Origin of the sequence: Winogradskyella sp. A2 (assembly GCF_046762865.1) — a bacterium.
Lineage (GTDB): Bacteria > Bacteroidota > Bacteroidia > Flavobacteriales > Flavobacteriaceae > Winogradskyella.
This window is the reverse complement of the sequence record NZ_JBKQXM010000003.1, coordinates 144166-201836: the sequence shown is the minus strand read 5'-3', so window position 1 is coordinate 201836 and position 57671 is coordinate 144166. Positions and strand designations below refer to the sequence as shown.

The following is a 57671-nucleotide window of genomic DNA, read 5'->3' as shown; positions in this document are numbered from 1 at the left end:
ACGAGTTATTTTTAGAGACCTACAATTTTCTTAATGAGCTCGAGATATCTTATTTGCATGTGTTTACATATTCTGAAAGAGATAATACCGAAGCAGCAGAAATGAATGGTGTAGTACCAAAAAATATTAGAGCCAAGCGCAGTAAAATGTTAAGAGGTCTGTCCGTTAAGAAACGTAGGGCTTTTTATGAGAACCAGCTAAATACAGAACGTGTTGTTTTATTTGAGGGTGAAAATAAAGAAGGTTATATACTTGGGTTTACTGAAAATTATGTCAAAGTAAAGGCACCATGGAATCCAGAATTGGTCAATACACTTCGCAAAGTTAAATTGTCAGAAATTGACGAAGATGGTTTGGTTAGATTTACTTTTAAAGAATTGCTTGTTAACTAATAAAAAAACCCACAACTAAGATAGTCATGGGTTTTAAAATGTATTTCTTTTTCAAATTATATTCGAATACCAACTGGTAACATTCGTTTATATTTTCTATTACTTCTTACAAATTTTGCAATTTCAGGGCTTGTTGGGACCACACTAATGTTTCTTTCTTTAATATTATCAAATACCATGGCTAAAAACTCTTTTTCAAAAGTATCTGACTTCATTGGATCTGGAATCACCATTTTAGTTAGAAATATTTTGCGCTCTTGAAGGGAATATTCAATAACAGCCATGTCGTTTTCAACCTTTAATTCAAATTGACGTAGAAAATCATTGTCAATCAATTCAGCAGTTTCAGTCATATTTTCATTATTTAAGATTAGCGGTTGGCGTGTAGATTCTATATTTTATATAGATTTGCAGTGCAAAGGTACAAATAATTAGGGAATTCTCTAGATTGCAACTGTTAAATGCTTGTGAGATGGGCATTTATAAAGGGTTTATTCTATTTTTTTTGAGCTCTAAATTTAAAACGAAAATGGCTTCTAAACTTACACATGTCTATTTAATGCCTGGTATGGCTGCGAGCCCAACTATTTTTGAGTATATAAAACTACCAGAAGACAAATACAAAATTCATTGGTTGGAGTGGCAAATTCCTGGAAGTGATGAAACTTTAGAGGAATACGCTAAACGAATGTGCAATTTTATTACAGAAGACAATATTGTGCTTTTAGGCGTCTCATTTGGAGGTATATTGGTGCAAGAGATGAGTAAGTTTTTAAATATTAAGAAATTATTTGTGGTTTCAAGTATTAAATCTCGTCATGAATTGCCAAAAAGGTTTAAACTTTTAAAAATTACAAAAGCCTATAAAATATTGCCAACCCAATTGGTTGGTAATGTTGATTTTTTAGCAAAATATGCTTTTGGAGAAACCATCAAAAAACGTGTTGACCTTTATAAAAAATATTTGTCCGTTAATGACAAAGTTTACCTAGACTGGTCAATAAAACAAGTATTATGTTGGTCACAAGATGAACCAAACCCCAATGCCATCTATATTAATGGTGATAATGATTCAGTGTTTCCACATTCTTGTGTTGGAGAATGTATTGTTATTAAAGGTGGTACACATATTATGATTATTAATAAATATAAATGGTTTAATGAAAATTTACCAAAACTTATAGAGTCTTGAATTTGAAAGAGTTAAATAGATTTTTTACATTTAGACAAAATTGAAAGCCATGCAAATCTTAAAAAACATTCTAGCCGGTATTGGATTAATCTGTATTTCAGGTTTATTCATCTTTGCAATGCAGAAGGCACCTTCTGATGAAACATTAGGCAAAGAACAACCTATTTTGAACGATTATAATGTCTACGCGCTTGAAATGCCAGAGGACTTAAATTTTGCTGGAGAGGCCGTACCAGTAGAAGATCCTGATATTTATGAGAGAATGGACAGAGAACTTTTAGTCAATACTTATTGGCAATCAAATGGATTGTTGATGTTCAAAAGAGCTCAGAAGTACTTTCCTATAATTGAACCTATATTAGAAAAGAATGGTGTTCCTAATGATTTTAAATATTTGGCCGTAATAGAAAGTGGTTTAACTAATGCTGTGTCACCAGCAGGTGCAAGGGGTTTTTGGCAAATAATGAAAACCACAGGACGTGAAAATGGTTTGGAAGTGAATTCTAATGTAGATGAAAGGTATAATTTGGAATTGGCAACTGAAGTGGCTTGTAAATACCTAAAAGATGCCAAAGAAAAACTGGGTTCTTGGACTTTAGCCGCTGCCGCATATAATGCAGGTAATGCTGGAATTTCTAGACGATTGAAAGAACAAGATGTTAATAGTTATTATGACTTACTACTTGGTGAAGAAACTGGGCGCTATATGTTTAGAATTGTAGCATTAAAGGAAATTTTAAGGAATCCTTCTGTATATGGATTCAATTTTAACCAAGATCAATTGTACAAACCCATACCAACGTATAAAGTAGAAGTAGATACTGCTGTAACTGATTTCACCCAGTTCGCTGAACGTTTTGGTATTAATTATAAAATATTAAAACTTCATAACCCTTGGTTAAGAGAAAAGAACCTTAATAACAAATCTAGGAAATTATATAATATAGAGATTCCTAAAGAGGGCTACTATAGATCCGCACCATAGTAATTGGATTTTATACAAAACAATCTTTTCGTTATACTTATTGCGTTTAATTATTTATTAGCGCTAACTGCGGTTGTTACCGTTATTCTCAAAAAAATAAATCCAACAAAAACTTTAAGTTACATTATCGTTTTGTTGGTTTTTCCTTTTATAGGGTTATTGGTTTATTATTTATTTGGACAAGAATATAGGAAAACCAAAATTTTTAATCGCAAGCATGTTCTCAATCAATCAGTAATAACAAAGATTCAGAATACAATTAATATAGACCACCAATCCAAACAAGAAATTGAAGAATTACTTGAAGAAAAGTCAAAACTCATTCCGCTTTTAAATCAAAATGACCAATCCAAACTTACGCTAAACAACGATATAGAGATAATTGAAAATGGTGATAAAAAAATAAATTTATTACTAAAGGACATAAAAAATGCTAAGCACCACATTCATTTAGAATATTTCATTATAAAGGATGATGTTACTGGGACCGAAGTATTAAATGAGTTAATAGAAAAGTCTAATGAAGGTATTGATATTAAAATAATTGTAGATGATGTAGGGAGTTCTATTTCCTCTAAAATGAAAAAGAGAATAAAGCATAGTGGTATAACAATGTACCGTTTTATGCCTGTGTTATTTTCAAGATTTACAGGAAAAATGAATTACCGTGATCACAGAAAAATTATTGTTATCGATGGTAAAATAGGATATGTTGGTGGTATAAATATTTCTGATAATTACGTTAATTCAAGAAATCAGCGATTTTGGAGAGATACACACATCAGAGTAGAAGGAGAAGCAGTTTTGCAATTACAAATACTCTTTTTTACTACTTGGGATTTTGTAAGTGAAGGTGATTTAAAAATCGATGATACTTTCTTTCCTGAGCATCAAATTAAAAATAAATTATCAATGCAATTTGCGGCAAGTGGTCCAGATACGGATTGGGCTAATATAATGGAGTCTATTTTTGTAGCTATCACAAATGCCGAAGATTATATTTATTTAACAACACCCTATTTTATACCCAATGACGAAATTGTCACGGCTTTGCAGGTGGCATCGCGCAGTAATATTGAAGTAAAGTTAATTATTCCCAAAAACTCTGATTCATGGATTGCAGAACATGCAACCAATTCCTATGTCGAACAATTATTGAAAGCAGGTATTGAGGTTTATCAATACGAGAAAGGATTTATTCATTCAAAAACTATGATAGTTGATAGTGTGTTTTGCTCTGTAGGTACTGCAAATATGGATTATAGAAGTTTCAACATCAATTTTGAAGTTAATGCCCTTATTTATGATAAGGAGACAAGCGGTACACTTCTATCACTTTTTAATAAGGATTTAGAAGGATCACATAAAATTGAAATTGCACAATGGTCTAAGCGTAGCATATATGCAAAACTACTAGAGGCACTAGCACGGTTAATGGCACCTTTATTATAACTTACTTATCTTCTACTTCTTCTGTTTTGTCTTGATGATGTAGGTTGTCCGTATTGCTGCTTTGGAATAGAAGCTTTTTTCATTTGCTGTTTCATCATCTTAATCTGATCAGCCAGCATATCTCTTTTATCAAGTTTTTGAGCTTCAGCCAATAACTTTTGTGCTTCTTGTTTCCGTCTCTTTGAGAAGGCGATGCCAGCTAAATTTAATTTTGCCATAGCCAAATCATGGTCCATTGACAAACCTAAATTGATTGCGTTTTTAAAGTACTTTTCTGCCTCATTCATATTGGTTTGTGACACCATTATACCATTTAGGTAGTTTAAGTACCCTTGTTGTTTCCTAACCAAGGCTGCTTTTGGGTTTTTTATTTTATCTAACCATTTTTTAGCACCTGGGAAGTCTTGTTTACGCAATCTTAAAAATGCAAGAAGTATAATTTCATTTTTAAAATAAAGAAAAATAAATATTGTCGATAATAGTATGTACATAATACCATTACCAATGTAGCCATCCGTGAATTGATAAATGGCGTAAGCAACTATGAGAGCGACAATGACTAATTTTATATTTTTATTAAACATGTAGTTTTATATTATTTGCAGTGGGCAAAGTTAATAAAAACTAATAGAAATATTTTTATTTAGGTACTTGTTAAAGTAAAAACTTGTTGTATATTTGCACGCAGTTTTTGAATAAGACTTGTACAAAAAAGATATTTAGATTTTAAAAAGATAGGACAATGCCAAAAAGAACGTTTCAACCATCGAAAAGAAAGAGAAGAAACAAGCACGGTTTCAGAGAAAGAATGGCTTCTGTTAATGGAAGAAAAGTTTTAGCACGTAGAAGAGCTAAAGGAAGAAAGAAGTTGTCTGTATCTACAGAATCAAGACATAAGAAATAATGATTAACAATTGTTAATATTTTTAAGGTGTTACTTAGGTGTAACACCTTTTTTTGTACCCTATAGATAATTATTTTTGCACACCAAAAACATATACTCATGCCAAAAGACAAAAACATCAAATCTATTTTACTAATCGGTTCAGGTCCAATTATTATAGGTCAAGCTTGTGAGTTTGATTATTCAGGTTCTCAGGCTTTACGTTCTTTAAGAGAAGATGGAATAGAAACTATTTTAATTAATTCCAATCCTGCAACGATAATGACAGACCCTACTATGGCAGATCACGTTTATCTATTGCCATTAACAACTAAGTCTATCATTAAAATTTTAAAGGAACACCCACAAATTGATGCCGTTTTACCAACAATGGGAGGACAGACAGCTCTTAATCTTTGTATTGAGGCAGATGAAAAAGGTATTTGGGAGGATTTTGATGTAGATATAATAGGTGTTGATATTGATGCTATCAATATTACTGAAGATAGAGAGAAATTTAGAGAATTGATGTTAGAAATTGGTGTTGGCATGGCACCACAAGCAACAGCTACGTCATTCCTAAGAGGAAAGGAAATAGCTCAAGAATTTGGATTTCCATTATGTATTAGAGCATCTTTTACCTTAGGAGGTGCAGGAGCTTCGATTGTATATGATGAAAATGAATTTGATGAGTCATTGACAAGAGGATTAGAAATTTCTCCAATCCATGAGGTCATGATTGATAAGGCAATGATGGGATGGAAAGAATATGAGCTTGAGTTGCTGCGAGATAGAAACGATAATGTTGTTATTATCTGTACTATTGAGAATATGGATCCAATGGGAATTCATACAGGAGATTCAATCACTGTTGCGCCTGCAATGACTTTGTCAGATAAGACTTTTCAGAAAATGCGGGATATGGCAATTCATATGATGCGAAGTATTGGTGATTTTGCTGGAGGTTGTAATGTGCAATTTGCAGTTAGCCCAGATGAAGAGGAGGAAATCATTGCAATTGAAATTAATCCACGTGTATCACGTTCTTCGGCATTAGCAAGTAAAGCTACTGGTTACCCAATAGCAAAAATTGCAGCTAAATTAGCTTTAGGCTACACATTGGACGAGCTGAGCAATCAAATCACAAAATCTACATCTGCATTATTTGAGCCAACCTTAGACTATGTAATCGTTAAAATACCACGTTGGAATTTCGATAAATTTGAAGGTTCAGACAGAACTCTTGGACTTCAAATGAAAGCAGTAGGTGAAGTAATGGCAATTGGTCGTTCTTTCCAAGAGGCACTGCATAAAGCAACACAATCCCTTGAAATTAAACGGAATGGACTAGGAGCAGATGGTAAAGGTTATAAGAATTATGAACAAGTAATAGAGAAACTAACCTACGCAAGTTGGGACAGAGTATTTGTGATATACGATGCCATTCAAATGGGTATTCCATTAAGTCGTATCCATGAGATAACAAAAATTGATATGTGGTTCTTAAAGCAATATGAAGAACTATTCCATTTAGAAAGAGAGATTTCTAATTATAAAATTCAGACTATTGAAAGAGAGTTGTTATTAGAAGCCAAACAAAAAGGTTATGGTGATCGACAAATAGCTCATATGTTAGGTTGCTTAGAAAGTCAAGTCTATAATAAGCGTCGTGAATTAAACATTAATCGTGTTTATAAATTGGTTGATACATGTGCTGCTGAATTTAAGGCTGAGACACCATACTATTATTCGACATTTGAAAGTGAAGTTGAAACTACTGATGGCAAAGTATCAGTTCATAATGAAAGTGTAGTCACAGACCGGAAAAAGATAATTGTTCTTGGTTCTGGACCAAATAGAATTGGACAGGGTATTGAGTTTGATTACTGTTGTGTGCATGGTGTATTAGCTGCTTCAGAGTGTGGTTACGAAACAATTATGATTAACTGTAATCCAGAAACTGTTTCTACTGATTTCGATATTGCTGATAAACTTTATTTTGAACCAGTCTTTTGGGAACATATTTATGACATCATTCAACACGAAAAACCAGAGGGAGTCGTTGTTCAATTAGGAGGTCAAACTGCTTTAAAACTTGCTGAAAAGCTCGAAAGATGGGGCGTTAAAATTATGGGAACAAGTTTCCAATCTTTAGACTTAGCTGAAGATAGAGGTAGTTTCTCTAAACTACTAAAGAAAAATAATATACCATATCCTGAATTTGACACAGCAGAAAGTGCAGAACAGGCACTTGAAGTAGCTGATAGATTAAATTTCCCAATACTTGTAAGACCTTCTTATGTATTAGGAGGACAAGGTATGAAGATTGTTATTAACAAAGATGAACTAGAAGCTCATGTTATTGATTTATTAAAGTCAATACCTGGTAATAAGTTGCTTTTAGATCATTATTTAGATGGTGCAATAGAAGCAGAGGCGGATGCTATTTGTGATGCGGATGGCAATGTATATATTATTGGCATAATGGAGCATATTGAACCTTGTGGAATTCATTCAGGTGATAGTAATGCAACACTTCCGGCCTTTAATCTTGGTGATTTAGTAATGCAACAAATTATTGATCATACACATACTATCGCAAGAGCATTAAATACTGTAGGTTTAATAAACATACAGTTTGCGATAAAAGATGATACGGTTTATATCATAGAAGCAAACCCTAGAGCATCGCGTACTGTTCCATTTATAGCTAAGGCGTATAAAGAGCCCTATGTTAACTATGCTACTAAAGTGATGCTAGGAGAGAAAAAAGTAACAGATTTTAAATTTAATCCAAAGCTTGAAGGATATGCTATTAAACAACCAGTATTTTCATTTAATAAATTCCCTAATGTTAATAAACAATTAGGTCCAGAAATGAAGAGTACTGGGGAAAGTATTTTGTTTATAGATAGTTTAAAGGATGATGCATTTTATGATCTTTATTCTCGTCGTAAGATGTATTTAAGTAAGTAAATACATACTTTATGTTAAAGTTTTGAAGGCATTTGTCTAATAATTATTAACTTAGCTATAAAATAACCTACAATATGAAAAAAACTTTACTCTTATTTACCTTATGTTTACTGTTTAATGGACTGAATGCCCAAGTGTCATTAAACCAAGTAGATGATTTTCAAGGTGGAACAACAGAAAACTGGAGAATTGGTGGTGCAGGAAATGCAACCAATGGCCCTATAAATGTTGCAGACGCTGGCCCTAGTGGCGTTGGTGATAATTGCCTGCAATACACATCACTAGGTGGTGGAGGAGTTGCTAGTAAAATGGTATTTTACTCTCAGAATGAGCAGTGGAGCGGTGATTTTATAACAGCAGGTGTGAATGAGATAAACTTAGATGTAAATGTGCAAACTAGTGCATTAAATCTTAGAGTAGCGATGCAAGGCACTAATGGTACTCGTATTTGTTCTACAAATGCTATAAGCTTACCAGCAAATGGTACTTGGTCTAATATTACGCTTTCTCTAGACCCAGCTGATTTTACAATAGTTGGTGGAGGAGGTGATGCTGCTTCTGTTTTAGCGGATGTTTCTATTTTAAGAATTCTTAGTAGTGCTACTCCAACTTGGACTTCAGTAGATGCTGTTGCAGCTATAATTCAAGTAGATAATATTCTAGCTTCAACATCATTAAGTAATGATGAATTTTCAATTTCGAATACAGAAATTACAATTTCACCTAATCCAGGTAGAAATAAATTAAATATAAAATTGTCAAATACGGATGGGGAAATGAACCTCGAAGTTTATGATGTTTTGGGCAAGCGTGTATACAAAGGACTAATCACCCAATTAGAATCTTCAATAAATGTCACGAATTGGAAAAGTGGAGTATATTTAGTTAGAATTTCAAATAATGAGATAATTCAAACTAAACGCTTTATTAAGCAGTAAACTCTAATAAAATACATACTAAATAAGCCACTTATAATTATAAGTGGCTTTTTTTTTAGAATTCTATAACTACTCTGTAGTCCTTAAGCTGATCTAAATATTCATGAACGTTTTTATACACTAAACTTAAATCTTTATTTTTCATAGCTTCACTCTCGCGTCTCTTAATAGCTTTTATAAATCGTTTAGCATCCATTTTGGTTTCTAATTTTAAACCTGGAACAGTAGTCGTTTTACCCTTATCATCAATAGCTACCATTGTAAAATAAGAAGAGTTACAATGCTTTTTTGATCCAGTCCTAATGTTTTCTGACTCTACTCTAATACCTACGACCATTGAAGACGTACCAACGTAATTTATAGATGCTTTCATTGTAACTAACTCGCCTACCTCAATAGGATTTAAAAAATTCACCTTATCAACAGAAGCGGTTACGCAATAGCTTCTTGAATGTTTTGAGGCACATGCAAAAGCAATTTGATCCATTAATCCCAGAATATAACCTCCATGGATTTTACCACCAAAATTAGTGTAGGAGGGTAACATGAGTTCTGATATTTGAATTCTAGACTCGTCAGGTGACTTGTACATGGTTTATTATAGTTGAGTTTAATTAATCAATATCTTCAGTTGCTCGCTTAATGATGTTTTCAGGTAGTGATTTTTTTGCTTTTGCACCCATTTTCTTGATCTTTTCAACGCGAGAAATAAGGTTTCCTTTTCCTTCAACTAGCTTGTTCATTGCTGATGAATAATCGTTTTTGGCTGCATCAATTTTTTTACCAACTCCAGTTAAATCGGTAACTAAACCTTCAAACTTATCGTATAGAGCACCAGCTTGCTTGGCTATTTCAATGGCGTTTTGCTGTTGTTTTTCATTGTTCCACATAGTGTCAATAGTTCGTAGCGTGGCCAATAATGTAGACGGTGTTACAATAACAATATTTTGTTCAAATGCCTTATTATACAATGAGTTATCCTCATTTATTGCAACTGCAAATGCTGGCTCAATTGGTATAAACATCAAAACAAAATCAGGAGATTCAATGTCATACAAGTCTTGATAGTTTTTAGCGGAAAGCTGATCTACATGTTTTTTTATAGAATTAACATGTGCTTTTAAATAAATATCACGCTCATCTCCATCAGCGTTCACCAAACGTTCATAGTCTGTTAAGGATACCTTAGAGTCAATAATCATTTTTTTTGAGTCAGGTAAATGTAAAACTACATCTGGCATAACACGAGATCCATCTTCGAGCTGAAAATTCTGCTGTACAAAATATTCTCTATCTTTTTCCAAACCAGATTTCTCCAAAACACGTTCTAATACTAATTCTCCCCAATTCCCTTGTGTTTTACTATCACCCTTAAGGGCTTTAGTGAGATTGGTAGCTTCCTTAGCCATTTGCTGATTGAGGTCTTTTAGACCTTTTAATTGTTCTTCTAATGCAGAGTGCATTTTTACACTTCGCATTTGGGTATCTTCAACCTTTTTTTCAAAACCTTGAATCTTTTCTTGTAATGGATTAAGGATATTCTTTATGTTTTCCTTGTTCTGCTCTGTGAATTTATTAGATTTCTCCTCAAGAATTTTGTTGGCTAATAACTCAAAATCTTTGCGTAATTGTTCTTGACGTTCCTCTAATTCTTCATCGCGTTTTAAGTTTTGCTGCTGCAGATTTTCAATTTCGGTATTTCGTTTTGAAAGCTCAGAATTTAGAAATTCCTTATCTCTTCTAATTGATTCACGTTCTGATTCTATTTTTTCAACATTTAGTTTTAAATCGGCAATAGTATTACTTAGTTGATGCTGACGTTCTTCTAAAGCACTCTTATCTCCCTTACTCTTTAAAACTGCAAATTGTAATCCAAGAAAAGCTCCGATACCTGCTGATATTATAATTGTAATGAAAAGTATAAGTGTGTCGTTCATTTTGAAAAGTGTATTTCTCAAAGATAGAGTTTATATACCTAAAATGAAATGGTAATTAGTCTGTTACTAACTTTTTATTCTACTTACTTACCCTAAAACTTCCTGTTGAATTATCGAATGAAATTAGGTCTTTAGGAAATAAAGATTCAAAAACTCCTTCTTTTATCAGATTGCATGGCTGATCGCAAATGACTTCATTGGTTTTCATTACAATCATTGTATCGCAAAGTTGTATGGCTAGATCTATTTCATGAGAAGAAAACAAAATTGTTTTCCCTGTTTCCTTGGTTAGTCTTTGTAATAGTTTCAGGATATAAGCTTTGTGGTACATATCTAAATGCGTAGTTGGTTCATCTAAAACAATAATATCAGTGTCTTGTGCTAAGGCTCTGGCAATCATTACTTTTTGTAATTGACCATCACTAAGCTCATAGCATTTCTTGTTTTTTAAACCGGAGATATTTACCAAGTCCATAGACTTGTTGATTATTTCAGTGTCATTTTCATTTAAATTGCCTATCCAATTGGTATAGGGATGCCTTCCCAAGGCTACCAGTTCATATGAGGATAAATTTTTAGAAGTTAATTGCTCAGTTAAAACAATACTTAATTGTTTAGCTAAGTCTTGAGGGTTAGTAATTGCTAGGTTTTTATTATTAATTATTATCGATCCCGAAAGTGCAGGTTGTACTTTTATTAATGTTCTTAATAATGTTGATTTACCAATTCCATTTGCACCTACTAATCCAATTAGTTTGCCTTTTTCTAATTCGAAATTAATGTTTGATGCAACTACAATATCCTTTTTTTTGGACTTGTAACCAATATAAAGGTTGTTTGTTTTAAGGATGATATTTTGATTATTGTCAGTCATTAAAACATCATTTTACGTTGTCTTACCAATAACCAGATTACTACAGGAGCACCGATTAAAGCAGTAATAGCATTTATTGGCAATATAAAATCACTTGTTGGTAATTGAGCTATACTATCACAAATAAGCATTACTATGGCTCCATATAAGAAAACTGCTGGGAAAAGTATTTTATGGTCTGATGATTTAAAAATTTGCCTCGTAAGATGTGGAATTGCCAGTCCAATAAAGGCAATTGGGCCGGCAAATGCCGTAATAGTACCTGCAATCAAACTGGTTGCAATTATAATGATCAGTCTACTACGTTTTAAATTTAACCCCAGACTTTTAGCATAGTTGTCACCTAATAAAAGACTGTTTAAATTTTTAATTGAAAAAATTGCTAAAAACGATCCTAAAATATAAAGTCCAAAAAACAACGAGAGTTCGTTCCAGGAGAGATTGCTTAAACTACCAAAACCCCAAAATATGTATTGTTGTAATTGTTCTGCCGTACTGAAATATGATAATACACTAACTACTGCTGCAGTGATACTGCCAAACATTAAACCAATAATAAGAATGGCCATAGTATCTCTAACTTTGCTAGAAACTGCTAATACTGCTAAAAGAACTAAAAAACTACCAAGACTCGCGGCAATTACTATACTCCATTTTGAAATTAAATAGGTAGCAAATACTCCACCGAAAAGACCTGATCCTAAAATTACAATAGCTACACCTAAACTTGCACCAGAACTTATACCAAGTACAAAAGGACCAGCCAATGGATTTCTAAATAATGTTTGCATTAATAATCCTGAAATTCCAAGACCTGAGCCAACAAGTGTTGCTGTAATAGCCTTTGGCAACCTAAAATCTCTTATTATTATTAGCCATGTTTCATTTTTTAATGAGCCAAATAAACCTTCAATAACACTGCTTAAAGGTATACTTACAGAGCCTAGACTAATATTAATTAAAAAACATAGTAACAAGACTAATGCTAAAGTGAGAAATTGAACTCGATATTTAATTTTATTATTCAATTAGTTAAATTGTTTAAAGAAAAAAGGTGAATAGTCTTCTAATAATTCCGGATGGCAAATTTTGATCAAGTCCTTAAGTACTAAATCAGGCCTTGCTGTTCCAAGTTCATAATACAAGACACCTCCTGTTGCGCCTGTTGTATTTGAAAATGTATATATTTTTTTGGTTTTAAAGGCTTCAAAATTAGTATATAGGTCACTGGCATCCTCAAGTTGCTTAAAACTTGTGAAGTATGAAGGGTTTATCCAGAGTTCTGCATTTTTAGCCTTATCAATAACTGCTTCAAAACTTAATGCTAAACTACCATTTCCAGTTGTGTGACTCCATAAATAATTTACATTGGCATCTTTTAAAAATTCTGCTTCTGGACTAGAGCCATTTGGCAAATACCAGACATCTTTGTGCATAGCGCCACTTAACACTGAGGGTTTTTTTCTTGCTTTTTTTGCGATTTCTTTTGCATTCAAATAGTCTTTTTCAATTTGATTAAAAATTGAGTTTGCTTCTTTTTCCTTATTAAATAAAACACCAAAGAATTTAATCCATTCAGCTTTTGCGAGAGCAGAGGATTCTACCCAATCACCGTTATAAATTACAGGTATTCCTGCTTTTTTAATTGTTTCAAATGACTTGTTTACACCATCAACTCCAAAACCAATCACTACATCTGGGCTAAGTTCTAAAAGCACCTCGGTATTAATACCTTCATTTTTTCCTAACTCTCTTATTCTTCCGTCATCTATTAGGTTTCTGGTTTTCTGAGAGGATATGTAGTCTGTACCTGGAAAACCAACTAAATTTTGCTCTAAACCTAACAGTTCTAGAGAAGGAATGTGTGTCGTTGATGTTACTACCAAATTATCTATTGGATCAACAATAATGGCACTATACTCACTTTTGTCAAATGACATTGCAATAAGCTCTTTTTTTGAAATAATCAAATATTTATATGATTTATCTGCTTTAGGCCAAGCTTTATGTATTGTAAGAATTTTATAATACTCGTAATCTTCAACAGAAAAGCCTTTAGCATATTTTAAGACAAGACTACGCTGATCTTTGGAAGGTAGATTTCTATCAATAGTTTTATTCTTCGTACAGTTTGAAAAGAACAAAAAAAGTGAAACAAAAAAGAGAATCCTGATTTTCAACATCTAAAATTTCTATCAAAAGTAATATTATTTAAAGTTTTAAGTATTCCCTTAAACAAAATGTTTAATTTCGCACCGAAATGTGGTTTGACTTTTATTTTTAATAGTCGATTAAAAGGGAATCTGGTGAGAATCCAGAACTGTTCCCGCAACTGTAAGCTATAAAGCTTGTTATAACCTTCAATGTCACTGGAATTTTATTCTGGGAAGACCAATAACAAGACGCAAGTCAGGAGACCTGCCAATTTCAACAAATAAGTCAAACTTTCGGGATAAAAGTTTACGTATAGTTCGCTGTATGTTCTCGAGCAATTAAATTAAAATGAACAAAACTAAATGGTTTTGCATACTAGCTATTAGTATGGTAAATGCTGGATTTGCACAGATAAAGCAAGATTCGGTGAAAGTAGAATCGTTAGATGAAATAGTACTAACGGATTCACGTTTTGGATTAAAACGTGAAAATTCTGGAAAAACAGTTATTAAAATTTCAAGAAAAGAAATTGAACAAAATCAAGGAAGAACGGTCGCAGAATTGATAAATACCAAGAGTGGTATAGAAATAAATGGTAGTAGGAGTGTAGCAGGACAAAATCTTGGATATTTTATAAGGGGTGGAAATAATCGTCAAGTTTTAGTGATGATTGATGGTGTTCAGGTTAATGATCCGTCTTTAGTTTCAAATGAATTTGATTTACGTTTATTAGATTTAAATACCATTGAGTCCATTGAAATTCTAAAAGGAGCATCTAGTACTTTATATGGTAATAGCGCAGCAACCGCAGTGATAAATATTACAACTAGAAAGGCGGACACGGAAGAAATTTCCGCTAGTATTTTAAGTGTTTTTGGAACTAATCAAACTCAAGACGATCTTAACTACAATGGTTCAAGTTTTACCAATAATGTTTCAATAAATGGAACCTTAAATAAGTTAACTTATGTTGCTAGTTTTGGAAATCAATATGAAGATGGTCTTTCCGCTGCGAAGGCGGATAACCCTGAAAAAGATCCATTTTCTAGGTATAACACTGGACTAAAAATTGGTTATAAGTTCTCAGAAAAGTTTAGAATCACTGCGTTTGCAAATTTAGATAAGTTTAAAACTGATATTGATGGTTTTCCACCACCAAATTTTATTCTTGCCGACACAGACGATACATTTAGTTCAGAACAATTTAGATATGGAGTAACTCCAAGATTTGAATATAAAAATGGGAGTATACAAGTTAATGCAGCCATTACAAAAATTGAAAGAGAAACCATTTCTGCATTTAGCACTGTTAATGAGGCTGAAAGCATTGTGGTAGATGCATTTAATAAATATGTAATTAATGACAATATCTATACTATAGTTGGTTTAAATTATGGTGATTATAATAGCTCGTTTACTGAAGAGGAAAGCTTCACAAATACAGATCCTTACGCTAATCTAGTTTATGTCTCAGATTTTGGATTAAACCTTAATCTTGGTGGTAGATTTAATAATCATAGTGAATATGGTTCTCAATTCGTTTATAATATCAATCCATCGTATAAAATTGATCTAGATATGGGTTATGCAAAGGTATTTGGATCTTACGCAACTTCGTTTATTGCACCTAATCTGTCTCAGCTTTTTGGTTTTTTTGGTGCCAACCCAAATTTAGAGCCAGAAGAAAATAAAACAGTTGAAGGTGGTCTTGAGTATAATACTAAAGAGGGTATCAGAGTTAGTGGTGTATATTTTAATAGAAATGAAGTAAATACCATAGTATTTAATTCAGCTTACGAGAATGCTTCTGAGGATGCTACCGTACAAGGATTTGAATTAGAAGCTGAAGTGAATATTATTGAAAACCTTCAATTTATGGCTAACTATACATTTACAGAGTTAATTGATGGAGAACGCATACGATTACCTAAGCATAGAGCAAATGCAAATTTGGGTTTTGATTTTTCTGAACAAACATATGCTTCTATCAATCTTCAATATGTTGGTGAACGAAGTGATTTAGATTTTGCGACGTTTTCAAATACAGATTTGGATGCATATGCTCTATTCAACCTATATTTCAGTCATAAAATATTAGATGATAAAATGAAACTATTTATCACACTTGATAATATCTTAAATGAGGATTATTTTGAAATTCTTGGTTATACCACTCGTGGTAGAAATGTAAGTATAGGTTTTAATCTCAATCTTTAAATAAAAAGGCCACTTGAAAAAGTGGCCTTTTATTAATCTATATACATTTCTTTTTCTAAAGGATGGAAGAATTTACTCATATTAACTTCACGTGGAGGTATTTGATATTCATAAAATTCAACATCGCTTCTACCTAATGAGCCAGTAATTTGGAATATAGCTTCCGCCAAAAGTGGTTCATCAACATTTCCAAATCTGCTTAAATTACCTGGAAACTCTGATAAAGATATATCGGGTATTAACCCATCAGATGGTACTAATTGATTATTTACGTTAGATGAGTTTGCTATTAATGGTTGCATTGCATAAGTATGGTTCGGATTAATATTTTCAGTTGAGAAAACAACTGGTGTATCGTATACAGTCTGCGATGCTTGTGTCTTTCCTGCTGTGTTTTCACCAATAACAACAACATTAATATAAGGTTTTAAACTATTAATTAATAGCTCACTAGCAGATGCTGTTCTTCTATTTGTTGTTAACACATAAACCCTTGATAAGTTGAGGCTATTAATAGATCCTCCACCTTCAATAGAAGTAGTAAATAGATAATCTCTGTTACGACTAGAAAGATTTTCATTATACCTTAACTGTGAATATATTTCACCAGTAAACTGTCCTGTAACCATACTTCCCAAATACAATGCTGTCTGTACAGAACCTCCTCCATTATATCTTAGGTCAATAACAAGTTCATCAATATTGGCATTTTGAAATGTTCCAAAAACATCATTTAATTGCCCATCAAAACTATTTAAGAATCCATTGTAAACTATATAACCTATTGAAGTATTATCTACTTCCAAAACATCTGTGTAATGAATTGGGTTTTCAGAATAACTTTGTCTTGTAAGTGTTGTACTTTGAGCATTTAAAGTAACTAAATCATCTTCTGCTTCTGGTGTCCCATTGTCATCATAATCTGCAAAATTCAAGGTGTAAGTTGATTGACCTAAAAGACTGTTTATATTTCCTGTATTTAAAGTTTCACCATCTACGCTTCTGAAAATCATTCCTCTTTCAAGGCCTTCATTATCAGCAACGCTATTATTTAAAACGAGAGTTATAGCACCAAAAACTTCAAATTCACTACCTGGAACAAAATATAAATTGAACTCAAGCCCATTTGTAAGTGTGTTACCTTGCAACAAATTTTGTAAATCGAAGTAATTAGAAAACAATCTACTAAACCTATCCACATCTTCAGGTAAATAAATTAAGGACTCAAATAAGTCTTCTGGAGAATCAAAACCACCAAGGTATGTTGCATACTCTTCATCTGATGAGAATCTGTCATTTGCTAAGTCAGGTATTTCAGATTTATACAAGTAAACGGCATTCATGCCTTTCCAAATAAAATCCGTAATCTCTGAACCATTAATGGCATTGTCATCTGAGTCTTCAAAACAACTGGTAACACACAACAATACCAAACATCCTAACAATAGGGTTTGTATCTTTTTCATCATTTCTTTTTTTTAAAGTAGCAATATTTTACTTCTGTCAGTAAAACTCTAAATTTACTTACATTATTGTGAAAAAAAAAACTTTGTAACAAAATGTAATGTCTATCGTCGTAATGTTGAAGAAGGATAATAACCGACTTCACCACCAATCAAATTAGTAATGAAACAAGCAGATTTTGTAAGCTTAGTAATGCCCTTTAAGGATAAAGTGTTTCGTTTGGCAAAGCGATTACTAGTATCAAGAGAAGAAGCAGAGGACGCAACGCAGGAGATTTTACTTAAGCTTTGGAGAAATAAGGAGAAGATTGGTGAGTATAAGAATGTTGAAGCTTTTTCAATGACAATGACAAAGAATTTTTGTTTGGACAGGTTAAAATCTAAACAAGCACAAAATTTAAAAATTGTTCACAGTAATTATACGGATAGCAATTCGTCATTACAGAAACAAGTTGAAGCGAAAGATAGTATAGACTGGGTTTCGAAAATAATGGAGGAATTACCAGAACAACAAAAAATAATAGTGCAGTTAAGAGATATAGAACAATACGATTTTGCAGAAATTTCAAAAATGATAGACATGAATGAAACAGCAATTAGAGTAGCATTATCTAGAGCACGTAAGACAATAAGAGAAAAGTTAACTAATACACATAGTTATGGTATTAAATAATATAGATAAACTTATAGAGAAATATAATGATGCTGAAACATCGCTAAAAGAAGAAGCACAATTAAGAGCTTATTTTAACGGTGATGATGTGGCACCTCACGTAGAGCACTACAAACCATTATTTCAATATTTTTCTAAAGCACAAGAAGAGCAGTACACAAAAGACGTTCCATTAAAACCTAAGAACAGAACAGTATTTTATCAGTGGATTTCTGTCGCAGCTGTAGCAATTCTAATGCTAGGTATCTTCATTCCTAATTTGATTGGAGGACCAAAAACTCTTGCTGAATACTCGCAAGAAGATCAAGAAATGTATTTGGAAGCCAAAGAAGCTTTAGCAATGCTTTCAAATAATTTCAATCAAGGGACTACAAGTTTAAATACTTTGAACTTGGCATCCGAAAATTTTAATGTTGGTATAGAAAAAGCTAGCCACATTACAGAATTTAGTCAAACAACAAACAAATTATTAAAGAATTAAAAACAAGAAATCATGAAAAAATTAATTTTAATCATCGCAGTAGTGTTTACATCTATGACTGCTTTTAGTCAGAGTGTATTCGATAAGTTTGAGGATAATGAAGAAGTCGCTTCTGTTATTCTGAATCAAAAAATGTTTAAAATGTTAGCTACAATGGGTGTTGATATTGACGACCCTGAAATGAAAGAATATGCTGAAATGGCAAGTAGCATTACAGGATTTAAAGTATTTACAACCGGAGATGAAAAAGTATCTGCAGATATGAAAGCAACTGTAAATAGATATTTAAAATCATCTGATCTCGAAGAATTAATGAGAATTAAAGACGGGGACCAAACTGTAAAGTTCTACGTAAAAGAAGGTAAGGACGATAACCATGTTAAGGAATTATTGATGTATATCACAGGTCTTAAAGAAATGACAAAAGACTCTAATATTGAAATCAATGGTCAGAAGCGCGAGTTTGAAACCGTGGTTATGACATTAACAGGTGATATAGATTTAAGACAAGTGTCTAAAATTACAAACCAAATGGATATTCCAGGTGGAGATCAGTTAAAGAAAGCTGGTCAAAAAAATTAAAATAACATGTTACAATCAATCAAAAAATTAATGGTAATGTTGCTTTTGGTTACGGCTTTTACAAGTTGTAACCAAGGGCCTACTTTACAAACTTATTATGTAGATAATGAGTTACAGCCAGGCTTTTCTTCTTTTGACGTACCTACCAGTGTAGTTAATGTTGAAAAAGTTGAGATGACAGATGAGCAACGGGAAGCGTATAAGTCCGTAAACAAGCTTAACGTTTTAACTTTTGTTTTAAATGAAACAAATACTGAGGATTACAAAGTAGAATTAGAAAAGATCAATACAATACTTAAAAATCCTAAATATGAAGAGTTAATGAGAGGCTCTACTTCAGACGGAAGATTTGTAGTAAAGTATTTGGGAGAATCTGAAGCAAGTATAGATGAGTTGATATTATTTGGTAGTGCTAGTGACAAAGGATTCGCTATAGCCAGAATATTGGGTGATGATATGAATGCTGGAAAAATTATGCAACTCGGTGAGGTACTTCAAAATGCAAATATCGAGGACTCGCAACTTGATGGACTAACAGAATTTTTTAAATAAACTGACAATTATTTAAAATGTTAATGAGAATCGTCTGGGAGTTTATCTTCAAGGCGATTTTTTCTGTTCTTTACCGCAAAAGATATTGCAACAACTACTAACCCAATAAAACAAATAATCAATAGAAACTTAATAATTAAATAGTCTAATACTTCAAAAAGACCTGCTATAAAGAATCCAAGTGTCACTGCAATTACAAAAAGTAAAGCAAGCGTATTATTATTTATGGGGAACCATTTCATATGCCAGTATAATTACTTGGTGATATAGCCTTTAGTTCCGTTTTTATTGTATCGTTCACCTCTAAGGAATCAATAAAACTAGATATGGACTGTTCTGTAATAGCTTCATTAGTTCGTGTTAGACCCTTTAATGCTTCATAGGGATTTGGGTAATTTTCTCGTCTTAAAATAGTTTGAATAGCTTCGGCTACAACTGCCCAATTGCTTTCTAAATCTTGTTCAAATTTAGAGGCATTAAGTAATAATTTACCAAGACCCTTCAAAGTTGATTTAAAGCCTATAAGGGTATGTCCAAAGGGTACACCAACATTGCGTAATACAGTACTATCTGTTAAATCACGTTGTAATCTGGAGATAGGAAGCTTCGCTGAAAGATGCTCAAAGATTGCATTGGCAATACCTAAGTTTCCTTCACTATTTTCAAAATCAATGGGATTTACTTTGTGAGGCATTGCTGAACTACCAACTTCACCTTTTTTTATTTTTTGTTTAAAATAGTCCATTGAAACATAGGTCCAAATGTCGCGATCTAAATCAATTATAATTGTATTGATTCTTTTTAGGGCATCAAAAAGAGCTGCCATATGATCATAATGCTCTATTTGGGTAGTAGGGAAGGAGTGTTGCAGTCCTAGTTTTTCTTGTACAAACTTTGTTCCGAAAGTTTTCCAATCTATGTTTTGATATGCTACTTTGTGCGCATTAAAATTACCAGTAGCTCCACCAAATTTGGCTGCACTAGGCACATCATTGAGCAGATTAAATTGTTCCTTTAGTCTCACAGCAAAGACTAATATTTCTTTTCCTAATCTTGTTGGTGATGCAGGTTGACCATGTGTTCTTGCCAACATTGGTATATCTTTCCATTCACTGGCGAGACCTTCAATTTTTTCCAAAAGAGTAAAATATTCAGGGACATATACGTCATTCATAGCATCCTTGATACTCAGCGGAATAGCAGTATTGTTAATATCTTGAGATGTTAATCCAAAATGGATAAACTCTTTATAATCAGATAAACCAAGCTTATTAAATTTTTCTTTAATAAAATATTCTACTGCCTTTACATCATGGTTGGTAACTTTTTCAATTTCTTTAATTTCAGAGGCATCAATTGGGGTAAAATTTCTATATATAGCACGTAAATCCTCAAATGCCGATGGTGAAACCGACTTTAATTGAGGTAATGGAATCTCACAAAGGGCAATAAAGTATTCTATTTCAACTAAAACTCTATATTTAATGAGAGCTTCTTCAGAAAAGTATTTACCTAAAGAATCTACTTTAGTTCTATATCTACCATCTATAGGTGAAATTGCATTAAGCGATGTTATGGCCATGTGTTGTTTAATTTGAAGCCTCAAAGATAAGGATTAAGTTATAAGTTTAGATATGTCTTAATTGTTTTTAGAATGACATTTTGGTACAATAACACCAAGCATTTTTAATACATATTTCGCTCGAGCCTTAAAGCCAGAAGATTGATGACTATAATCGCGTTGTAAGATTAGTTTTAATTCTTCATGAATCCAATCAAATTCAGTACCCAAGTAGTATAAAGTAGCCATACTATATGCTTTTACAGCTACTTTTTCATCATTTATCATCCAATCAAAACTTACTGCTATAATTTGTTCTTTGTGTTCCGTGTTAAGATATTTAAGTATTCTTGGATCATGTTTTTTATAATTTAACTCAATAATGATTTCAATAATTTTTGCACAAGGTCTTATAGCGGAATCTAATTGTAGTTTTGAAAGGTTGGCTACAAAATAGTTTAAATGGGGTAATATAAGATTGATATTTTCTTTACATGCAAATTCTAAAATCCAAGCAGCACGAGTAGAAATTTTATCATTTACCATAAACAGTATTTCTATCAATGGATTTACCAACTCAGAATCAGCCAAAACAATATTTGCATATTTAGCTCTGCACTCACGTGTGGCATTTACATAATTTAATTCGTTGTAAAGTTGGTCTTTTGTCAAAACGTTTATTATTTTTAATCCTTCTAAATTAATTAAAAATCATGATAAAAACACTCCTTAAAAAATTAGGTTTGGCAGTTCTAATTGTCATAGTCTTGGCTCAGTTTTTTGGACCTGAAAAAAACGATGGAGATATAACAAGCATTGAACCTTTTTTAGTAGATACCAATCCACCAGAAGATGTAAAATTAATTCTTAAAAGTTCATGTTTTGATTGTCACAGCAATCATACTCGTTATCCTTGGTATAATAATATTACACCAGTAAACTATTGGTTGGCAGATCATGTAAGACACGGTAAAGGTGATTTTAACGTTTCTAAATGGAATGAGTATTCAGATAAAAAGAAGGATCACAAATTAGAGGAATTGGCCGAAGAAGTTGAAGAAAAACACATGCCATTACCAAGTTATACTTGGACACATAAAGAGGCGGATTTAACTCAAGAACAAATTGATGCCATAGTAGAATGGGTGAATACAGCAAGAATTAAATACGCCTTTCTAAAAGAAGCACAGTGATCAAAAAGCTTCTGATTATTGGTTTTGTTTGGCCAGAGCCCAAAAGTTCTGCAGCCGGAAGCCGAATGTTGCAACTTATTGAGCAATTTCAAAATCAGAATTACAGAATTACGTTTTGTTCTACAGCTAATAAATCAGATAACACCTTTGATTTAACGCAAATTGGTGTTACCACCGAATCTATTATTTTAAATGATTCGTCATTTGACGGTTTTGTAAAAAAACTAAATCCTGATATTGTATTGTTTGACCGATTTATGACTGAAGAACAATTTGGTTGGAGAATTTCTGAACAATGTCCTAATACAATTAGAATATTAGATACTGAAGATTTTCATGGACTTAGAAAAGGTAGGGAATTGGCTATAAAAGCAAACGAAGATTTTAGCATTGAGTATCTTCAAAATGATGTTACTAAACGCGAAATTACAAGTATTTATAGATGCGATTTAAGTTTAATTATTTCTAAGTTCGAGATGGACCTTTTGATCAATGATTTTGAGATCTCTGAAGATTTGCTCCTTTATTTACCATTTTTAATTGATGGACCTTCATCTAAAGAAAAAGAATCGTTACCAAATTTTAAACAGCGCCAAAATTTCATAATTATTGGTAATTTTTTACATGCACCTAATTATGATAGTATTCTTTATTTAAAACAATCTATTTGGCCTTTGATTAGAAAGGAATTACCAGAAACCGAATTGCATATCTATGGCGCTTATGAATCTCAAAAAGTTTTGCAATTAAATAATAGTAAGGAAGGATTTATTATTAAGGGTTTCGCTGAAGATGTAAATACCGAAATGCAGAAGAGTAGGGTTTGTTTGGTGCCTCTCAGATTTGGTGCAGGATTGAAAGGAAAAGTGTTTGATGCATTTAAAAATGGTACACCTTGCGTTATGTCATCAATTGCATCCGAAGGAATTATTGAGAATTCAGAATTAATTCAAAATAATCCCAAACAATATGCTAATAAAGCCATAGAGTTTTACACCAATATTGACTCATGGAATCATGCACAAGAGATAGGTTTTAATACCTTGAAAGTACAATTTACTAAAGTGGTTTTTGTAGAAAAATTTAGAATGAAGCTAACCAGCCTTCAAAAGGCATTACCAACGCATCGACAAAATAATTTTATTGGTCAGATTTTAATGCATCAAACAATGCAAAGTACCAAGTATATGAGTAAGTGGATTGAAGAAAAGAATAAAAACTAATTACTCATGCTTTAGTATTGAGTACACTTAATTGTTTGCCAAAAATTGCTGCAACTCCGCTTGCAATTCCACCCACAAGTCCTGTAATTATAAGTAAAAGATATACATTCCCGTTTAGTGATAATAAATCTGCTATGCGTTCGCCTAGTATGAAATCATTACTTGATCCCATTAAATAACTTAGCACTACCCATAGAATAAATATGGCCAAAAACGGAACTAAAAACACTGTAAATCGTTTTAGAGGAATTAAAAATGCAGTAATTATCGAAGCTATCATTACAGAATACCAACCCATAAATAGTGATAAGACATAGGCAATTATAATAGTTGCTATAAAATTGATGATATTCTTATTCATTTGAGTTAGGTTTTAAAGTTTGAGTACCGATGATTTTATCGTTAGCTTCATTGAACGGCAAGAAATTGAGTTGATGATATTTACCAACTGCCCAATCATCAATAAAATTATCATAATATTTACTTCCAGGATTTCCAGATTGTCCACCTGGATAAATACCTAAAGCAGTAGGAGGTGAGGTCATTTCTACAATCATTCGCCAAGAAGGTCCCCAATTTCGGCCAGCTGCGTTTACTGTATTTCTGTCACCACCAATTGGTAAATCAAATCTTGAAAACGCTGGTAGGCCCTGTAATAAATGTGCAACATAAGTACCTTTATAGTACTGCCAATTGAAGGCTCCATTTTCAGCTTTCCATTTACTAAGTTCATTGGCTGTTTCTTTAAAAGCTATTAAGAATAGGTCGTGTGCTGTTTCTTTTTCCGGTGTTTCCAGAATGTCCATAAAATCATCTTCAGGATTGTTCTTTAGCATAGAAATAGCGTTGTAAGCAAAAGGTTTATCCAGCACCATGTCTTCTTTCTGATCGTATTCGTCCCAGATCAGAACATATAAATTAGTCCACCAAGAATCCCAAATGCTGGGTGCAAGCTTATCTATATTACTATTGAAATCCCAATCCTTAATAATATCTAGAATCTCATGTTCTTCAGAGGTTAAACTAGACGTATCCATGTGGTCAAACATATACGGTAACAGTTCAGAAGCTTTTTTATTAAAGTTGGTATTTTGTAAATCCTTAAAATCTTGAATATCGAATTTCTCCTTAGATCTAAAGAAATCATTAATCACTCTGTTTCGATACGAATCGTAACCATCATTAAATACATAAAAAGGATAAAGAGAATCTGTTGGGTGCTGATTGGATGAACTTATAAAGCCTCTTTCTGGATTTTTGGTATGTGCATTAAATTCTCTAGGAATATAGCTTTGCCATTCATGGTCTGGATTACTACCATCCATTAAAAATTTTCCTTGACCTTCCCATTTATTAGGAAACAATCCTTGAATCCAAATAGCAATATCACCTTCTGTAGATGCAAATACAAAATTCTGCGCGGGTGCTACATGATTAGCTAGTGCCTCTTTATAGTCCTCGTAATTTTTTCCATTATTCAGTTTTAAAAATAGGCTTACAAAATCATGTCCAATATGACCAGCCCATTTCATCGCGTAACCTACTTTTTCGCTATCGCCTTTAAAATTATGGTCATAACTAACCGGACCATGACGTGTGTACATTACAGAATCTTTAAAGGTTTCCTTTCCTTTAATTTTTATGTCTTCCACTCTAATTGTAACGTCACTCCAACCACCATCGTATTTATATTTTGTTCGGTCTTCATTAAATTCAATTTTGTACCAATCTTTAACGTCTCTCGTGGCATTTGTTTCTCCCCAAGCTATATGCTCATTAAAACCAGAGATAATTCCAAGAGTACCAGGTAGTGTTGCTCCCATGGAGTTGTGCTCTGGTGTGGCAATCTGCATCACATACCATATTGATGGTAAGTTTAATCCTAAATGTGGATCATTAGCCAAAATAGGATTTCCTGAATACGACTTGCTAGGACCAACAGCCCAATTATTACTTCCATTATGTGGACTAGGTTTTTCCATTACGGTAGAAACCAAATCCATTGGCAATTCAGTCTCAGGTATTGGTGTTTTTTTAATATCAATAAAACTCCAGTCGGTTTCTGTTGGAACAACAGGGTCGTCAAAATCGTAAAAATCTGGATACAGTATATCAAATCTGTCTTTTCCAAATTCTCTTAAAGCGTTAGTGTATTCAAAGTCCGAATCCCTTCCGCATAACATATCCGTCATATACATCAATAAATGCATAGTTTTATCTATAGTCCAAGCTTCTGGTTTGTAATCCAGTAACTTATATTCTACCGGATAATTTTCGGGTTGTAACTCACTAATATATGCATTGACACCATCACAATACGCTTGTATATGTGATAGCGATATTTCATCTTTTTGGATTACCTCTAAACTATTTTCTGCGCCATAAATCATTCCTTTTCGGCGTTGTTCCCTATCGTAATTTAAAGCAGATTCCCCAATAATTTCTGAGAGTCTTCCTGCAGCAGCAAAGGTTTGAAACTCCATCTGCCATAGCCTATGCTTTGCAGTAATATAGCCCTGTGCTTTATATAAATCCGTGTTATTTTGGGCAAATAGGTGAGGTATTAACTGCTCATCGTAATGAACAGTAACTTTATCCTTAAGCCCTTCAACTAAAACTTCCCCATTTAATGTTTCATCAGTTTCATTTAGCCAAACACCAGTATATGGATTTAAGAACTTTCCTATTGGTGGAATGGAGCCAAACTTTGTATTTAGAGCATAAAAAATTCCTATGGAGAGTGCAAAGGAAATTACAATTTTAAGGTATTTCATTAGTTGTATTTTATGAAGCACCTAAATTAAAAAATAATATTTACTCTATAGTAATTGAATCTATAAGTAGATTAAAGCTTTCCTCTTTTTTATTACCTATAAGGAATGCGATTTCTTCCATTTGATTACCTTTATAATTTGGCATATCTAATCTATAACCTCTAAAAGAAGCATACATTATATTAAAAGGTATAGTTATGGTTTGCCATTCACCACTAGTCTTAAATTCTGTAATATAAGAGTACCGATTATAACGACTGTCCTTTACTCTAAACTGATAGTTCTTACCATCGCTCTTTATTCTTAAAACAAATTTTGAATAGCTTTTACCATCTATTTTATTGAAATTGTGTCTAAGGGAAGAAAAGCCGCCATTATTCTCTAATGAAACTTTCCCATAAAACTCAACATGTCCGTCTTTATTGATTTTAAAACTTCCATCAGACCTTCCTCCCATAACAACATCATCAACTATAGTCCAATAGGATAAATCACTGTTTTTGTTAAAGTTAAAAATGGTCATATTTTGAATAAAAGTTGAAACTATTAATAGGTAAATAATTCTCATTCCATTGCTTTTTGTAAAGATACAATCGCTATATGGAATTGGATTTTACTTTTTGAAAACTTTATAATTTTGGTTAGTATTTATTTACAGCCAGTTATAGTAGAATTTGTGGGAGAAAAATTATCTAAGGACTAATTTTTTAACCACTTGTTTTCCCAAAGATTCATTGAGCATTGTTACAATCTTTTCATTACCGTAACTCAATTCTTCTCTAAGTACACTGGAACTGAGTTGAACATATAATGTGTCATGTTTTAATTCAATGGCCGTAGTATAATTATTCACACCATTACCCATAAGATTAGCCCACGCTTCTCTAACATTAACCTTATCTAAACCAGATTGTAGATTATTGGTTTGTACAAACTCCTTAAGGATGTCTTGTATTGGTTGGTTATCGTTTTTGCGCTTAGCCATTATATGGTATTTAGAATAAATATTTAATTATTCAATCTCTAAATTAATCGGTTGATATCGCTTATATAAATATACGACGTTATTCTCATTCAATACTTTCAATTGATCTTTAGAAGCCTCTAAGACTGTTTCTTTCCAATTGGAATAAAGTGTAGTGTAATATAAATTTAACTTGTTGTCTTCAATTTTAGCTGTAATAGCTTCAGCATCATCAGATGTGTAGTAGGTGTCATTAATACCAGGTTTCATCTTTTTTCTAAACCCCTTAAGACTATCATTAAGCTGAATAAAATCAATGGTTTCATTAATTGAATATTGTCGTTTTGTACCATCAGATAGAATAACTTCTTGTATCTCCCAGTATCCATTTAAATGTTCAATGTAGTTTTCAGGATTATTTGAACAAGACATTATTACTGCAAAGCATATTAAAATAATCTTTCTCATAATTTAAAGATTTTATAAGATTGATGAATCTGTTTTACAATATTTTCGGTTCTGTCAGCATGCGTATCGCTAATAAAAATTTGACCAAAATGATCATCATCTACAAGGCTTATTATCTGAGCTACTCTATTTTCATCTAGCTTGTCAAAAATATCATCTAGCAGAAGTATCGGTGATACACCACTTTGTTGCTTAATAAAGTCAAACTGAGCTAATTTTAGGGCAATTAAAAATGACTTCTGTTGTCCTTGACTCCCAAACTTCTTTATAGGAAATCCATCAATTAAAAAGACCAAATCATCCTTGTGTGCACCTACGCTTGTGTATTGCAAAGCTTTGTCTTTGTTGAGGTTTTGTTCGAGAAGTTCAATTAATTTTTTTTCAAATAAATCACTTTTATAATTCAAATTTATGGACTCACTGCTTAAGCTTATGGCATTGTAACGTTGCAGAAATATTGGTATAAAAGTCTTTAAAAACTCATCACGTTTTTTAAAAATTTCTGTACCATAATTTGATAATTGTTCATTATATATAGCTAATGTGTCTGCATTAAATGTATTATTGAGTGCAAAATACTTAAGCAAGGCATTACGCTGAGATAAAACTTTATTATATGAAATCAGGGTTTTTAAATAGCTTTTATCACTTTGAGAAATAACACTATCAATAAATTTTCGCCGCGTATCACTACCTTCAATAATCAAATCCCTGTCTGTTGGTGAAATAATCACAAGAGGAATAAAACCAATGTGTTCGCTAAATTTCTCATAGGCCTTGCCGTTGCGTTTAATAACTTTTTTTTGGCCTCTTTTAAGTGATACAACTATTTTTACTGAGTGTTCATTCTTAGTGAAAGTTCCATCTATAACAAAAAATTCCTCACCATGTTTAATATTCTGTAGAGCCACAGGATTAAAGTAGCTTTTTCCAAATGCTAAATGATAAATAGCATCAAGAGTATTTGTTTTTCCAATTCCATTTGCACCAACAAAACAATTAATTTTAGAGTCAAAATCGAAAACCTGGCTTTCAAAATTTTTATAATTAACTAAGGATAGTGTGTTTAGATTCATACAAAACGAATGATTCGCTTATTTTTATTGCCGTAGCTAAGGGATTTTTGAACAAAAATTATTCAAAAATAACAAATAAATAGGCTTTTAAATCCCAATAAAAATTTTATTTTTGCGCACGCATAAATTGACAAAAAATGGCAACGTACAAGAAAAGAGGCTATAAACCAAAAACCAAAAAGGAGAAGGTAGAAATTGCTGAGGAAAACTCAACAACAGCAGAGGTGTTTAAGTCACTAGACGAGGGAGCTTCTAAGACCGAGCAATGGGTTGTGAAAAATCAGAATTATATTTTTGGTGTAATTGGGGCCATTGCAATAGTGGTATTGGGCTTTTTAGGTTACAATAAATTTATAGCTGAGCCTCAGCAGAAGGAGGCAATGAATGAGATGTATCAAGCTAAAAAATATTTTGAAGAAGCTGTCAATGGAGTTGAGTCTGATTCGCTGTACAATATGACTTTAAATGGAGGTGAAGGAAAGTATGGTATGTTAGATATAATAAATGAGTATAGTGGCACTCCTGCGGCAAATTTAGCTAGCTATTATGCTGGTATGTCTTACCTTAATTTGAAAGACTACCAAAATGCCATTACTTATTTAAGTGATTTTTCTAGTAACGATAAAATGCTAAACCCAATCTCTAAAGGCGGTATTGGTGATGCATTTGTTCAATTAGAGCAATTGCCAGAAGGCCTAGAATATTATGAAAAGGCGATAAATGCAAACACTAATGATTTTACAACACCCTTATATTTATTGAAAGCGGCAAGAGTTGCAATTGATTTAGAAGAATACAGTAAAGCACTAGGCTTTTTAAATAGAATAAAAAAAGAATTTTCTGCGTCAACTGAGGTAAGTCAAGCAGATGTATTAATCGGTAAAGTAGAAGCAAGCTTATAAATTATGGCCACTGCAAATCATAATTTATCAAACTATGATAAAGCAACAATCCCAAATGCGAAAGATTTTCGGTTTGGGATTGTTGTTTCAGAATGGAACGATAAAATTACTGAAGGATTGTGGCAAGGTGCTTTCGATGCTCTTATTGATTGTGGTGCACTCAAGGAAAATATCGTTCGCTGGAATGTTCCTGGTACATTTGAGTTAACTTATGGTGCGGCCAGAATGTCTAAAAGTATTTATGCAGATTCTGGAATGCTCGATGCTATAGTTGTTATTGGATGTGTAATTCAAGGCGAAACAAAGCATTTTGATTATGTTTGTGAGGGTGTAACACAAGGCATTAAAGACCTTAACTTAAAAGGTGATATTCCTGTAATATTTTGTGTATTAACAGACAATAATGTTCAACAGTCTATAGATCGTTCAGGAGGTAAGCATGGCAATAAAGGTACAGAAGCTGCAATTACGGCCATAAAAATGGCAGAGTTGAGAAAAAGTACCAAATAGTATTTTTTGATGTAATTACCCTTTTATTTTCTTTTTTTTAATCTGGTCGAGTTTATAAATTGGCAGGCTTTTTGTTGATAATTTTAAGCAATTATTAAGCAAAAGATCACTCTATTTTAAGTACTTTTGAATTAGATCAAGGTGTAATTACAAGACAATTTGTTAAAGCAACGTAGAAATAGACGTTTTGGTGAAAAGCTTCGTTTTAGAGATTCTGATGAAAAGGATAAGAAAGAGAAACTTGAGGCTAGATGGGATGAGTTGAGAAATAATACTAACCGTAGAGGTAATATACTCACATCACTCCCGTTTTTAATCATATGCTTAATTGCACTATTTGTAATAATGTATATCCTTGAGGGATATATTTAATAAGGATATTATGGGACCAATAAAATTCACCTTAATTAAAAGATTACCTCGAAACAAGAGGTTCAATTATACACCGAGATATTATAAGGGCAAGGAAGATGCAGATCATTCTAAGTACACTACGAAATTTGATGCTTATGCAGACACTTATAATAAGAACGACTTTTCTGGTCAATGGCACGAAAGTAGAATAAGAAATAGAACACGAAATAATTCTGGTTTTAATAAAACAATCCTAATCTTAATTGCCATTTTTGTTTTAATCTTCTTGTACATTATAGACTTTGACTTATCCATATTCTCTTTAGGAAACTAATGGCAGATATCATTCAACTATTACCAGACCATGTTGCTAATCAAATTGCTGCAGGTGAAGTGGTGCAACGTCCGGCTTCTGTTGTTAAGGAGTTATTAGAGAACTCAATTGATGCCGATGCGAAAGATATAAAGCTTATCGTTAAAGATGCGGGAAAAACCTTGGTACAGGTTATCGATAATGGTAAAGGAATGAGCGTCACTGATGCACGTTTAAGTTTTGAACGGCATGCTACGTCAAAAATCAGAAATGCTGAAGATTTATTTCAATTAAACACCAAAGGCTTCAGAGGAGAGGCCTTAGCAAGTATTGCAGCTATTTCACATGTAGAATTAAAGACTAAGAAAGTTGAAGACGAGCTAGGTACAGCAATTGAAATTGAAGGTAGTAAAGTAATGTCTCAAGAAGTTGTTGTAACACCTTCAGGTACATCAGTTTCTGTTAAAAATCTTTTTTTTAACATTCCAGCTCGGCGAAATTTTTTAAAATCTGATACGGTGGAATTGAGGCATATTACTGATGAGTTTCATCGTGTTGCATTAGCACATCCAAGTATCGGTTTTACCTTTTATCATAATGGCAGTGAGTTGTTTAATTTGCCACAAGAAAACTATAGGCAACGAATAGTTCATGTTTTTGGAACTAAAACTAATGAGCGGTTAGTACCAGTTGAAGAATCTACTGAAGTACTAAAAATCAATGGTTTTGTAGGTAAACCAGAGTTCTCAAAAAAGTCTAAGTCAGAACAGTTTTTCTTTGTCAATAATAGATTTATAAAAAGTCCATATTTAAACCATGCCGTTAAGGCCGCTTTCGAAGGTTTAATAAAAGATGGATATCATCCAAGTTATTTTTTAAATCTTACCGTTGATTCTAAAACGATAGATATTAATATACATCCTACAAAAACTGAAATTAAGTTTGATGATGAACATACGTTGTATGCAATATTGAGATCTTCGATAAAGCATAGCTTAGGGCAATTTAATATTGCACCAGTTTTGGATTTCGACCATCAGAATCAATTTAATACACCTTATAGTTACAAGGATAAAATTGCAAACACTCCAAAGGTTGAAGTAGATAGAGGTTTTAATCCATTCAGGGAAGACATAAGTGGAAGTAATCCTAATACACAAAAAAGTACTTTCAAGACCAAACCGAGCGAATCTTGGGAAGGATTATATGTTGGCTTGGAATCAAAAAGTAATTTTATTGAACAACCAATTGGTGAAATAGCTCTAGAAAGCGAGACTAAATCAAAATCTTTCTTTGATGATAATGGGCAATCAATTGAAACCCGTAAAACTACTTTTCAATTACAGCACAAGTATATTGTAAGCACTATTAAGTCTGGCATGTTAATTATAGATCAAAATAGAGCTCATCAACGTATATTATATGAGGGTTTTCTAAAACATATCACAATTAAAGAGGCAACAAGTCAACAATTATTATTTCCTTTAGAACTTCACTTTTCGCCAAATGAATTGGAAATATTAAATCAAATAAAGAGTGATTTAGAACATACAGGATTTGTATTTAAAGATGTTAGCAATAATAGAATTATAATTTCAGGAGTGCCTGTTGGTGTTGCTGAAAGTGAGGTTTCTATCATTTTAGAACAGCTGATAAGTGACATAGAAAATGAGGTGCCAGATACTAATTTTAGTGCTACGGATTTATTAGCCAAATCAATGGCCAAAAGTCTTGCTATTAAAAATGGTCAAAATTTAAGCAATACAGAACAGGAGCATTTAGTGAATAGTCTATTTGCATGTAAGGAACCAAATTTATCACCAACAAATAGACCTACATTTATTACATTGGGCGTTGATGATATTGAAAAAAAATTCAAGTAGTTTATGAGACAAGGAATAACTGATGGTGTAAAACACTTGTTGATTATTAATGTTATTGTGTATGCATGTATGATGCTATTGGGTAATAATGGAGAACTCTTTATGCAGTGGTTTGCACTTTACTTTCCAAAAAACGAATTATTTCAACCATGGCAGGTACTAACACACATGTTTATGCATAGCAATGTCACATTTGCTCATATTTTATTTAACATGTTTGCGCTTTGGATGTTTGGCACAGCAGTAGAGCAGATATTTGGTATGCGTAAGTTTTTAATATTCTACTTATTATCAGGTTTTGGAGCCGCAACAATTCAAATAGCATTTTTATATTTTCAATTTAATTCGGGTTTAACAACATTAATAAGTGCTGGATTTGGAGAAACTGAGATTATTAATACTCTTGCTAATGGAGAGTATAATACAAGATGGGTAACGGTTTTAGGTGAAGACTTAAATAGTTTTGTTGGTTCATACATTGCACCAATGGTTGGTGCGTCAGGCGCAATAATGGGTGTTTTGGTGGCATTTGGAATGTTGTTTCCAGAGTCAAAGTTGATGCTTATTTTTCTACCAATACCCATAAAAGCAAAATATTTTATTCCGGCAATTATTGGGCTAGATTTGTTTTCAGCCTTAACTGGTAGTTCAATTTTTAGTCCTAGTAATACTGCTTATATGGCTCATGTTGGTGGAGCACTCACAGGGTTTTTACTTATGTATTTTTGGAAGAAAAATGAGAGAGATAAATACCGTTGGAATTAGTTATGAGTACATTTAAAGATCTTAATTACAAGTATAATAACCTTGATCTATTCGGTAAAATAATTGTTATTAATGCGATTATTTTCATATTAAATTTTTTGATGACCATTTTTTTGAAATGGGATATTGCACAGTATTTTGTGCTTCCGTCTAGTTTTATGGATTTTATCCTTCAACCATGGTCAATAATAACTTATGGTTTTTTCCATAGTGGATTTTGGCATATTCTTTTTAATATGCTACTACTATTTTATCTTGCTCGAGTTACTACTAATTTGTTTAGACCTAAGATGATGCTCAATGTATTTTTTTTAGGAATTATATTTGGAGGAGTGGCATATATGGCAGTAGCTAATATACTGCCTACTAACTTATTCAGAGTTCGTGGTGTATTGTTAGGATCATCAGCTGGAGTATCTGCTTTATTGATGTTTGTTGCTGTTTACATGCCTGAAACACAAATACGACTTTTTAATGCGTTCAATATAAAATGGAAACATATAGCAATTGTATTTGTTGCTTTTGACGTATTTAGATTGTTTTTAGGCTTAAATCAAGGCGGCTACATTGCTCATATAGGTGGATATTTATTGGGTTACGTTTATGCTTCAAGACTTCTCAAAGGAATAGACATTGGTTCTGGTTTTGAACGCATGATGGACGGATTGTTTAGTTGGTTTAAACCAAAATCAAAGTTAAAGACGGTTCATAGAAAAAAAGGAAAAAGTGGCTATGCTGGTAAAACAAAGCAAGAGTTTGAGGCGTTTAATAAGCAAAAGAAGATTGACATGATACTGGATAAGATTAGTAAAAGTGGTTACGACAGTCTTACTTCAGAAGAAAAAGAGTTTCTATTTAAAGCCGGTAAGGATTAACAATTAATGAAAAAATTAAATTTTTGGAATAAAATAATTTTCACCATCAATTCATTGGTGGCTTTTTTATTGCTGATTTCTTATTTATTACCTTATGTTCCGCCAAAAAGTTTTGCAACTATATCCGCACTAAGTTTAAGCGTTCCAATTTTAATAATACTAAACATATTATTTTTTATTTATTGGTTACTGCGAGTTAAGAAACAACTCCTTTTGTCCTTATTGGTTTTAGTCCTTGGATGGAATCATGTGACCTCTCTATATAAATTCTCATCATCATTAAATGAGAAGGATGAGGACAATATTTCTATTATGTCTTTTAATGTAAGGTTGTTTAATCGATATCAATGGTTGCCTAGTAAAACGATAAAGGAAGATATCGTTGATTTTATCAAATTAGAAAATCCAGACATTTTTTGTTTACAAGAATATAGGAGTGGAAACCCTATTGATTTAGAAAATTATTACAACTTCAACGGAAGATTTAGACCAGATATAAAGCAAGGTATGGCCATGTTTTCAAAATATCCAATAATAAACGGTGGTTCCTTGGATTTCCCAAATTCTAATAATAATGGATTATTTATGGATATAGTTAAGGGTAAAGATACCATAAGGGTTTATAATGTTCATCTTCAGTCTTCAGGTATTAATACAGATGTGGAATCATTGAAAAACGAACCTTCAGATGGTTTGTTTTCTCGTATAAAAAATGTATTTCAAAAACAACAAGAACAAGCTGAGCTTATAAATCAGCATAGATCTAAAACAAGTTATAAAACTATTGTAGCTGGAGACTTCAATAATACTGCGCATTCCTACGTATACAATGAAATTAAAGGCGATTTATTAGATACCTTCGAAGAAGCTGGCAATGGTTTTGGACGAACTTTTGACTTTAAGTTTTTTCCGTTTCGGATTGACTTTATCCTTGTAGATGAGGCATTTAAAGTAAATGGGTTTAAGAATTACAATCAAAAACTATCCGACCATTATCCAATTAAAGCGACAGTTAATCTAGATTAAAAGACAGTCTGCACTATCAGCTATGATATGACCTAGCAAACCAATTGCGAAAAGTCTTGTTTTGCCTGGTATTAATAAAACGAGATATACCATAATAGCATAATAAGAATGAAGAGGGTGAAAGGTAATACTGCATCTGCTCGGATCAAATATTGGTGAAACAATTAGGTGGTCTAAATCAATAATAAACGCCAGGAGCATTATTAAATATACTTTAAACCATTTTTTTCTAAAAAACAATAATGCAATGGCCAAGGGCAATAAGAGATGTAATCCGTAATGAATTATTGGTTTAAGCATTAGTCAATTTATTGTCTGGTCAAGTACAATTCTGTATTTGGGCCTTCATTAAATAATAAATCTAGAATACTAAGATTAGAGATAAATCCATATTTTTGAGAAAAGACTTGTGTGTAAGGTGAATTAGTATAGACACTATGATTTCGATTAACCAGATTCCTGTAATCCTCAAGGTTATTAATATCCTTCTTAAAGGATTGTGTATAAGAAATATCGAAATCTACTTGAAGGCAACTTTGTAGTAAATCAAAACATTTCAAATTTAGATCTAATATAAAATCGAATTTATCTTTGAATAAGGGCATTAAATCATCGATATAATATTCAAAAAATGGTGACATTCTATAAGCAGATTCTAAGGACTTTAAATGAAGTTTTTGCCATTCATTGTCATTAGCAATTCGTACATCCTTATATAACTGTCGGTTTTTTTGAGAGTAAGCCACAGGCACCGTTAATGCCAACTTGCCATTTGCACCATAAATTTCAGTACGATTTCTATACGTCTGTTTTTGATAGTTATCACATACCTCAAGGTAGAGTCTCTTGGTATTTATAATGGCTACAAAATGTGCAATATTTGGAAAATAAGTTGGATGTAGTAAACTGTCCATTAATCATCTAATACTACTTATTAGCCTTAGCCTTTTTCTTTTTTCTCCATTTATTGAAGAATGTAATGCCAAAAACAACAACAATAAATGGAATTAAGTATGATGTTCTTTGGCCACTACCGCTTACAGTTGTAAATATTCTATCCCAACGGAAGCTCCAATTTTTAAGGCCATCATTTATACCATCTATACTCATCCAAATAAAAACAGGTTTTCCGAAGACGTGATTGTAAGGCACAAATCCCCAAAATCTACTATCAATAGAATTATGCCTATTGTCACCCATCATCCAGTAGTAATCTTGCTTAAAAGTATATGACGTTGCAGGTTCATCATCAATTAATATTTGATTTCCTCGAGTAACCACTTTATGACCTTCGTACTCAGAAATAGCACGTTTGTATATGGCAATATTATCAGTATTCAATTCAACTGTGGCTCCTGCTTCAGGAATATAGATTGGACCAAAGTTGTCAATATTCCAACTGTAACTAGGATCTCTAGGAAAAATATCTTCCTTTACACCTTTTTCTATTTTAATTGGATTTATTTCAGCCACTTCTGGGTGAGCTTTCAATCTTGCAATAGCCCTATCTGTTGCCGCAGGAATTCTATAATATCCTTCTTGAGTTCCATAACCTAAACCATCAGTTATATCGTGTTTATTGAGTATATCATATATCCTAGATGGCTGTAGATTTCGTTTAAATTTAATATCATATGAAAATTGAATATGAGATCTTGGAGGTAATTTATTTTGCTCACCGTCAATAAATACATATCCGTTTCTTATTTCCAAATTATCTCCAGCAATACCCACACAGCGCTTTACGAGATTTGTCTTTTTATCAATTGGTTTATAATAGTTACGGTCTGGTTTAAATTTGTTCATATCCAGAAGCGTATCGGCAGGTTGATTGAATACTACAATATCATTTCGTTCAATTTTTTCAAATCCAGGTAATCTAAAATAGGGTAATTGCAGTTTATTGAGCAGACTCGTATTTCTTTTTTCGTACTGGTCATTAAACAGGTAAGATTTTTTCTTTAATACAGGTATTGTATCATGGACCATAGGTGCTGCTACTGTAGTCATAGGTCCTCTCGCTCCGTAGTGAATTTTACTCACAATGAGGAAATCTCCAATAAGTAAAGATTTTTCTAATGATGAAGATGGAATAACAAAAGGTTGAAAAAAATAGGTATGTACAATTGTGGCTGCAACTATAGCAAATAGGATAGATGTAATCCATTCACCAGATGAAGTTTTTGGCTTCAACCTTCTGTTTTCAATGTAATTTACATCTTCAACATAGTTAAGATAGAATAAGTAAAAGCCTAAAGTTACGATGCATAAAAGTGCATCTTTTTTAGTGTCCTTGCCATAACTACGCCCTGTTTCTACCCATACAGCAGGAATCATTATAAGATTTACTATAGGCAAAAACATTAGTATTATCCACCACCAAGGACGGCTTATAATTTTCATTAAGATAACTGCATTAAATATTGGAACAAAAGCTTCCCAAGCTTTTCTACCTGCTTTTGCATATAACTTCCATGTGGCAAGGCCATGAATTATTTGAATAACTATTAAAAAGATGAACCATTGTGTCCAGGTCATAATATTATGTTTAGTCTAGTAGGTTGAAAAATATTTTAAAATGTTTCAAATCAAAGTTTAATTAACCAATGTTTAACACATCTTTCATTGTGAAAACTCCCTTTTTATCTTTAATCCATTCAGCTGCAATTACTGCGCCTAATGCGAAACCTTGTCTATTATGTGCTGTGTGTTTGATATTAATAGAGTCAATATTTGAATCATAAGTTATCTCATGCGTGCCAGGTACGTCTTCAATTCTTTTGGCATTTATGTGGATTTCATTTGCATCAGGTTTATCTAAAGTCCAGTTTTTATAGTCTGTATTTTCAATTATTCCCTCGGCCAATGATATTGCGGTACCACTTGGTGCATCTAGTTTTTGTTTGTGATGAATTTCTTCAATCGCAACAGAATAGTCATCTAACCCTCCTATTAACTCACTTAATTTCCTGTTTATTTCAAAAAAAATATTAACACCTAAACTAAAATTAGAAGCATATAAGAATGTTCCATTTCGTTCATTGCAGTAATTTACAATTGCATCATATTGATCTAACCACCCAGTTGTACCAGAAATAACTGGGACATTTGCATCTAAGGCCTTAGTTATATTTCTAACGGCAGCACTTGGTACGCTAAAATCTATTGCAACATCACAATCTGAGAAATCAAATTCGTCCTCAGGTTCAGAGATTTTTAAAGTAATTTTGTGATTTCGATCTGTGGCAATCTTCTCAATACTTCTACCCATTTTGCCATAACCGAGTAATGCAATATTCATCTTTTAAAATTTAAAATTTAAAATTTAAAGTTTACTGTTACTCCTAAATCCGAACTATTTTCCATTTCGTTATACTGATAGTGTGGACTAAGCGTCAAGTTTTCATCGACATTAAACTGCAATAAATGTGCATCAACATTTGCATCAATAATATTTAAGGCGTACAAACCAACTGTAATTAGCAAGGATACTTCTTTATTTCTCCTAAACTGTTCTTGTGCACGTATAAGACCATCATCTGAGATTTGTGGTGTAATACCGTCTCCATAAAATTCATCATCTGTAAAACCAGCCAATCTACGTTTATAAGCATCACGGAATCTATCGAACTGCTTGTCATTTCTTATATAAAAGTATACACCTGTACCAATAGCGCCCCAAACAATTGGTATTTTCCAGTATTTTTTATTGTATGCTTGGCCTAGACCAGGTAGTATTGCAGAGTAAAATGCGGCTTTAGATGGCCTCAATGGATCTATCGGTTTAGTTTCAACAATGCTTTGATTAATCTGAACCAGATCTTTGTCCAATCCAATAATAGTGCTATCTTTTTCTTTTTGAGAAAATAACAAACAGACTGAAAATAAGCACAGGCAAAGTGAATATAGATGCTTATTTAGCACGTTGAACTAATTTTTTAATTCGATTAAAGTCTTCTTCAGAATGAAATGGTATGGTTATTTTACCACTTCCATTTTTGGCAAGTTTCACATCAATTTTATGGCCGAAATAATCAGAAAATTCTTTGATGCCTTTCTTTATATATTTTGGTATTTCAGATGGTGCTTCAGCTTTGTTATTTTCATTCGGACCATTTAAGTTCTTTACCAACTGTTCTGTAGCTCTTACGGATAATTTATTGGAGATAACTTTTTCATATACCTCAAGCTGGTCAATTTGACTATCAATGTTAACCATAGCACGACCATGTCCCATACTAATAAATCCATCACGCATGCCTGTTTGTATAATTGGATCTAATTTTAACAAACGCAGGTAATTTGCAATTGTTGAGCGCTTTTTACCAACACGCTCACTCATTTGCTCTTGTGTTAGATTTATTTCATCAATTAGACGTTGATAGGACAATGCAATTTCAATTGGATCTAAATCTTGGCGCTGTATGTTTTCAACAAGTGCCATTTCTAATGACTCTTGGTCATTAGCAATTCTTATATATGAAGGTATTGTTGGTAATCCAATAAGTTTTGACGCTCTATAACGTCTCTCTCCAGAAACCAATTGATAATTGTTAAATGCTAATTTTCTAACAGTGATTGGTTGAATAACACCAAGTTCCCTTATTGAGGATGCCAATTCTCTTAAGGATTCTTCATTAAAATTTGTTCTTGGTTGAAAGGGGTTAACCTCAATACTATTGATGTCTAACTCTACGATATTGCCAACAACTTTATCCGCATTTTTGTCTTCTGCAGAATTAATATCATTATCAGGATCCTTCAACAGTGCAGAGAGTCCTCTCCCTAAAGCCTGTTTTTTAGTTGCCTTCGCCATATACTTCATTTTTATTAATCAACTCCTTGGCTAAACTCAAATAGTTTGATGCACCCTTACTGCTTACGTCATAGTTTATAATGCTTTCACCATAACTAGGAGCTTCACCTAATCTAACATTTCGCTGAATAATTGTTTTAAATACCATGTCGCTAAAATGTTTTTGAACTTCTTCAACTACTTGATTAGACAGCCTTAAACGAGAATCGAACATTGTTAAAAGCATGCCCTCAATGTCTAACGCTTCATTATGAATTTTTTGTACACTTTTAATAGTATTTAACAGTTTGCCTAACCCTTCAAGTGCAAAATATTCACATTGTATTGGTATAATGACTGCATCTGATGCTGTTAAAGCATTCAAAGTTAATAAACCTAAAGATGGCGCACAATCTATGAGGATATAATCATATTCGGATTTTATATCAGCAATCGCTTTTTTTAACATATACTCCCGCTCATCCTTATCCACTAGTTCAATTTCTATTGCAACAAGATCAATATGAGCTGGCATGATATCTACATTTGGCGCATTTGATTTAATGATAGCGTCCTGCGCTTCTTTTGTATGCTCGAGGACCTGATATGAACCTATTTCAACGGCATCTACATTTACTCCAAGACCAGAACTGGCATTGGCTTGAGGATCTGCATCTATAAGTAGGACTTTTTTTTCTAATACACCAAGTGAGGCGGCTAAATTAACCGAGGTTGTTGTTTTGCCTACACCTCCTTTTTGGTTAGCAATTGCAATGATTTTACCCATTAATTGATTTGGTTTTTATCGGGTTTAAAAATACAATTAATTATGGGTTTTGAAAACGGAAGTTGTTAACATAGAGTAAACAATAAAACACCATGCTCGCCAGAGTTTTAAGCATATTTTGCGAAGAATAATGATGTAATATGTTCACTTTAGGATATACAATTTGGATTGCTGTCACAATCAGGGTCATCACAATCTACTAAACCATCACCATCATTATCTACGCCATCTATACAGCGTTCAATTAGACAATCTTGGAATTCTTCGCAATTCGCATCTGCACAATCAATAAATCCGTCACCATCATTATCGATACCATCATTGCAAATTTCTTCACATAAAGTGCTAGAACTGCAATTAGAATCCCGACAATCAATAAACCCATCGTTATCATTATCAATTCCGTCATTACATATCTCGACAATATTGTTAGATTCTTCCTCACTGGAATCACTACTTGAACACGATGTAAAATTGAATGTTAGTATTACTAAATAGAATAAGGTATACTTAAAAAAATTCAAATTGCAATAGGGAAGTTGGATAAACATCTTATTCTAGCTTTTTTACAAAGGTATTATCGTAAAGTTCTATAGGCTGTTAAACTTTAATTAAAATACCAATTGAAGAATGCTAATAGTTCATTTATTCTTTTTTGCTCTTATCATTTTTTCAAGCTCATCCCATAGTGATTCTGGGATTTCAGATAGCATATTGAATTCTCCAGCTCCCTTCAGCCATTCTCCGCCATCAATAGTAATAACTTCTCCATTGATGTAAGCTGAAAAATCAGAGACCAGATAAGCAGCCAAATTTGCTAATTCTTGATGTTCGCCAACACGATTTAAGGGGACTTTCTTAGCCATATCAAACTTTTCCTGGAGGTCGCCAGGCATTAATCGATCCCAGGCACCTTTAGTTGGAAATGGCCCAGGAGCAATAGCATTAAATCTCATTCCGTATTTTGCCCATTCTACAGCTAAACTTCGCGTCATGGCCAATACACCAGCTTTCGCTGCCGCACTTGGTACTACATATCCAGAACCTGTCCAAGAATAAGTAGTTACTATATTGAGGACATTAGTATTGGTTTGTTTTTTGTCTATCCAATGTTTACCAAATGAAAGAATACAGTTTTTGGTTCCTTTTAAAACAATGTCGATAATAACGTCAAACGCCCTTGGAGATAAACGTTCAGTTGGAGAAATGAAATTTCCTGCGGCATTATTAAGTAAAACATCAACTTTACCAAAATGTTTCACTACAGTATTTCTCATGTCTTCCACTTGGTGGAATTCTCTAACATCACATTGTACTGGAAGGCAATTGCCATTAGTTTCAGCTTCAAGTTCTTTTGCCGTATCCTGGAGTTTTTCTAAATTACGTGAGGTAATTGCAACATTTGCACCTAATTCTAGAAAATACCTTGTCATGGCTTTTCCTAGGCCACTACCGCCTCCTGTAACAACTATTGTTTTGCCCTCTAAGGCTCCATCTCTGAGCATTTTTTTACTTAAATTCATTTAAAATTTTAATAATTTAAATGTTAGTCAATCAATATTTTTAAAATTTGTATCGCCGCTTCGCTGATTTTAGTTCCGGGACCAAATACTGCTACAGCACCAGCATCAAACAGAAATTGATAATCTTGTTTTGGAATGACACCTCCTACAATTACCATAATATCATCTCGTCCATATGTTTTTAATTCTTCAATTACCTGAGGTACCAATGTTTTATGACCTGCAGCTAATGACGAAACACCGAGTATGTGTACATCATTTTCTACGGCTTGCTTTGCAGCTTCTTTAGGTGTTTGAAATAGTGGACCAATATCAACATCAAATCCTACATCTGCATAACCTGTTGCAACAACTTTAGCACCTCTATCATGACCATCTTGCCCCATTTTAGCAATCATAATTCGAGGTCTACGACCGTCTTGTTCTGCAAACTTATCAGCTAATTCCCTTGCTTTTTTAAAGCTTTTATCGTCCTTAATCTCTTTACTATACACGCCTGAAAATGATTTGATTTGTGCTTTGTATCGTCCGAATTCTGCTTCCAATGCATCACTGATTTCACCCAGCGTCGCACGTTTTCTAGCAGCATCTACTGCCAAAGCTAGTAAATTTTCATTTCCTAATTTAGCCGCTTCAGTCAATTTATTTAATGCTTGCTCAACCTCTTCACTGTTCCTATTGGATTTTATTTGATTTAAGCGTTCTATTTGTTGATTTCTCACCGTTTGATTGTCAACTTCAAGAATATGCAAAGGGTCTTCCTGTTCCAATTGATACGCATTAACACCTACTATAATATCTTGCCCAGAGTCTATCCTTGCTTGTTTTCTTGCGGCGGCTTCTTCAATTCTAAGCTTGGGGATACCAGCTTCAATGGCTTTTGTCATACCACCTAATTCTTCAATCTCTTTAATAAGTTTCCAAGCTTTGTGCGCTATTTCATTGGTTAGGCTCTCAACATAATAGCTACCTGCCCAAGGATCTACTGTTTTAGTGATATGGGTTTCTTCTTGCAAATAAATCTGTGTATTTCTAGCAATCCTTGCAGAGAAATCGGTTGGCAGTGCAATAGCCTCGTCTAGGGCATTGGTATGTAAACTTTGTGTGCCTCCAAATGCAGCTGCCGCAGCTTCAATACAAGTTCTTGCAACATTATTAAAAGGATCTTGCTCTGTTAAACTCCAGCCAGATGTTTGACTGTGAGTGCGTAATGCCAATGATTTTGGGTTTATTGGATTAAATTGTTTCACCAATTTTGCCCATAGCATGCGTGCTGCGCGCATTTTGGCAATTTCCATAAAGTGATTCATCCCTATGGCCCAGAAGAATGATAATCTAGGTGCAAATGTGTCTATATCCATACCTGCTTCTATCCCTTTTCTTATATATTCCAAACCATCGGCAAGTGTATAAGCCAATTCAATGTCACAGGTAGCTCCTGCTTCTTGCATATGGTAGCCAGAAATACTAATACTATTAAATCGAGGCATATTTTTACTTGTATATTCAAAAATGTCCGAAATAATTTTCATCGATGGTGTAGGAGGGTAGATGTATGTATTTCTTACCATGAATTCTTTAAGAATATCATTTTGAATGGTACCAGCCAATTGTTCTGGTTTAACACCTTGTTCTTCTGCAGCAACAATATAAAATGCCATAACTGGCAGTACAGCGCCATTCATAGTCATAGAGACTGACATTTTATCTAATGGTATTTGATTGAAAAGTACCTTCATATCTTCCACAGAATCTATGGCGACTCCTGCTTTACCAACATCTCCAACAACGCGTTCGTGGTCAGAATCATAACCTCTATGTGTTGCTAAATCAAATGCCACGGATAATCCTTTTTGTCCAGCTGCCAAATTCCGTCTGTAAAAGGCGTTACTTTCTTCAGCTGTAGAGAACCCAGCATATTGTCTTATGGTCCAAGGTCGTCTTACATACATTGTAGAATATGGTCCGCGCAGATTAGGTGCGATACCAGCAACGTAGTCTAGATGTTCAAAATCCTTAATATCCTCTCTAGAATAGGTTGACTTAACGTCAATATTTTCTGCAGTATGAAAGATTTTATTTTTATTATCTTTCGGTTCTTTTTTAATTGAATCTAAACTAATATGTTGAAGTGCTTTTCTCATAATATCATTTTTTCAATAAAAGGGTCAAAATAAACCTCAAATGGAGCTATTAGATTTATTAAAACAGTTTTTTTATTTGACGATATAAAAAAGGCATGTTGAAATGCCTGCTGCTCTAGTTTTTTATTCTCTATTTTGAATATAGCTTTAAATACTTGAGTCTTGCCATTGTCATTATGTTTTGCCGTAATCTTAGTATAATCTAAGTCTGAATATTCACGAAGGTCCTCTTGATTTTTTCTGATTATACCTAAAAGAAATTTTGCGTCCTGACGAGATATTGGAGTGTAAGGGACCGTATTGAGCGTATAAGTAGCGTTAACCGTAATATCAAAATATATGTAATGATTACCTTCCATTTCTCGCATATATTTTAATCGCGTGCGTTCTATTTCTAACTCCTTGTTATCTGTTGCCAAGGAATCTAAAAGTGCTAAATATTCAATTGAAGTATAACGGTTAAAACTGGTTGGTAAAAATAATTTTATACCATCGTCTCCAAGGTAATGCATTTTGCCATCGACAACTTCAATGTCTTCAATTTGAGTCCAATCTGAAATACCTTTTGCTACTTCTAGACATGAAGTTGAAAATAGGCAGTAAAGCGCACAAAAAACTACTATTGATTTTCTCAATACCATGTATTATTCTTTTTTTAACCTACTGATTTCCAATTTTTCAGATAGCCTTTTCTCAATTATTGGTTCAATTAAAGTTTTTCTTGATTCTTTCTTCATAAAAGGACTCTTTTCAAGATTATCTTTCATTTTATCGTTGGTGTTTGGGTGCTTATTTGAGCCTAATAGAACTAGTTTTCCAGAATCAAAATCTTCTTGTTCTTGTGATGCGTTTTCCTTAATTTTTCTTTGAATTGTACCTGATTTGAGTTGAGATAAATATCCCCCATTACTTTCAATATCCTTAAAAAGTTCAATGGCTTTTTCACCCATTTGTTGTGTCAAGGATTCAATATAATAAGCCCCATCTGCAGGATTATTTACCTTATCTAAATAGCTTTCATTTTTAAGTACTAATAATTGATTTCTAGAAATTCTATTACCGAATTCATTTGATTCATGGTATAAACTATCATAAGGTAAATTACAGATTACATTTGCGCCACCTAAAATAGCACTCATACATTCAGTTGTGGTACGTAACATGTTTACATTATAATCGTATATAGTCTTATTGCGCTTACTTGGTGTAGCCAAGATTAGACAATCGGAATTTACATTATACTCTGATGCTAATACATGCCAAATTTCTCTTAAAGCCCTAAGTTTTGCAATTTCAAAGAAATAATTAGAACTAACGCTTGCTGTAAATATAACCTGGAGTGATTTTTTAGAACTATTGTCTAAAATATTATCAAAATGGTTTAAATACTCATTTGCCTGTGCCATTGCATAAGCTAATTGTTGAATACTATTTGCACCAGCATTTTGAAATAAACTTAAATCAATTGTAATTTGATTTGTTGCTTTTACAATTGCTTCAAATTTAAGGTGATCTTCTTTTAGTGATTCATGCCAATTACCAGTTTTTGATAAATTCCCAATTATATCATTCAGGAATATTACGTTGACATCTAAGTTGCTATGATATTTTTGAATAAAGTCATCTGATAAAAAATTGCACTTAAGAAAGATGAGTGCCTTTGAAGTGTCAATATTTTCAAGTAACAAATTGATATTAATAGTATCATTTGACAATTCAAGAATTAGACTTTCCGCTCCTCTAACAATAGCGTCTATAGCAGTTTTATTGGCTTTGTTGGAGTCTTTTACTATAATATGTTGGCAAATCTTCCAATTAGTGGCTTGACTAGAAGATACCTTATGTGCTTCATTAAAATCATCAGAATGATAAAATGGTTTAATGTTTATCCCCTCGCCAGTTTTCCAAATTAGGGTGTCATTATAATCAGCACCTTTTAGGTCTACCTGTATTTTTTGTTTCCAAGCCTTTGAGGATACGCTCTCAAATTCATTAAATAAAGTTTTATTCATCTTGGTTGTTTTTTGCTATACTATCTTCGTATTCAATGATATAAATATCTTCATCTGGCTTTTTCATGTTATAGGTTTCTCTAGCCATACGTTCAACACCTTCTTCTGTACTTAATTCTTTAATAGCTTTATTGTCTTTAGTCATTTCGTTCTTGTAATGCTGTTTCTGATATTCTAATTCTTTTATATCTGTGTTTAATTCATGGTGAAACAGCCAAGAATGCGCATCAAAGAATAGCATCCATATAACGAAGCCTAATAATACAATGAAATAGATATTTTTGAAAGGTTTGAAGTATTTAGATGTAAGTTTTGCCATTACAATTTGTCGTTGATTATGGTTTTAACGATATCTACTGCCACTGTGTTGTATTTGTTATTTGGAATAATTATATCTGCATATTCTTTAGTTGGTTCAATAAACTGCTCATGCATTGGTTTTAACGTGTTTTGATATCGTGTTAAAACCTCGTCAATATCTCTTCCTCGTTCACTTATGTCTCTTTTAAGTCTACGAATCAATCTTTCATCTGAATCGGCATGGACATAGATCTTAATATCGAACAAATCCCTAATTTCTGGATTCGTAAGAATTAAGATTCCCTCAACAATAATAACTTTTCTGGGATGGGTATTTATGGTATCTCCAGTTCTGTTGTGTTTTACAAATGAATATACTGGTTGTTCAATTGTATTGCCAGATTTCAGCTGTTTTAAATGTTCAACCAACAACTTAAAATCAATTGATCTAGGATGATCAAAATTAATTTTTACACGTTCGTCATAACTAAGATGAGAAGTGTCTTTGTAATATGAATCTTGTGAGATAACGCCAACTTCGCCTTCAGGTAATTCTTTAAGTATTGTGTCAACAACTGTTGTTTTACCACAACCAGTTCCACCGGCAATTCCAATTATAAGCATTAGCGTTATTCTGTTTAATTAGTTGAATACAAAGTTAGGTAATTAGTAGTGCTTTTTAATGACATATGTCACTTCTTGTATGCAATCTAATATTTATTTCCCTCTCAATAATTTTACTATTCCTAGATTTTCAATTCCAACATATATATAGCCATCTGGGCCTTGTTCTACAGATCTAACTCTTCCTAATCCATCTAGGAGTCTTTCTTCTTTAACAACTTTGCCATTTTTTAGAGTGCATAGGTCTAAATATTGAAACTTTAATGACCCTACCAATAAATGACCTTTCCAGTCGCCATATTTATCACTATTAATAAAGACCATTCCGCTTGGAGCTATAGATGGATCCCAATAATGTATTGGTTGCTCCATACCTTCTTTTTCCGTAATATCAGTAAATTTTGTACCACTGTAATTAACACCATAGCTTATAATAGGCCACCCATAGTTTTTACCTTTTTCTATGATATTTATTTCGTCGCCACCTTTTGGACCATGTTCGTGTGTCCAGATTTTATTAGTAACAGGATGAAGGGTCATGCCTTGTGGGTTTCTGTGGCCATAAGAATAGATAGCTTTTTTAGCTTTGGATATGCCAACAAATGGGTTGTCTTGCGGTATACTTCCATCATCATTTATCCTATAAACCTTACCACAGTCCCTTGTTATATCTTGTGGATTAACATCTCTGTTTCCACGATCTCCAATTGTAAAGTAGAGGTAACCTTCTATATCAAAAACTAAACGCGATCCAAAATGTTGTCCTCTACTTGAATTTGGTGAAGCTTTATACAAGATCTCCCAACTAGCGAACTGCTTATGATCTAATTTTGCACGTGCAATGGTGGTGTTGCCACCATCACCTTTACCTGAAGTAGATGCATATGAGAAATACACCCAACCATTATTTTTATAATCAGGATGAAGTAAAATATCCATCAAGCCACCTTGGCCACGTACATATATGTCTGGTAATCCTAAGATTTCGGTTTTTACACCGTCTTTAAAATGAATAACCTCTCCAGTTTTTTCGTTAATTAACATTGAGCCATCAGGTAAAAAGGTAAATCCCCATGGAATTGCTATATCTGAGACCACTACTTCGTGGTTATTTTCTTTGTTAACAGGATTCTTGTCTTGAGCGCAAGTACAAGTACTTATAAGAATAATAGTCAGAATTAAGGGTTTAAATTTCATTACCTGTTTTCATTATTAAATTAATATCTAAAGTTAGAAAAATGTTGTCGGTTTATGAAGAAAAACTATATATTTGCAATCCAAATTTTGATAACCGAAAACTCGGGGTGTAGCGTAGCCCGGTTATCGCGCCGCGTTTGGGACGCGGAGGTCGCAGGTTCGAATCCTGCCACCCCGACCTTAAAGAGAAAGCTCAGTGCAAACTGAGCTTTTTTTAATTTACACTTCCAGTTCGTTATATAATATTATTTCTAGAACATTAAAATTATATAAACAAAATGTAGCTTGTTAGTAAATTTATTTTTTTGCCAAAGTAACTTCTTAGCATTACATGCAGTCTTTAGTCGATGAAATATTAGTATATTTAATAACTGATATAACCTTTGACTTAACAATCTATTAAATAATGTTAACCTTCGTTGTTCCTGTTAAGAGTAAATCTGTAACTTCAAACTGGTTTAAGTTTAGTCAAATATTTGAGAGGACTCTAAAGTCAATATGTAATCAAACGGATTCGAACTTTAAGGTTTTGGTAGTTTGTCACGAAATTCCGATAGTAGATTATACCCATGAAAATCTTCATTTTGTACATCCAGATTTTCATCCACCGAACAAAGATTACATTAGTCCAAAAGAGTTCTTAATTAAAAAAAGAATTGATAAAGGGAATAAGATAAAACTCGGTGTTGAGTATGCAAGTAAAATATTTAATACAGATTATATTATGCTTGTAGATTCTGATGACTTTGTCAGTAATAGGATCGCCTCTTTTGTAAATAGAAAAGGAAATGAATTGCCTGGGTGGTATATAGGGAAAGGTTATTTAAGTTTAAATTGGAAAAGTATTTTAGTCGTTGCAAAGAAGAACTTTAACCATTTATGTGGCAGTTCAGTTATTGTGAAACCAAATGTGATAAAACATTTTTTTGATAAGGGCAAAATAGATTTGTATTTCGATCATCGATTAACAACTCTTGACTCAAACATCGAATTGAAGAATATTCCTTTTCCTGGTGGGATATACAATATGGGAAATGGCGAGAATATTCACATGTCTTACCAAAATGTTAAAGATTTCAGTTATCATGGAAATTGGATTTCTTTCCATAATATAAGGAGATTATATTATAGATTTAGACGGTATCAATTTAGAATCATAACTCCAAGGTTGCGTAAGGAATTTAATTTTTATCCAGCCTAAGTAGAACAGCTAAAACAATCAAAAATCAACGTTCCTGAAACAGGATCTGATGTTCATGACAATAAAATGGTTTCAGTTGAACTGTCCAGTTTGAACTAAAATAATTTACTCTATATTGTCTAGATCATTTAGTTCATCTAATTCTTTTAATATTTCGAATGTTTTTTTTGCTTCATCTCCGTCAATGATACTGATGGCTGCTCCAACATGGACCAATACATAATCATCAATTTTGGCTTCAGGTACAAGTGCAAGACTAATATCTTTGGTAATTCCGTCAAAAGAGACCTTACCAGTTCTGAAAGTTTTATCTAGCTCAGAAGTGATTTCTATTAATTTTCCGGGAATTGATAGACACATTTTAATTAATGATTTATGATTGTTGGACTAAGATTTCTGATTTTAACCATTTATACCAATCTTCCATACCTTGTCCGTTGGTTGCAGAAACTTCAAAGAATTTTAGATTTGAATTCACTCTCAGCGCGTAGTCTTTCAATTTATCTAAATTGATGTTGACATATGGTAAAAGGTCTACTTTATTGATGATGCAAATATCCGATGTATGGAACATATCAGGATATTTTATGGGTTTATCTTCACCTTCAGTAGTACTAATAATCACAATTCTTTTACTTTCTCCTAAATTAAACATGGATGGACATACCAAGTTCCCAACGTTTTCAATCATTAAGACTGAATGGTCTTTCATATTCAATTTTTTCACTGCATCGTAGACCATATCACTTTCTAAATGACAGCCTTTGCCTGTATTGATTTGAACAACAGGAATGTTTAAGGCATCAATTCTATTAGCATCATTCATAGTCTGTTGGTCACCTTCAATAACATAAAAAGAAATGTCATCTTTTAAATCCTGTAAAGTTTTTTCCAAAATCGAGGTTTTACCAGATCCTGGTGAGCTTACCAAGTTTAATGCAAAAATGTTTTTTGCATCAAAATAACCTTTGTTTCGCGACGCCATGACCTCATTGTGGTGAAGGATATCTTTTTCTAGCTCAATCACGGTCTTATGAGAATGGCTATGGTCATGGTCTTGATGATGATGGTGATCGTGGTCATGCGAATGCTCGTGACTATGGGTATGTCCATCGTGATGATGATGGTGATGATTGTGCGTTTTTATATCCTTTGGATTTTTAATCGTAACGCCTTGTTCTTCTGTACCGCAACCACAAGTTCCACACATAATTTAATAGTTTTTTTGTTCTGAAAGATAGGATACAAGTATCTTATCTAAAAAATGTTGTTTTGTCTTATTGAGGTTTTGATTGCCTTTGTCACTTAGTCCAATCATTAATTCCCAATCGTAACCTTGAATAGCCAAAATATATGCTTTAGGATTATGATCGTACAATTGTTTAGAAAGGTACAAAATTGTTTGAGGTTCTAAAGCATGTGTACTAAAACTGTATTTTTTTGAGGGCCGGCAAGGTTCAAAGTAGAATCCATTTTCGGTGCTTTCTTTAGTGGCATCTACAAAAATGACACGATCATAATTTGAAATAAGTTCAGCATCTTCAATTTGAAGTTGATATCTGTACTCTAAATCAAAGCCCGTATTTTCCGTTTTTAAAAAATCTAAAAACTTCCAACCTAGGCCATCATCTTGCCTACCGTTGTTACCAATTCCTAAAACAATGGTTTTGTTATCTAATCTTCTCATCTAATAAATTTCCTTTGTGGTCTTCCAATCTTACAATCAAAGGCATTTCACCTAAAGCATGAGTTGCACAGCTGAGACAAGGGTCGTAAGCACGAATAGCAATTTCTATTTGATTGAGCATTGGTTCTGTAATTTCTTGTTTTTCATCTAAAACAGCTTTGGCTACAGATCTCACTCCTCTATTCATGGCCTCATTATTATGAGTTGTAGAAACTATCAGATTACATTTAGTGATCAGTCCCTTGTCATCAGTATGGTATTCGTGAATTAATGTACCTCTTGGAGCTTCAATGATTCCTATACCTTTGTTTCTTGGTGTGCCCTTCCTTACCAAATCATCGCCCATAATATCATCATCTAACAATAATTCTTTCATTAGTTCAGCACAATGTAGCATTTCAATTAAGCGAGCCCAATGGGTGTGCATAGTCATGTTGTTTGGAAAATCCTTAGTATAAGATTTAAATATTTGACGTTCTGTTTCTGCCAATGGTGTATTGATATGTGTACATGTATTCACGCGCGCTAATGGCCCAACACGGTTCCAGCCGTTTTCTCTACCATAGGCTTCCATATATGGAAACTTAAGATAAGACCAAGGTTCTACAGCCTCCTTAAAATGATAAGCGTATTCAATATCTGAAATATTCAATAATTCTTTGCCTCTCGAATCAATGGAACGAAGCCTACCATCGTATAATTCTAAAGCACCAGTTTCTTTATCAACCAAGCTTAAATGATTTGATGGATATCGTGCAAAACTATCTATCCACTCTGTATTTTCAGCATGATATGATTTCATGAAATCTATGATTTCTTTACTCCATTCTATCATGGTATCTACATTGGGAATTTGTTTACCATCCAAAAAATATTGGCGCTCTTCTGCTGAAAAGGTTTTGTGTACACCACCTGGAACTGCCAATATTCCATGAATTTTTTTACCAGCTAATGCCTTTATCATTTCTTGACCGAACTTACGCATTAAAATGCCTTTTTTTGCCAATTCCTTGTTTTCGGTAGCAACCGCTACAATATTGCGCTTCTCGGCAGGCGCATCAATTCCAAACAATAAATCTGGTGAAGCCAAATAAAAGAAATGCAGTGCATGGGATTGAAATACTTGTCCATAATGCAACATTTTCCTCAATTTAGTCGCAACTGGCGATAAGTTTTCTGGGTCAATACCAACTAATTGATCTATAGCTTTTGCTGCGGCAATATGATGGCTCACCGGACAAATGCCACAAAGGCGTTGTACCAAAACGGGTGCTTCCCAATAAGGATGGCCTTGAATAAATTTTTCAAAACCCCTAAATTCTACAATGTGGAAAAAGGCATTGTCAACCTTGCCATTTTCATCTAATTTAATGGTTACTTTACCGTGTCCTTCAACACGAGTAACAGGTTCTATAACTATTTTTCTTTTGCCCATTTTACCTAAATTATTATTAATCGTATTTAAATTCTGAATAGGTGATTGAATACTCCTCTTCAAAAAGCATATTTTTCACAACATTCCATATGTGGTTGGCGTTTGGCGGACAACCAGGAATGTGGTAATCTATTTTTACAACTTCATGATTGGCATAAACCTTATCTAGTATTTTTGGTAAATCCTCATGATTAGGAATTATAGTTTCATTGGCTTCGCTAGTTATAGAATCTATATATGATTCTTTTAAGCAATCTTCCAAAGGCACTGTATTTCTAATTGCAGGAACACCTCCCCAAATGGCGCATTCTCCGACAGAAATTAAAATATCGCAATGCTTTCTAAATTCTCTGAGCACTTCAATGTTATCCGTGTTACAGCAACCACCTTCTATTAAGCCTATATCACAGCGTTCACTAAATTCCTTAATATCTGTCAGTGGTGATTTGTTAAATTCAACAACATCAATAAGGTCCAATAGCCCTAAATCGACATCGAGCATTGACATGTGGCATCCAAAGCAGCCAGCAAGTGAGGCTGTAGCAACACGTTTTTTGGTTTTCTTCTTGTTTGTGCTTTTATGTTTTTTGATGTCTTCCAAAGGCATGTTTTCGCTTTCACGGGAATAATCAAATTGTCGGTCACCAAAAGGTTTACCAAAGGTTTTTCCTTTTACCAAAATTGCGCCTGTAGGACAGATTTGCATAGCGTGTTCTGCTTGTTTTTCGGACAATTTGGCTTCTTGTTTATAATCAACTGATACTGCAGTATGGTTGCCTCTGTTGGTTAGGTTGAATACACGATGGCCATCATCTGTCTTTATTTCTTCGATACAACGCTTACATTTTATACAACGGTTTTGATTGACCACAATACGCTCTGGAATTGCATCTATAGTGCGGTCTACAAAAAGGTGAGGGAAACGCGTATGGGTTATACCAGTTTGGTAACCCAAGTTTTGCATTTGGCAGTCGCCACTTTTCTCACAAGAAGGGCAGAAGTGGTTGCCTTCTACAAACATCATTTCTAATATGGCTTTTCGAAGGTCTAAAAGTTCGGGAGTGTTCACTTCAATGTCCATACCTTCATCAACTTTTAAGGTACAGCCTGCAATAGTACGCCCATTGTTTTTAACTGTACAAATTCTACAGCTTCCCAGCGGGTTTAGATGCTTGAAGTAGCATAATGTAGGAATGGACACGCCATTTTGCTCGGCAGCTTCAATAAGATTTTGATCTTTTGAAGCGGTGCAATCCTTTCCGTCTATTCTAAACTTTATTTTTTTCATAGTTCTGTTTGCAAATTATATTTGCGTGTCTTTAATAAAACTATCATATTCCTGAACGGCATCTTCCATATCAAACTCAACATTCTGGTCGTCATTTGGTGAGAGTTTCAAATTGAAATAGTCTTTGAATTTATCCATCGCATAGATTAAACTATTCGGTGATGATTTTCCCAAACCACAGCGGCTGGAAAGCTTAATAAGTTCACCCCATTTTTTAATGTCATCTATATCTTGTTGTGAGCTTAAACCACTTTGCATTTTCTTTACCTTTTCGTTTAATATGAAATTACCAGCTCTACATGGTGTGCATACGCCACAGGACTCCTTTTTAAAAAATTCCATATAATTCCTAAGGATGTTAAGAATGTCTCTTGTACGATTGAAGACCATGAATGAGCCACCGCACATGATATCTTCTTTACAGATTCTTCGGTCAAATTCAGAATTATTAACACACTCACCTGAAGGACCACTCACTTGAATAAAATATGGTGATGTAGCTTGGCTCATTTCTATACCCAATAGGTCTTTTATAGTGGTCCCAAACTCTACTTCGTAAATACCTGGTTTTGCTACGTCACCAGAAATACTTAATAGTTTTGTTCCTGGTGATTCTTCAGTACCTAAACTTAGAAAATGTTCTTCACCTAATTCGACAATACGTGAAGCATAGGCAAGGGTTTCAACATTATTTACAACAGTTGGTTTATGTTTAAAACCGTGTTTTGTGGCAGACCACATACGTACAGGCGGTTCTCCCCTGCGACCTTCCATGGACTCTATTAAAGCCGAGGCAGCACCACAGACATATGAGCCTGCTCCTAGTTGTATACTGATATCAAAATCAAAACCTTCTTTGCCTAAAATAGATGTTCCCAATAGGTTTACCTTCCGGAATTCGCTTAGTAATGCTTCTAGGTCATTTTTAAAATATTGATATTCTGCCCTAAGGTAGATAATACCTTCTTTGGCGCCAGTAGCATAACCAGCCAGTACCATACCTTCAATCACCAATCCTGGAAGGTACTGAAATAGAGCTCTATCTTTAAATGTTCCGGGTTCACCTTCATCAGCATTACAGATGATATATTTTGCGTCTGCTACATTATTCATACAAGATTTCCATTTGTAGCCAACAGGAAAAAACGCACCACCTAAGCCCAATAACTTTGATTTTGAAATTTTGTTGACAATATCTTCAGGTGTGAATTTTAAGCCTTCCTTAATGCTTTTACCCATTGCATAGGGTCTAAAAATAACAGCCTTAGACTCCTCCGGATGATATTGGATTTTGCTTTTAGTTTTACTAGCAAAGTTTTTTGGATTTTCATCATTTTTAAGACGATCAACAATCAATTTTACTTTTTTCGGTGTGAGGTCAGTAAAGGGTTGAAAATCAATAAGTGCGGCAGGTTCTTGGTCACTCATGCCAATACAAGAAGTGTCAAACAACGAAAAGTCATCGTTACCCTGTTCATTGAGCGTACATCCAGTTTCTTTTTCGAATGCAGTTTTTACCGCCTCATAGCCCTTTAAATCTGAAATAATACTATTATTTAGATATATGATATGCTTGCCTGTTGGTTCCTTATGGAAAAAATGGTAAAATGAAATTACACCTTCTATTTCTACATCTGCGACATTTAGTTTTTTGGAAATCCTGGAAACGGCTGCATCAGAAATGTGGCCATAATTGCGTTGGCACTCCCATAGTATATTCAAAAGATGTGCTCTGTCCATAATTGATCTTTTAGTGTTTATTAATGTAATATTAAAACTTAGTCAATTAATTTATCTTAATCTTTATTAAAAACGATAGCCGTCTGTTTTTAATATTATTACCATAGTAAAAGAAATACATTTTATTCAAAACAAACATGATTTCTGTCATGTAAATTGAAGATATTTCAAAAAAACACACCTAAAAATCAGATTATTTTAAAATCTACTCTTTTTCAATCATATTTAAATTCTTCATGGGTTATTGAATAGTCTTCATTTAATAGAACATTCTTTACAACTTTCCAAATATGTTGCGCATCAGGAGGGCAACCAGGAATGTAGTGGTCTATTTTAACGATTTCGTTACAAGGATAAACTCTGTCGAGAATCTTTGGAATATCTTCGTGATTAGGAATAGTATTTGTTCCAATTTCTGAAGTTAGTCCATGGATATAAGCTTCTTCCAAGCATTCTTCTAATGGAACAAAATTGCGCATTGCAGGGATACCACCCATAATAGAACATTCACCAAAAGCAATAAGAATATCGCATTTTTTTCTAAATTCCTTGAGTACTTCTATATTTTCAGAATTGGCACAACCGCCTTCAATTAAACCAATATCGCAACGTTTTGTAAACTTTTTTATATCATTTATTGGTGATTTATTAAATTCAACAATATCTAGCATGTCTAGGATACTCAAATCAATATCTAATAAGGACATATGGCATCCAAAGCAACCAGCCAGTGACGTTGTAGCCACTGTGAATATACCATTGTCGCCGTTATGTTTCAATTTTTTGGAGGTGTTTATGTGTTTGGTTTTCCCACCATTGTCATACTTACGATGGCCAAAGGGTTGGTAGTGAGTGGTGCCTTTGACTAGAATTGCACCAACAGGACAAATATCCATAGCATGCTTAGCTTCTGTATCCGTCAATTTAGCTTCTTCCTCATGGTCAATTTGGACTCGAGTTTTAACTCCACGTTTCACAAAGGAAAATACATCCTTACCGTCGTAGGTTTTAACGTCTTCAACACACCGCTTACATAGTATACAACGGTTAGTCTCCATTGCCATTCTATTGGATGTAAAATCAACTAAATTTTTGCTATAAACATGCGGGAAGCGTGATACTGTAATACCCATCTCATAACCAAGGTTTTGCATATCGCAGTTACCACTTTTTTCGCAGGATGGGCAAAAGTGATTTCCCTCTGCGAACAACATTTCTATAATGGCTTTTCTGGTGTTTAAAAGTTCTGGTGAGTTAATCTCTACATTCATGCCCTCGTAAACCTTGGTGGTACATCCAG

62 protein-coding genes, 1 tRNA gene and 1 riboswitch (2 of these 64 only partly in view) are annotated in these 57671 nt (G+C 33.3%); of the genes, 24 read left to right on the top strand and 39 right to left on the bottom strand.

The window, feature by feature from the left end; genetic code table 11:
* On the top strand, positions 1-392 hold the 3' end of the coding sequence (gene mtaB / locus ACFWV9_RS06900; RefSeq protein WP_411894511.1) for a tRNA (N(6)-L-threonylcarbamoyladenosine(37)-C(2))-methylthiotransferase MtaB. The gene continues 937 nt to the left of window position 1, outside the view; only the last 392 of its 1329 coding nucleotides appear in the window; its start codon lies off the left edge, out of view; the stop codon is at positions 390-392.
* A gap of 56 nt (positions 393-448) precedes the next feature.
* Here mtaB and ACFWV9_RS06895 read toward each other — a convergent pair whose 3' ends face one another.
* Entirely contained in the window at positions 449-745 is a 297-nt protein-coding gene (locus ACFWV9_RS06895) for an N-acetyltransferase (RefSeq protein ID WP_411894510.1), read from the bottom strand.
* A gap of 176 nt (positions 746-921) precedes the next feature.
* On the opposite strand from ACFWV9_RS06895, the gene ACFWV9_RS06890 reads away from it, so the two are divergent.
* The 3 genes from ACFWV9_RS06890 to cls are packed head-to-tail and all read left to right on the top strand — an operon-like array spanning position 922 to position 4021.
* On the top strand, positions 922-1584 hold the full coding sequence (locus ACFWV9_RS06890) for an alpha/beta hydrolase (RefSeq protein ID WP_411894509.1): 663 nt from the start codon (positions 922-924) through the stop codon (positions 1582-1584).
* A gap of 49 nt (positions 1585-1633) precedes the next feature.
* The gene (locus tag ACFWV9_RS06885) at positions 1634-2569 is read left to right on the top strand and encodes a lytic transglycosylase domain-containing protein (RefSeq protein WP_411894508.1); all 936 of its coding nucleotides are present in this window, start codon (positions 1634-1636) and stop codon (positions 2567-2569) included.
* A gap of 3 nt (positions 2570-2572) precedes the next feature.
* On the top strand, positions 2573-4021 hold the full coding sequence (gene cls / locus ACFWV9_RS06880) for a cardiolipin synthase (RefSeq protein WP_411894507.1): 1449 nt from the start codon (positions 2573-2575) through the stop codon (positions 4019-4021).
* Positions 4022-4026: 5 nt separating this feature from the next.
* Here cls and ACFWV9_RS06875 read toward each other — a convergent pair whose 3' ends face one another.
* Positions 4027-4605: a DUF2892 domain-containing protein gene (locus ACFWV9_RS06875; RefSeq protein ID WP_411894506.1), complete on the bottom strand. Its 579-nt coding sequence runs from the start codon at positions 4603-4605 to the stop codon at positions 4027-4029.
* 158 nt (positions 4606-4763) lie between these two features.
* Between ACFWV9_RS06875 and rpmH the strand changes: the two genes are divergently transcribed.
* The 3 genes from rpmH to ACFWV9_RS06860 all read left to right on the top strand — a co-directional run bounded on the left by rpmH (position 4764) and on the right by ACFWV9_RS06860 (position 8818).
* Positions 4764-4925, top strand: coding sequence for a 50S ribosomal protein L34 (gene rpmH / locus ACFWV9_RS06870; RefSeq protein WP_115818167.1), 162 nt, complete (start codon positions 4764-4766; stop codon positions 4923-4925).
* Positions 4926-5024: 99 nt separating this feature from the next.
* Positions 5025-7880, top strand: a complete 2856-nt coding sequence (carB, locus tag ACFWV9_RS06865; RefSeq protein WP_411894505.1) for a carbamoyl-phosphate synthase large subunit — start codon at positions 5025-5027, stop codon at positions 7878-7880.
* Positions 7881-7954: 74 nt separating this feature from the next.
* Positions 7955-8818, top strand: coding sequence for a T9SS type A sorting domain-containing protein (locus tag ACFWV9_RS06860; protein WP_411894504.1), 864 nt, complete (start codon positions 7955-7957; stop codon positions 8816-8818).
* 55 nt (positions 8819-8873) lie between these two features.
* Here the strand turns inward: ACFWV9_RS06860 and ACFWV9_RS06855 are convergent, their stop codons facing one another.
* The 5 genes from ACFWV9_RS06855 to ACFWV9_RS06835 form a co-directional block, all read right to left on the bottom strand.
* Positions 8874-9410, bottom strand: coding sequence for an acyl-CoA thioesterase (locus tag ACFWV9_RS06855; RefSeq protein ID WP_411894503.1), 537 nt, complete (start codon positions 9408-9410; stop codon positions 8874-8876).
* Positions 9411-9432: 22 nt separating this feature from the next.
* Entirely contained in the window at positions 9433-10755 is a 1323-nt protein-coding gene (locus ACFWV9_RS06850; protein WP_411894502.1) for a DNA recombination protein RmuC, read from the bottom strand.
* Between the two features lie 79 nt (positions 10756-10834).
* On the bottom strand, positions 10835-11629 hold the full coding sequence (locus ACFWV9_RS06845) for an ABC transporter ATP-binding protein (protein WP_411894501.1): 795 nt from the start codon (positions 11627-11629) through the stop codon (positions 10835-10837).
* On the bottom strand, positions 11629-12657 hold the full coding sequence (locus ACFWV9_RS06840; protein ID WP_411894500.1) for a FecCD family ABC transporter permease: 1029 nt from the start codon (positions 12655-12657) through the stop codon (positions 11629-11631). The genes ACFWV9_RS06845 and ACFWV9_RS06840 overlap by 1 nt, the downstream gene beginning before the upstream one ends.
* Entirely contained in the window at positions 12658-13812 is a 1155-nt protein-coding gene (locus ACFWV9_RS06835; protein WP_411894499.1) for an ABC transporter substrate-binding protein, read from the bottom strand. It lies immediately after the preceding gene.
* 63 nt (positions 13813-13875) lie between these two features.
* A riboswitch (cobalamin riboswitch) is annotated at positions 13876-14070 on the top strand.
* A 61-nt stretch (positions 14071-14131) separates the two neighbouring features.
* On the opposite strand from ACFWV9_RS06835, the gene ACFWV9_RS06830 reads away from it, so the two are divergent.
* Positions 14132-16000 (top strand): TonB-dependent receptor plug domain-containing protein, encoded by a 1869-nt coding sequence (locus tag ACFWV9_RS06830; RefSeq protein WP_411894498.1) that lies wholly within the window; start codon positions 14132-14134, stop codon positions 15998-16000.
* A gap of 32 nt (positions 16001-16032) precedes the next feature.
* Here the strand turns inward: ACFWV9_RS06830 and ACFWV9_RS06825 are convergent, their stop codons facing one another.
* Positions 16033-17466 carry a S41 family peptidase gene (locus ACFWV9_RS06825; protein ID WP_411894497.1) on the bottom strand — a complete coding sequence of 478 codons (1434 nt, stop codon included), beginning with the start codon at positions 17464-17466 and terminating at the stop codon, positions 16033-16035.
* Positions 17467-17626: 160 nt separating this feature from the next.
* Here ACFWV9_RS06825 and ACFWV9_RS06820 point away from each other — a divergent pair, with 160 nt between their 5' ends.
* From ACFWV9_RS06820 to ACFWV9_RS06805, 4 genes are read left to right on the top strand one after another with little or no spacing between them, the layout of a single operon-like run.
* Positions 17627-18136 carry an RNA polymerase sigma factor gene (locus tag ACFWV9_RS06820; protein WP_411894496.1) on the top strand — a complete coding sequence of 170 codons (510 nt, stop codon included), beginning with the start codon at positions 17627-17629 and terminating at the stop codon, positions 18134-18136.
* Positions 18123-18617 carry a hypothetical protein gene (locus ACFWV9_RS06815; RefSeq protein ID WP_411894495.1) on the top strand — a complete coding sequence of 165 codons (495 nt, stop codon included), beginning with the start codon at positions 18123-18125 and terminating at the stop codon, positions 18615-18617. Before ACFWV9_RS06820 ends, ACFWV9_RS06815 begins: the two co-directional genes overlap by 14 nt.
* 12 nt (positions 18618-18629) lie before the next feature.
* Positions 18630-19199 (top strand): DUF4252 domain-containing protein, encoded by a 570-nt coding sequence (locus ACFWV9_RS06810; RefSeq protein WP_411894494.1) that lies wholly within the window; start codon positions 18630-18632, stop codon positions 19197-19199.
* A 6-nt stretch (positions 19200-19205) separates the two neighbouring features.
* Complete coding sequence (locus ACFWV9_RS06805) at positions 19206-19751, top strand: DUF4252 domain-containing protein (RefSeq protein WP_411894493.1); 546 nt, start codon at positions 19206-19208, stop codon at positions 19749-19751.
* A gap of 20 nt (positions 19752-19771) precedes the next feature.
* On the opposite strand, the gene ACFWV9_RS06800 is transcribed toward ACFWV9_RS06805, so the two are convergent.
* From ACFWV9_RS06800 to ACFWV9_RS06790, 3 genes are read right to left on the bottom strand one after another with little or no spacing between them, the layout of a single operon-like run.
* Entirely contained in the window at positions 19772-19993 is a 222-nt protein-coding gene (locus ACFWV9_RS06800; protein WP_411894492.1) for a hypothetical protein, read from the bottom strand.
* Positions 19990-21333: an adenylosuccinate lyase gene (gene purB / locus ACFWV9_RS06795; protein WP_411894491.1), complete on the bottom strand. Its 1344-nt coding sequence runs from the start codon at positions 21331-21333 to the stop codon at positions 19990-19992. Before purB ends, ACFWV9_RS06800 begins: the two co-directional genes overlap by 4 nt.
* Positions 21334-21390: 57 nt before the next feature.
* Positions 21391-21984, bottom strand: a complete 594-nt coding sequence (locus tag ACFWV9_RS06790) for an adenylosuccinate lyase (RefSeq protein WP_411894490.1) — start codon at positions 21982-21984, stop codon at positions 21391-21393.
* 41 nt (positions 21985-22025) lie between these two features.
* Here ACFWV9_RS06790 and ACFWV9_RS06785 point away from each other — a divergent pair, with 41 nt between their 5' ends.
* The gene (locus ACFWV9_RS06785) at positions 22026-22505 is read left to right on the top strand and encodes a heme-binding domain-containing protein (protein WP_411894489.1); all 480 of its coding nucleotides are present in this window, start codon (positions 22026-22028) and stop codon (positions 22503-22505) included.
* Positions 22502-23728 (top strand): glycosyltransferase family 4 protein, encoded by a 1227-nt coding sequence (locus tag ACFWV9_RS06780; protein ID WP_411894488.1) that lies wholly within the window; start codon positions 22502-22504, stop codon positions 23726-23728. Before ACFWV9_RS06785 ends, ACFWV9_RS06780 begins: the two co-directional genes overlap by 4 nt.
* A 4-nt stretch (positions 23729-23732) precedes the next feature.
* Here the strand turns inward: ACFWV9_RS06780 and ACFWV9_RS06775 are convergent, their stop codons facing one another.
* The 6 genes from ACFWV9_RS06775 to recF all read right to left on the bottom strand — a co-directional run bounded on the left by ACFWV9_RS06775 (position 23733) and on the right by recF (position 29010).
* Entirely contained in the window at positions 23733-24089 is a 357-nt protein-coding gene (locus tag ACFWV9_RS06775; RefSeq protein WP_411894487.1) for a hypothetical protein, read from the bottom strand.
* Complete coding sequence (locus ACFWV9_RS06770) at positions 24082-26502, bottom strand: penicillin acylase family protein (protein WP_411894486.1); 2421 nt, start codon at positions 26500-26502, stop codon at positions 24082-24084. The genes ACFWV9_RS06775 and ACFWV9_RS06770 overlap by 8 nt, the downstream gene beginning before the upstream one ends.
* A 40-nt stretch (positions 26503-26542) precedes the next feature.
* Positions 26543-27070, bottom strand: a complete 528-nt coding sequence (locus ACFWV9_RS06765; RefSeq protein WP_411894485.1) for a CIA30 family protein — start codon at positions 27068-27070, stop codon at positions 26543-26545.
* A 120-nt stretch (positions 27071-27190) separates the two neighbouring features.
* A complete protein-coding gene (locus tag ACFWV9_RS06760; RefSeq protein ID WP_411894484.1) occupies positions 27191-27487 on the bottom strand; it encodes a DUF721 domain-containing protein in 297 nt (98 codons plus the stop codon).
* 27 nt (positions 27488-27514) lie between these two features.
* The gene (locus ACFWV9_RS06755) at positions 27515-27934 is read right to left on the bottom strand and encodes a lipocalin family protein (protein WP_411894483.1); all 420 of its coding nucleotides are present in this window, start codon (positions 27932-27934) and stop codon (positions 27515-27517) included.
* Entirely contained in the window at positions 27931-29010 is a 1080-nt protein-coding gene (gene recF / locus ACFWV9_RS06750) for a DNA replication/repair protein RecF (protein WP_411894482.1), read from the bottom strand. Before recF ends, ACFWV9_RS06755 begins: the two co-directional genes overlap by 4 nt.
* A 137-nt stretch (positions 29011-29147) precedes the next feature.
* On the opposite strand from recF, the gene ACFWV9_RS06745 reads away from it, so the two are divergent.
* The 8 genes from ACFWV9_RS06745 to ACFWV9_RS06710 all read left to right on the top strand — a co-directional run bounded on the left by ACFWV9_RS06745 (position 29148) and on the right by ACFWV9_RS06710 (position 35638).
* Complete coding sequence (locus tag ACFWV9_RS06745; RefSeq protein ID WP_411894481.1) at positions 29148-29912, top strand: tetratricopeptide repeat protein; 765 nt, start codon at positions 29148-29150, stop codon at positions 29910-29912.
* Between the two features lie 3 nt (positions 29913-29915).
* Positions 29916-30422, top strand: coding sequence for a 6,7-dimethyl-8-ribityllumazine synthase (gene ribH / locus ACFWV9_RS06740; RefSeq protein WP_411894480.1), 507 nt, complete (start codon positions 29916-29918; stop codon positions 30420-30422).
* Positions 30423-30581: 159 nt separating this feature from the next.
* On the top strand, positions 30582-30794 hold the full coding sequence (locus ACFWV9_RS06735; protein WP_411894479.1) for a hypothetical protein: 213 nt from the start codon (positions 30582-30584) through the stop codon (positions 30792-30794).
* 10 nt (positions 30795-30804) lie between these two features.
* Positions 30805-31110, top strand: a complete 306-nt coding sequence (locus tag ACFWV9_RS06730) for a hypothetical protein (RefSeq protein ID WP_411894478.1) — start codon at positions 30805-30807, stop codon at positions 31108-31110.
* On the top strand, positions 31110-32972 hold the full coding sequence (gene mutL / locus ACFWV9_RS06725) for a DNA mismatch repair endonuclease MutL (RefSeq protein ID WP_411894477.1): 1863 nt from the start codon (positions 31110-31112) through the stop codon (positions 32970-32972). The genes ACFWV9_RS06730 and mutL overlap by 1 nt, the downstream gene beginning before the upstream one ends.
* A gap of 3 nt (positions 32973-32975) precedes the next feature.
* A complete protein-coding gene (locus ACFWV9_RS06720) occupies positions 32976-33737 on the top strand; it encodes a rhomboid family intramembrane serine protease (protein ID WP_411894476.1) in 762 nt (253 codons plus the stop codon).
* A 2-nt stretch (positions 33738-33739) separates the two neighbouring features.
* Entirely contained in the window at positions 33740-34612 is an 873-nt protein-coding gene (locus tag ACFWV9_RS06715; RefSeq protein WP_411894475.1) for a rhomboid family intramembrane serine protease, read from the top strand.
* A 6-nt stretch (positions 34613-34618) separates the two neighbouring features.
* The gene (locus ACFWV9_RS06710) at positions 34619-35638 is read left to right on the top strand and encodes an endonuclease/exonuclease/phosphatase family protein (RefSeq protein ID WP_411894474.1); all 1020 of its coding nucleotides are present in this window, start codon (positions 34619-34621) and stop codon (positions 35636-35638) included.
* Here the strand turns inward: ACFWV9_RS06710 and ACFWV9_RS06705 are convergent.
* From ACFWV9_RS06705 to ACFWV9_RS06635, 15 genes are all read right to left on the bottom strand, one after another.
* On the bottom strand, positions 35630-35938 hold the full coding sequence (locus ACFWV9_RS06705) for a DUF6122 family protein (RefSeq protein ID WP_411894473.1): 309 nt from the start codon (positions 35936-35938) through the stop codon (positions 35630-35632). The genes ACFWV9_RS06710 and ACFWV9_RS06705 overlap by 9 nt on opposite strands.
* Before the next feature lie 8 nt (positions 35939-35946).
* Positions 35947-36552 carry a WbqC family protein gene (locus tag ACFWV9_RS06700; protein WP_411894472.1) on the bottom strand — a complete coding sequence of 202 codons (606 nt, stop codon included), beginning with the start codon at positions 36550-36552 and terminating at the stop codon, positions 35947-35949.
* A gap of 13 nt (positions 36553-36565) precedes the next feature.
* On the bottom strand, positions 36566-38176 hold the full coding sequence (gene lepB, locus ACFWV9_RS06695) for a signal peptidase I (protein WP_411894471.1): 1611 nt from the start codon (positions 38174-38176) through the stop codon (positions 36566-36568).
* 61 nt (positions 38177-38237) lie between these two features.
* On the bottom strand, positions 38238-38939 hold the full coding sequence (gene dapB / locus ACFWV9_RS06690) for a 4-hydroxy-tetrahydrodipicolinate reductase (RefSeq protein WP_411894470.1): 702 nt from the start codon (positions 38937-38939) through the stop codon (positions 38238-38240).
* Positions 38940-38956: 17 nt separating this feature from the next.
* Entirely contained in the window at positions 38957-39562 is a 606-nt protein-coding gene (locus ACFWV9_RS06685; protein WP_411894469.1) for a DUF5683 domain-containing protein, read from the bottom strand.
* Positions 39552-40454 carry a ParB/RepB/Spo0J family partition protein gene (locus ACFWV9_RS06680; protein WP_411894468.1) on the bottom strand — a complete coding sequence of 301 codons (903 nt, stop codon included), beginning with the start codon at positions 40452-40454 and terminating at the stop codon, positions 39552-39554. The genes ACFWV9_RS06685 and ACFWV9_RS06680 overlap by 11 nt, the downstream gene beginning before the upstream one ends.
* Positions 40438-41220 carry a ParA family protein gene (locus tag ACFWV9_RS06675; protein WP_411894467.1) on the bottom strand — a complete coding sequence of 261 codons (783 nt, stop codon included), beginning with the start codon at positions 41218-41220 and terminating at the stop codon, positions 40438-40440. Before ACFWV9_RS06675 ends, ACFWV9_RS06680 begins: the two co-directional genes overlap by 17 nt.
* A 149-nt stretch (positions 41221-41369) precedes the next feature.
* Positions 41370-41744 carry a hypothetical protein gene (locus ACFWV9_RS06670; RefSeq protein ID WP_411894466.1) on the bottom strand — a complete coding sequence of 125 codons (375 nt, stop codon included), beginning with the start codon at positions 41742-41744 and terminating at the stop codon, positions 41370-41372.
* 117 nt (positions 41745-41861) lie between these two features.
* On the bottom strand, positions 41862-42743 hold the full coding sequence (locus ACFWV9_RS06665) for an SDR family oxidoreductase (RefSeq protein WP_411894465.1): 882 nt from the start codon (positions 42741-42743) through the stop codon (positions 41862-41864).
* Positions 42744-42766: 23 nt separating this feature from the next.
* Positions 42767-44890, bottom strand: coding sequence for a methylmalonyl-CoA mutase (gene scpA / locus ACFWV9_RS06660; protein ID WP_411894785.1), 2124 nt, complete (start codon positions 44888-44890; stop codon positions 42767-42769).
* Positions 44884-45528, bottom strand: a complete 645-nt coding sequence (locus tag ACFWV9_RS06655; RefSeq protein ID WP_411894464.1) for a hypothetical protein — start codon at positions 45526-45528, stop codon at positions 44884-44886. The genes scpA and ACFWV9_RS06655 overlap by 7 nt, the downstream gene beginning before the upstream one ends.
* Positions 45529-45531: 3 nt before the next feature.
* A complete protein-coding gene (locus ACFWV9_RS06650; RefSeq protein ID WP_411894463.1) occupies positions 45532-46899 on the bottom strand; it encodes a methylmalonyl-CoA mutase subunit beta in 1368 nt (455 codons plus the stop codon).
* On the bottom strand, positions 46892-47218 hold the full coding sequence (locus ACFWV9_RS06645) for an FtsB family cell division protein (protein ID WP_411894462.1): 327 nt from the start codon (positions 47216-47218) through the stop codon (positions 46892-46894). The genes ACFWV9_RS06650 and ACFWV9_RS06645 overlap by 8 nt, the downstream gene beginning before the upstream one ends.
* Positions 47218-47823: a uridine kinase gene (gene udk / locus ACFWV9_RS06640; protein ID WP_411894461.1), complete on the bottom strand. Its 606-nt coding sequence runs from the start codon at positions 47821-47823 to the stop codon at positions 47218-47220. Before udk ends, ACFWV9_RS06645 begins: the two co-directional genes overlap by 1 nt.
* A 93-nt stretch (positions 47824-47916) precedes the next feature.
* Entirely contained in the window at positions 47917-49020 is a 1104-nt protein-coding gene (locus ACFWV9_RS06635; RefSeq protein WP_411894460.1) for a PQQ-dependent sugar dehydrogenase, read from the bottom strand.
* Between the two features lie 103 nt (positions 49021-49123).
* Between ACFWV9_RS06635 and ACFWV9_RS06630 the strand changes: the two genes are divergently transcribed.
* Positions 49124-49198 (top strand) — tRNA-Pro (locus tag ACFWV9_RS06630).
* A 228-nt stretch (positions 49199-49426) separates the two neighbouring features.
* Positions 49427-50221, top strand: a complete 795-nt coding sequence (locus tag ACFWV9_RS06625; RefSeq protein WP_411894459.1) for a glycosyltransferase family A protein — start codon at positions 49427-49429, stop codon at positions 50219-50221.
* A gap of 105 nt (positions 50222-50326) precedes the next feature.
* On the opposite strand, the gene ACFWV9_RS06620 is transcribed toward ACFWV9_RS06625, so the two are convergent.
* The 7 genes from ACFWV9_RS06620 to ACFWV9_RS06590 all read right to left on the bottom strand — a co-directional run.
* Complete coding sequence (locus ACFWV9_RS06620; protein WP_411894458.1) at positions 50327-50581, bottom strand: HypC/HybG/HupF family hydrogenase formation chaperone; 255 nt, start codon at positions 50579-50581, stop codon at positions 50327-50329.
* Positions 50582-50594: 13 nt separating this feature from the next.
* Positions 50595-51431, bottom strand: a complete 837-nt coding sequence (gene hypB, locus ACFWV9_RS06615; RefSeq protein ID WP_411894457.1) for a hydrogenase nickel incorporation protein HypB — start codon at positions 51429-51431, stop codon at positions 50595-50597.
* Between the two features lie 3 nt (positions 51432-51434).
* Complete coding sequence (locus tag ACFWV9_RS06610) at positions 51435-51908, bottom strand: hydrogenase maturation protease (protein ID WP_411894456.1); 474 nt, start codon at positions 51906-51908, stop codon at positions 51435-51437.
* Positions 51892-53343 (bottom strand): Ni/Fe hydrogenase subunit alpha, encoded by a 1452-nt coding sequence (locus ACFWV9_RS06605; RefSeq protein WP_411894455.1) that lies wholly within the window; start codon positions 53341-53343, stop codon positions 51892-51894. Before ACFWV9_RS06605 ends, ACFWV9_RS06610 begins: the two co-directional genes overlap by 17 nt.
* Positions 53344-53359: 16 nt before the next feature.
* Positions 53360-54631 (bottom strand): 2Fe-2S iron-sulfur cluster-binding protein, encoded by a 1272-nt coding sequence (locus tag ACFWV9_RS06600; protein WP_411894454.1) that lies wholly within the window; start codon positions 54629-54631, stop codon positions 53360-53362.
* A gap of 15 nt (positions 54632-54646) precedes the next feature.
* Positions 54647-56371, bottom strand: coding sequence for an NAD(P)H-dependent oxidoreductase subunit E (locus ACFWV9_RS06595; RefSeq protein WP_411894453.1), 1725 nt, complete (start codon positions 56369-56371; stop codon positions 54647-54649).
* A gap of 215 nt (positions 56372-56586) precedes the next feature.
* On the bottom strand, positions 56587-57671 hold the 3' portion of the coding sequence (locus ACFWV9_RS06590) for a 2Fe-2S iron-sulfur cluster-binding protein (RefSeq protein WP_411894452.1). It continues 184 nt past the right edge of the window; only the last 1085 of its 1269 coding nucleotides appear in the window; the start codon falls outside the window, past its right edge — the gene reads right to left on this strand; it ends in the stop codon at positions 56587-56589.

Excerpts from the sequence above, each read along its gene's own strand:
- ACFWV9_RS06895 (WP_411894510.1), bottom strand. The coding sequence starts at position 745 with ATGACTGAAACTGCTGAATTGATTGACAATGATTTTCTACGTCAATTT.
- ACFWV9_RS06890 (WP_411894509.1), top strand. The coding sequence starts at position 922 with ATGGCTTCTAAACTTACACATGTCTATTTAATGCCTGGTATGGCTGCG.
- ACFWV9_RS06885 (WP_411894508.1), top strand. The coding sequence starts at position 1,634 with ATGCAAATCTTAAAAAACATTCTAGCCGGTATTGGATTAATCTGTATT.
- ACFWV9_RS06875 (WP_411894506.1), bottom strand. The coding sequence starts at position 4,605 with ATGTTTAATAAAAATATAAAATTAGTCATTGTCGCTCTCATAGTTGCT.
- rpmH (WP_115818167.1), top strand. The coding sequence starts at position 4,764 with ATGCCAAAAAGAACGTTTCAACCATCGAAAAGAAAGAGAAGAAACAAG.
- carB (WP_411894505.1), top strand. The coding sequence starts at position 5,025 with ATGCCAAAAGACAAAAACATCAAATCTATTTTACTAATCGGTTCAGGT.
- ACFWV9_RS06860 (WP_411894504.1), top strand. The coding sequence starts at position 7,955 with ATGAAAAAAACTTTACTCTTATTTACCTTATGTTTACTGTTTAATGGA.
- ACFWV9_RS06855 (WP_411894503.1), bottom strand. The coding sequence starts at position 9,410 with ATGTACAAGTCACCTGACGAGTCTAGAATTCAAATATCAGAACTCATG.
- ACFWV9_RS06850 (WP_411894502.1), bottom strand. The coding sequence starts at position 10,755 with ATGAACGACACACTTATACTTTTCATTACAATTATAATATCAGCAGGT.
- ACFWV9_RS06845 (WP_411894501.1), bottom strand. The coding sequence starts at position 11,629 with ATGACTGACAATAATCAAAATATCATCCTTAAAACAAACAACCTTTAT.
- ACFWV9_RS06835 (WP_411894499.1), bottom strand. The coding sequence starts at position 13,812 with ATGTTGAAAATCAGGATTCTCTTTTTTGTTTCACTTTTTTTGTTCTTT.
- ACFWV9_RS06830 (WP_411894498.1), top strand. The coding sequence starts at position 14,132 with ATGAACAAAACTAAATGGTTTTGCATACTAGCTATTAGTATGGTAAAT.
- ACFWV9_RS06825 (WP_411894497.1), bottom strand. The coding sequence starts at position 17,466 with ATGAAAAAGATACAAACCCTATTGTTAGGATGTTTGGTATTGTTGTGT.
- ACFWV9_RS06820 (WP_411894496.1), top strand. The coding sequence starts at position 17,627 with ATGAAACAAGCAGATTTTGTAAGCTTAGTAATGCCCTTTAAGGATAAA.
- ACFWV9_RS06815 (WP_411894495.1), top strand. The coding sequence starts at position 18,123 with ATGGTATTAAATAATATAGATAAACTTATAGAGAAATATAATGATGCT.
- ACFWV9_RS06810 (WP_411894494.1), top strand. The coding sequence starts at position 18,630 with ATGAAAAAATTAATTTTAATCATCGCAGTAGTGTTTACATCTATGACT.
- ACFWV9_RS06805 (WP_411894493.1), top strand. The coding sequence starts at position 19,206 with ATGTTACAATCAATCAAAAAATTAATGGTAATGTTGCTTTTGGTTACG.
- ACFWV9_RS06800 (WP_411894492.1), bottom strand. The coding sequence starts at position 19,993 with ATGAAATGGTTCCCCATAAATAATAATACGCTTGCTTTACTTTTTGTA.
- purB (WP_411894491.1), bottom strand. The coding sequence starts at position 21,333 with ATGGCCATAACATCGCTTAATGCAATTTCACCTATAGATGGTAGATAT.
- ACFWV9_RS06785 (WP_411894489.1), top strand. The coding sequence starts at position 22,026 with ATGATAAAAACACTCCTTAAAAAATTAGGTTTGGCAGTTCTAATTGTC.
- ACFWV9_RS06775 (WP_411894487.1), bottom strand. The coding sequence starts at position 24,089 with ATGAATAAGAATATCATCAATTTTATAGCAACTATTATAATTGCCTAT.
- ACFWV9_RS06770 (WP_411894486.1), bottom strand. The coding sequence starts at position 26,502 with ATGAAATACCTTAAAATTGTAATTTCCTTTGCACTCTCCATAGGAATT.
- ACFWV9_RS06765 (WP_411894485.1), bottom strand. The coding sequence starts at position 27,070 with ATGAGAATTATTTACCTATTAATAGTTTCAACTTTTATTCAAAATATG.
- ACFWV9_RS06760 (WP_411894484.1), bottom strand. The coding sequence starts at position 27,487 with ATGGCTAAGCGCAAAAACGATAACCAACCAATACAAGACATCCTTAAG.
- ACFWV9_RS06755 (WP_411894483.1), bottom strand. The coding sequence starts at position 27,934 with ATGAGAAAGATTATTTTAATATGCTTTGCAGTAATAATGTCTTGTTCA.
- recF (WP_411894482.1), bottom strand. The coding sequence starts at position 29,010 with ATGAATCTAAACACACTATCCTTAGTTAATTATAAAAATTTTGAAAGC.
- ACFWV9_RS06745 (WP_411894481.1), top strand. The coding sequence starts at position 29,148 with ATGGCAACGTACAAGAAAAGAGGCTATAAACCAAAAACCAAAAAGGAG.
- ribH (WP_411894480.1), top strand. The coding sequence starts at position 29,916 with ATGGCCACTGCAAATCATAATTTATCAAACTATGATAAAGCAACAATC.
- ACFWV9_RS06730 (WP_411894478.1), top strand. The coding sequence starts at position 30,805 with ATGGGACCAATAAAATTCACCTTAATTAAAAGATTACCTCGAAACAAG.
- mutL (WP_411894477.1), top strand. The coding sequence starts at position 31,110 with ATGGCAGATATCATTCAACTATTACCAGACCATGTTGCTAATCAAATT.
- ACFWV9_RS06720 (WP_411894476.1), top strand. The coding sequence starts at position 32,976 with ATGAGACAAGGAATAACTGATGGTGTAAAACACTTGTTGATTATTAAT.
- ACFWV9_RS06715 (WP_411894475.1), top strand. The coding sequence starts at position 33,740 with ATGAGTACATTTAAAGATCTTAATTACAAGTATAATAACCTTGATCTA.
- ACFWV9_RS06710 (WP_411894474.1), top strand. The coding sequence starts at position 34,619 with ATGAAAAAATTAAATTTTTGGAATAAAATAATTTTCACCATCAATTCA.
- ACFWV9_RS06705 (WP_411894473.1), bottom strand. The coding sequence starts at position 35,938 with ATGCTTAAACCAATAATTCATTACGGATTACATCTCTTATTGCCCTTG.
- ACFWV9_RS06700 (WP_411894472.1), bottom strand. The coding sequence starts at position 36,552 with ATGGACAGTTTACTACATCCAACTTATTTTCCAAATATTGCACATTTT.
- lepB (WP_411894471.1), bottom strand. The coding sequence starts at position 38,176 with ATGACCTGGACACAATGGTTCATCTTTTTAATAGTTATTCAAATAATT.
- dapB (WP_411894470.1), bottom strand. The coding sequence starts at position 38,939 with ATGAATATTGCATTACTCGGTTATGGCAAAATGGGTAGAAGTATTGAG.
- ACFWV9_RS06680 (WP_411894468.1), bottom strand. The coding sequence starts at position 40,454 with ATGGCGAAGGCAACTAAAAAACAGGCTTTAGGGAGAGGACTCTCTGCA.
- ACFWV9_RS06675 (WP_411894467.1), bottom strand. The coding sequence starts at position 41,220 with ATGGGTAAAATCATTGCAATTGCTAACCAAAAAGGAGGTGTAGGCAAA.
- ACFWV9_RS06665 (WP_411894465.1), bottom strand. The coding sequence starts at position 42,743 with ATGAATTTAAGTAAAAAAATGCTCAGAGATGGAGCCTTAGAGGGCAAA.
- ACFWV9_RS06655 (WP_411894464.1), bottom strand. The coding sequence starts at position 45,528 with ATGGTATTGAGAAAATCAATAGTAGTTTTTTGTGCGCTTTACTGCCTA.
- ACFWV9_RS06650 (WP_411894463.1), bottom strand. The coding sequence starts at position 46,899 with ATGAATAAAACTTTATTTAATGAATTTGAGAGCGTATCCTCAAAGGCT.
- ACFWV9_RS06645 (WP_411894462.1), bottom strand. The coding sequence starts at position 47,218 with ATGGCAAAACTTACATCTAAATACTTCAAACCTTTCAAAAATATCTAT.
- udk (WP_411894461.1), bottom strand. The coding sequence starts at position 47,823 with ATGCTTATAATTGGAATTGCCGGTGGAACTGGTTGTGGTAAAACAACA.
- ACFWV9_RS06635 (WP_411894460.1), bottom strand. The coding sequence starts at position 49,020 with ATGAAATTTAAACCCTTAATTCTGACTATTATTCTTATAAGTACTTGT.
- ACFWV9_RS06625 (WP_411894459.1), top strand. The coding sequence starts at position 49,427 with ATGTTAACCTTCGTTGTTCCTGTTAAGAGTAAATCTGTAACTTCAAAC.
- ACFWV9_RS06620 (WP_411894458.1), bottom strand. The coding sequence starts at position 50,581 with ATGTGTCTATCAATTCCCGGAAAATTAATAGAAATCACTTCTGAGCTA.
- hypB (WP_411894457.1), bottom strand. The coding sequence starts at position 51,431 with ATGTGTGGAACTTGTGGTTGCGGTACAGAAGAACAAGGCGTTACGATT.
- ACFWV9_RS06610 (WP_411894456.1), bottom strand. The coding sequence starts at position 51,908 with ATGAGAAGATTAGATAACAAAACCATTGTTTTAGGAATTGGTAACAAC.
- ACFWV9_RS06605 (WP_411894455.1), bottom strand. The coding sequence starts at position 53,343 with ATGGGCAAAAGAAAAATAGTTATAGAACCTGTTACTCGTGTTGAAGGA.
- ACFWV9_RS06600 (WP_411894454.1), bottom strand. The coding sequence starts at position 54,631 with ATGAAAAAAATAAAGTTTAGAATAGACGGAAAGGATTGCACCGCTTCA.
- ACFWV9_RS06595 (WP_411894453.1), bottom strand. The coding sequence starts at position 56,371 with ATGGACAGAGCACATCTTTTGAATATACTATGGGAGTGCCAACGCAAT.